The following is a 57,671-nucleotide window of genomic DNA, read 5'->3' as shown; positions in this document are numbered from 1 at the left end:
GGACATGCCATGGAAATTTCCTCTTCCCGAATTGAAGAGATCCTCTCCGGCAAAATCGAAGAACGTTTCCCGAAACGTTTTGGTATTGATTTCTATCATCACTTTAGAGAAGATATTGCATTGTTCGCTGAAATGGGCTTCAAAGTATTCCGTTTGTCCATTCACTGGGCACGTATTTTCCCGAACGGTTATGATCAAGAGCCAAATGAAGCAGGCTTGAAATTCTACGATGAAGTATTCGACGAATTATTGAAATATGGCATTGAGCCGCTTGTTACATTGTCTCACTATGAGACACCGCTTGGCTTGACGCAAAAATATAACGGCTGGGCTGGTCGTGAAGTAATCCAGCACTACGTTCGTTACGCAGAAACGGTGTTTAACCGTTATAAAAATAAAGTGAAATACTGGCTGACGTTTAATGAAATTAACGTTATGCTGTTCAGCCCGTACACTGGCGGCGGTATTCTGATCGATAAAGTGGACAACAAGTTGCAAACAACATATCAAGCGCTGCATCATCAATTTGTAGCAAGCGCATTGGTAACGAAGCTTGCACACGAGATTATCCCTGGTTCCCAAGTGGGTTGTATGCTTGCGCGTATGGAAACCTATGCAGCAACATGTAATCCGGTAGATGTTCGTCTGGCACAACACGAGAATCAGATTAACCTCTTCTTTACGGACATGCATGCTCGTGGTAAGTACCCGAACTACATGGCTCGTTATTTTGAAGAGAATAACATTGTCATTCAAAAAGAAGCAGGCGATGATGAAATCTTGCTGAACAATACAGTTGATTTCATCTCCTTCAGCTACTACATGTCCGTAACCAAATCTGCATCTGCAGACAAGGAAGAAACAGCAGGTAACCTGACTGGGGGCGTGAAAAACCCTTATCTGGAAGCGTCCGATTGGGGCTGGGAGATCGATCCGATCGGTCTGCGCGTAACCCTGAACAACTTCTGGGATCGTTATCAGAAACCATTGTTCATCGTAGAAAATGGTTTGGGTGCCTATGATAAAGTTGAAGAAGACGGTTCGATCCATGACTCCTATCGTGTGGATTACCTGAAAAAACACATCGAACAAATGAAAGAAGCCATCAAAGATGGCGTGGATCTGATTGGATTCACAGCATGGGGCCCGATTGACCTGGTGAGCATGTCCACTTCCGAAATGTCCAAACGTTATGGATTCATCTACGTGGATCTGGATGACGAAGGAAACGGAACACTCAAACGCTCCAAGAAAGATTCGTTCGACTGGTACAAAAATGTAATCTCCAGCAATGGTGAGCAGCTGTAATTTTCCCGTTACAAGGATTGTTACCGCATAAAAAGCGGGCAAAACCTAACACAAAAGTCGGCATGGAAAGAATCTGATTTCCTGATGGCCCTTTTCGTTGGAGATTGTCCGCTTTTCCATGTGGTGTACGACATTACATTGGAGGGGATATCCTTTGAGAAGATGGAATATGAACACTAGAAATATGGGATGGATGCTGGCACTGACTTTGAGCCTGAGTGTAATCTGGCCAGAAACCGTTGGTGCGGAAAGTATACAGGTTATTCGAATCCAGGCTAATACCTATGTTGGTAATCCGGGAGAGATGGTCGAGTCCTTTGACATTACGGTTGCTAATCCTGAAAAATATCAGAATCTAAACGCTTCTGACTTCGATATTACAGGCAATTATGATGGTTACCCTTTAAATGAAGCGGAAGAAATCGTACAAAACGATTATCAAGATGACGGGATAAAATTGACGATTCAGGATCATACCATCCATATGACCGTGAAGCCTTTCAAGTATCCGGGAGGCATGAAATCACAATTCGCAGTAACAAGTAAGACATATCCGGAGCTTTCTTTTAATGAGGAAAGTGTGAGTCAGGTGAAGACGCGAACAGTCGATGAATTCGAAAAAGGACAATTTACAGGTAGTAATGGTGCGAGCTTGTCCTATCAACTGAAACGAAGCCCTTCTGAAGAGCCAAAACCGCTCATGGTATGGCTCCATGGTGGTGGAGAAGTGGGCACGGATGGACGGAGTCATCTTACCGCGAATCGTGGCGCAGTAGTCTGGACGGAATCAGGGTATGATACTTCCGTACTGGCCGTACAGTATCCTGAGAATTACAGCTTCAAAATCTATGATAACCCGGAGCAATTGGCTCAGATGCAGGCATACTTTGTGGCGCAGTATGAGTTGATTCAGAAGCTGGTTGCTGAAGGTGAAGTTGATCCGAATCGGATCTATCTGTCTGGTGTTTCCAGTGGCGGTGGTGGTGCATTCCGTTTTCTGACACAATATCCCGATCTGTTTGCCGGAGCGATTATTGTGGCGGCCAAGGATACGGTTGCGGATTACACTGGATCTGTAGAAGCATTCAAAAAAGAACTGAAAGATATTGTGGATGTCCCAATATGGATTATGCATGCCAAAAATGACCCGACAACGGACAGCCGGACAAGCTCATTGGCTTATCAGGCTTTGACTGAGCTTGGTGCCCAGCATGTCAATATGACGCTGTATGACGATGCATACATGGATAACCAAAGGCTGTATGGCGCCATGAAGCATTGGTCATGGGTGCCGGCTTTTGATAACAAAGTAGTACTTGCTGACCTCTTCCAACGAAGCAAAACTGCTGCAGGGGAACAGGATGGAGGTAATACAGGGCATGGAACAAAACCGACGGAGCCTGTGACAAGAGCGCAGATCGCCCTGGTGCTTGCCGGTAAGTTAAATCTTTCTGAAGTATCTGAATTCACCTACCCTTACACAGATTCTGCTCCTGAATGGGCTCGTCAGGCCATCGTATCCGTGACTGATGCGGGGCTGATGAATGGTATCAGTAAAGAGGTGTTTGCTCCGGAGTCGGAAGTCACTCGTGTACAGATGGCAGTGATTGTAGATCACATTCTGTCGAGTCGCGATTGGAATCCTGCTGGCGAATCAACTGTATCATCGTTCAAAGATGTGAATGAGAAGCATTGGGCTTATAATGCCGTTCAGAATAGTGTCAAAGCGGGTATCATGTCCGGTATGTCCAAAGATCAATTTGGCTCATCGAAGTCGATCACAGCTAGTCAGCTGGAGCTGATTCTGCAACGATTGGAACAATTGCCAACGAACTAAGTTTTATAACCAACCGATACAATGATGAATAATGAGAGGAATGATTGACATGACAACACCATTTCCGAACGACTTCCTATGGGGCGGCGCTGTAGCAGCCAACCAACTTGAAGGAGCTTATAATACAGATGGTAAAGGTCTGTCTGTTCAAGATGTCATGCCACACGGGATAACAACGCCTAGGACAGAAGCGCCTACAGAAGATAACTTGAAACTGATCGGTATCGATTTCTATAACCGGTACAAAGAAGATGTTAAACTGTTTGCTGAAATGGGCTTCAAAGTGTTCCGTACATCCATCGCGTGGTCTCGTATCTTCCCTAAAGGTGATGAATTGGAGCCAAACGAGAAAGGTCTGCAATTCTATGATGACCTGTTCGATGAGTGCCATAAGTACGGTATTGAACCACTCGTAACGATCTCTCACTATGAGACACCGCTGCATTTGTCCAAAACATATGATGGCTGGGTTAATCGTAAAATGATCGAGTTCTATGAGCGCTATGTAACGGTGTTGTTCAACCGCTTCAAAGGCAAAGTAAAATACTGGCTTACCTTCAACGAAATTAACTCCATTCTGGAGGAGCCTTTCATGAGCGGCGGAATCTATACGCCAAAAGCAGAACTGTCCAAACAGGACCTGTACCAAGCCATTCACCATGAGTTGGTGGCAAGTGCGCTGGCTGTGAAACTGGGTCATGAAATTATGCCTGAAGCCAAAATCGGCTGTATGGTACTCAGCATGCCTACGTATCCGCTGACTCCGAATCCGGATGATGTGGTTGCAGCGATGCATGCTGAACAACGCAATGATATCTTTGCTGATATTCATGCACGTGGTTACTATCCGAAATACATTAATCGTTATTTCAAAGCAAATAATATCAATATCAAGTTTGAAGACGGCGATGCCGAAATTCTGAAGCATACCGTGGACTTTATCTCGTTCAGTTATTATGTAAGTATCTGTGAGACAGGTGATCCCGAGAAACGTATCGAAGGAAAAGGAAACCTGTTCGCAGGTGTACAAAACCCTTATCTCCAAGCGAGCGAGTGGGGCTGGCAGATCGATCCGCAAGGACTGCGCGTAACCTTGAACAAATACTGGGACCGTTATCAAAAACCATTGTTTATTGTCGAAAATGGTCTGGGTGCAGTAGATGAGCTGATCACGGACGAAAATGGCAATAAAACGGTGAATGATGACTACCGTATTCAATACTTGAATGACCACCTGGTACAAGTGGGCGAAGCGCTTGAGGATGGCGTGGAAGTAATGGGTTATACGTCCTGGGGCTGTATTGACCTAGTAAGTGCTTCAACAGCAGAGATGAAGAAACGTTATGGTTTCATCTATGTTGATCGCAACAATGACGGTTCAGGAACATTGGAGCGTTACAAGAAAAAATCATTCCACTGGTACAAAGAAGTTATTGGTACGAATGGCGCAAGTCTTAAACGTAACACTAAGTAAATACTAGTTCTTCAGGCATGGTTGTTATGCACCTTCTTATGTCATATTAACGCACATTAACCGCTTTCACAAAAACATTGTCATATAAATAATTATATGGTAAGATGGGCCTAAGGCTAATGAATACTGGATTGTTACTGTTCAATCAGGCAAAACCAGAGGCGGGGCATGTTTCGTGACCTGCTTCGGTTTTGCCTTTTACTACTTTGACGGTGCAAGGTGATGTGAAGAAATGAAAATTGAGAAGGTGCTGAACAACAACGTAGTTACCGTAATTGACCCGGGAGGAAACGAACTGGTTGTTATGGGACGTGGAATTGCCTTCAAAAAGCATACTGGTGAATCGATAGACGAGAGTCTCGTCGAAAAAATATTCTCGCTTGAAAGTAAGGAAGTATCACAGAAACTCAAAACGCTTCTGTCTGATATCCCGGTTGAATATGTCGAGTGCTCGGATGAGATTATCCGTTATGCCGAGACGGTATTAGGTGAGAAGCTGCATGAAAGCATCTACATTTCACTGACGGATCATATTCATTTTGCCATTGATCGACATCGTCAAGGATTGCAGATCCGTAACGCTCTATTCTGGGAGATCAAGCGCATGTACCGGAAGGAATATGCCATTGGACTCAAGGCGCTACAGATTATTGAGGAAACGTTAGGTGTCCTGCTTCCCGAAGACGAATGCGCATTCATAGCGATGCATCTGGTTAATGCCCAGATGAACGGTGAGATGAGGGAAACGATCAGCATTACGAATATCGTTAAGGACATTCTTAACATCGTAAGACGTAGCTTTGTGATTGAGCTTGATGAAGATTCATTGAGTTATTATCGATTTTTAACTCATCTGAAGTTCTTTGCTCAACGTGTGTTGCAAGGAACGGCGATTGAAGATAAAGAAGAAGATAATCCGCTTCATGACTTGGTGAGCAAGCAGTATCCGGAAGCACATGCATGTGCAGTAAGGATCAGTGACTATACGCGTAAGATCTATAATCGGGTGTTGTCCAAGGAAGAAATACTGTATCTGACCATTCATATTGAGCGAGTTGTCAGAAATGAACAAACAATTGAATAATATTGGGATTGTTACTGCTAAAAAGGCAAAACCTAAACGTTGAATAATGATAAGCTTTTCTGCTTTGTCATTATTCAGTGTTTAGGTTTTTTTTTAACCTTCATTACACATAAAAGGAGCAAAACACAATGGATAAACAACAATTGTCCAAGGATATTTTGAAGCTTGTTGGTGGCGAAGAGAATATCGATCAAGTCACACACTGTATGACAAGACTCAGATTCAACCTGAATGACAACCAAAAAGCGGACAAAGCGACGCTGAAAAATACACCAGGCGTTATGGGCGTGATGGAGAACGGTGGACAGTTCCAGGTTATCATCGGTAACGATGTACCTGTCGTGTATAACGCACTTGTTGGCAACATGTCCAAATCACCAACCGCAGATAATGCATCATCAAGTGCCTCAACTGGAGAAAAGAAAAAGAGAAATCCAATAAGTGCGCTGTTCGACTTCATCTCAGGTATGTTTACACCAATCCTGCCTGCAATTACGGGTGCAGGTATGATCAAAGGGATCGTGGCCATCTTTGTCGCACTTGGATGGTTGTCCGACACTAGTTCAACCTATATCATTTTGTCGGCGATTGGTGACGGTGCATTCTACTTCCTGCCGATCATTCTGGCAATCAGTGCTGCCCGTAAACTGGGTAGCAATATGTATATTGCCGCAGCGCTCGCAGCAGGGATTATGCATCCGACCATTACAGCATTGCTGGCCGATGGTCACAACTCATCATTTATGGGGATTACAGTCATAGCAGCAACGTATTCTTCTACAGTTATTCCGATTGTTCTAGCAGTTTGGATTGCTTCATATGTAGAGAAAGCCGTTGATCGTGTAACACATGCTTCATTGAAACTCTTGGTTGTTCCAACGGTTACCTTGTTGATTATGGTTCCACTGACGTTGATGACAGTAGGTCCATTGGGTACGGTTCTTGGTAATGGTTTGTCTGGTGGTATTTCATGGTTGTTCGATAACATGTCCATCTTCGCAAGTATCCTGATTGGTGGTACGATGTCACTGCTAATCATCACGGGTATGCACTATGCGTTGTTGCCAATCGTTGTTGGATCAATGACAACACTGGGTTACGACTTTATCATTCCACTGATGTTTGCAGCTAACTTGGCACAAGGTGGCGCAGCATTTGGTGTAGGTCTCAGATCGAGAAATAGCAAAACCAAATCCCTCGCGTATTCCACAGGTCTTACGGCTATCATGGGGATTACGGAACCAGCGATGTACGGTATCAACATGAAGTTCAAAAAACCGTTTATTGCAGCCCTTATCGGGGGAGCGGTTGCCGGTGGATTCATGGGTATCTTCAATGTTAAATCTTACGTTATCACAGGACTTGCAGGTCTGCCGAGTGTGGCAGCATTTATTAGTCCGGCAATTAGTACACTGCTCTACGCTCTGGCTGGTGGTTTGATTGCCATCGTCGCTGCGGCAGTTCTGACATACATTCTTGGATTCCAAGAAGAAAATGCATCGGAGCCAGTATCTGCGCCAGCATCGGAGCCGACAACACCAGCAGCAACAACTTCTGCTTCTGCTGTTGAAGAAGCAAAAGCACAAGATGAGCAAGTATTCAGCCCGATCACAGGTGAAATTAAACCGCTGAGCGAAGTGCCAGACCCTGCATTCTCTGAAGAGATTATGGGTAAAGGATTTGCAATTCAGCCATCTGAGGGACGAGTGGTATCTCCAATCAACGGTACAGTATTCTCGTTATCGAAGAGTGGACATGCCATTGGTCTGGTAAGTGATACCGGAGCTGAGATGTTGATTCATATCGGGATTGATACCGTGAAGCTGAAAGGTCAATTCTTCTCTCCTAAAGTTCAAGCAGGTGCGAAGGTAACCGTAGGTGATGTATTGATGGAGTTCGACCGGGAAGAGATCGAAAAAGCCGGTTACACAACGATTACACCTGTTATTATTACAAACATGCATCAGTATGAGTCCATTGAGTCCGCTGGTCGCACTACGATCAAAGAAAAAGATTTGTTGTTCACAGCGAAAGCTTAATCATAAGAATAAAACAGCAGCTTCACCGGAATGGATGTAATCCGGTAGAGCTGCTGTTTTTTTACTTATAGCCTTTTACACCACGGGAAGCATACCCTGTACCAATTGCACAAAGTGCTGGGCAGGCTTGGACAGATAACGGTTCTGCAGCCAAACCAGCGCCGAGCCTACCGTGGAATGCTGATCCTGAATGCGGTATACGTGGAAAGGGTGCTCTTGGTATAACTGTAGTACCGTTTGAGGCACGATGGAACAGGCGAAGCCGAGTCGGACCAGCTCCAGCAACATATTAATGTCTGAGCACTCACCCATGATGGAGGGTGTGACCTGATGATCCCGGAACTTGTCCAAAATTAGCTCGAACATACCGAGTCCTTCTGTGCTTGGCAGCAGTAGAGGGATACCTGTAAGCTGCTCAAAATAAGTCCCCATCTCCGCTCCTGGTCCCATCTCTGTCGGGCCATCTAGCGGTGTTGAAGAAATATAGAAGAGTGGCTCCTGAGGCAGGTGCAGCACCTCATAACGTTCGGTTTGGACAGGCATGCGTACACAGGCAAGTTCAACTTTGCCATCCTCCAGCAATAGGCATAATTGCGCCGATTCATTTTGTTGAATTTTATAAGTAACCTGTGGATGGGTGGTGCGGAACTGCTGTAGGGCTTGCGGGATCAGACGATCCGATATGGTATTGATGCCGATGGCGAGTTTGCCCCGTATGCCGTCACGGAAACTGTGCATCTCCATTACAGCTTCCTCCATATATTTGGTCAAGGTGACCGCATAATCATAGAAGCTGCGACCGGCCTGCGTTAGTTCCATCATACGTCCTTTGCGTTCAAACAACATCACGCCAAGCTCTTCTTCCATTAACTTAAGTTGCTGGCTTAAGGGGGGCTGAGCCATGTGAAGTCTTCGGGCTGCTGCTGTAATCTGTTTCTCCTCAGCAATGGCAATGAAATAGCGACACTGTTTGATATCCAATTGGTGGTCTCCTTCGTTTGCAAACTATATGTAATTCATATGGAAAGCCAACAAAACATGTATTTTTCATATACTATGTTCTTATGTTACCATACATTAGATTTGCATACCTGACGAACAGGGCTTGGTTTCTCTATGAATGTTACAGCATAAGAAAAACCTTGAATTGGAGGATGAAACAACGTGGCTAGAACAGCTAAAACAATACATGATGCCGCTCAAGAAGGGCATACCGATGAGGTCATTCGGTTTATCACACAGGGTAGCCGGTTGAATGAACAGGATGCATTGGGGCGAACACCCCTGATGGCTGCGGTACACGGTAAGAAGATGGACACGGCAAGCATGCTAGTGGAGGCCGGAGCGGACATTAATCTTCAGGATGCACGATTGGATAACATGCTGTTATATGCGAGTGCCGAGGGCATGTATGACATGGTTGAACTGGCTATTGAAGCAGGTGCGGATACAAGGTTAACGAATCGTTTCGGCGGTACAGCCCTTATTCCAGCAGCTGATCGGGGCCACGTGGACATTGTCAAGCTTCTGCTGACACGCAGCGATGTGGATGTGAACCATATCAACAATCTGGGGTGGACAGCCTTGCTGGAAGCAGTCATTTTGGGAGATGGCGGACGGCGTCATCAGCAGATTGTTGCCCTGCTTTTGCAATATGGTGCAGATCCAAAGATCGCGGATCGGGACGGGATTACACCGCTCGCACATGCGCGCCAGCATCAATATGCCGAGATGGAACGACTATTGGCTAAATTCTGAAGTGACATATACATTTAAAGATACAGAAGAGCGAAAGGGCATTCCTTACAAATGAACAGACATCAAGAACACTTTTTACAAAAGAATATGAAGGATGTATCTTCACTTATTTTGGCAGGCATACAATGGTTTTTCTTCCTGTTCACCAATACTGTTGTTGTGCCGCTATCCATTGGACATAATTTTCATCTGTCCCCGGATGCCATCGCTGCTTCGATGCAGCACGCATTCATACTTACTGGAGCAGTATGTATTTTTCAAGCTGTATTTGGTCATCGATATGCGGTTATGGATGGTCCGTCAGGATTATGGTGGGGATTAACGCTAAGTCTAACGGTATCTGCTTCATCGGCCGGTATGAGTCTGGAACGTATTGGCGGTGGATTGGCTGCTGGTTTTCTGTTAGCGGGACTCACGATGATGATTTTGGGTTGGCTGGGGGCAGCGCAAGTGCTGCAAAAGCTGTTCACACCTATGGTGAAGAGTGCCATGTTGTTTCTAATGACGATTCAATTAACGATGAATTTTTTCAAAGGTATGATTGGATATACGGAGTTTGGTCGCTTTGATCTGCCTGTTGCCGCATTGTCCGTTGTCATTGCATTTTTGGTGGCATGGATTCAATTAAAGGGTAAAGGGAAGCTGGGAAACTATGCGATCCTGATTGGAATTGTGGCAGGCTGGATCGCCTATAGTTTATTGTTTCCAGGGCAACATGGTGCACAGCCGAATCAGACTTCGGCAGGTCTCACTCTGTTTCCGTGGGGAGCACCTAGGTGGGAACCAGGCATTGTTATTACTGCATTTTTCGTGGGATTGGTGAATATGACGAATTCGATTACGACATTAAGCACGGTAGAGAAACTATATCAGACAGAGACAACAAGCCATCAGTACCGACGCTCTTACGCGTTAACGGGTCTATTCTCTATGTTGTCAGCCTGTGTAGGTGTGCTGCCATTTGGTTTATTTGCGTCATCGATCGGCTTCCTGGAGAGTACTCGCATTCTGCGTCGTGCTGCCTTTATTATTGGAGCGGGGTTGTTATGTATGATGGGTCTTACACCTTCTGTGACAGCATTTTTTGCACAAATACCACCAAGCGTTGGCAGTGCTGTTCTGTTTGTGGCTTATCTTCAGATGTTCGGCACGGCACTAAGAACGCTTGAAGGTACGACGTTTAATTCTAAAACGATCTATCGTGTAGCGCTGCCGGTCCTCACGGGAGTTGCTGTCATGAATATTCCTGCTGAGGCCTTTCAAACCTTGCCCATGTACCTTATTCCGATTATAAGCAATGGTCTAGTCATTGGGGTACTGGTCTCACTGGTTCTTGAAAAAACCGTGAACTGGTCCAAAATGGAACAACCAGCGACAGTTAGTAAAGCGGCATAAAGAGTTTCATCTTGCGACAGTCCAATTTGATTGGACTGTTTTTTTTGTTTTTTTGTTATCAGGGCTATATGGCTATTTCACAATAATTTTGCCTTGTCCTGCAAGCATTCGCATCTCTCGGGAGAGACGGTCCTGGTTCCCATCCTGCATTTCAAGTTGAACACCATAGTGCCATGAGGTGTTTTTTTCTTGACCCCAGCGGAGCGTACCTTCCATATATAAAGGGTCTTCAAAGAGCAGCATATTCATTCCGATCCGAATATCGTTGTTCTCTACAGGAAGAGACAGCGGAAATGCCAGCTGGCAACCGGATCGACTGATATCGCAGAGTTCGGCCTGAATGGGTTTGGCGGGTGCGTTAACCCCGTTGATGCTGAGAATATAGATTTCAAAAGTGATTGGTTCCTTCAATGTGTAGCGAAAGGGTTCTTTTCTATTGTTAATTGACATGGCTTGGCTTCCTCCATCAGGTTCAAAAAAAGTCAGTTATGCTTATATCGACCATTTGGAGCGAGAAATGAAGAGTTGCAAAAGCAGAGATGGTTCATGGGTTCCTTTTACACGTGTATCAGGCTTGATATAATGATGGAATATATTTCTGAGGTTAGACCTGGATCAGACAGAAGGGACAGGTGAATATGAGAGGAACATTTCAAATGGTTACAGATACGGCAACATTGTGCCTGTATGATCTGGCGGCCTTGAGGCACCGGGTCCAAGACACATCAGACTGGTGGTCCATACCGGAGGATGAGCTGGCTGAGGTGAATGCAGGTCATTGTCTGTTCTTGAATCTGGATGCGGATGGAGTATATGAGGTGGAATGGAGCCTGGGGGATGTAGAGGAGGATTCAGATCCAGATCACGCAGCGGAATGGGAAAAGGTGTATCATCTGCAAGTTCCGTCTGGGCACGTCTATCTGGGAGCGGCGGATGATGTCACTGGCGGAGAATTGGAGCCGGATGAGACGTGTGAAGGGGTTCTGTTTCAGATAAAGCCTGGAAATTATGCGTGTATCGTCTCCAGAGAAGCCAGTCAGATCACAATTGTCATGACACCAAGTATTCAGGGAAATAACACGCTGGATGATTTAATCCGAATTTAGCGTACAGATACAAACAGGAGGGATTCATATGCAGGATTGGAACGAGATAACGATGATGAATGCAGATGCCCTGCGTAAACGGATGAGAATACTTGCTGTTTTGGATATCATCTTTTCGGAGGAAGAGTGGCTACGCGTACATCATTATGAAGCTGAACTTCAGCCAGGTGTGGCATGGGGAAGCATCAATAACGGCGCAGGTGATCATCTGCATGTCTTGTTTACGAACTCAGGCACATTGATCAAGGGATTTGATCATGAGTCACCGTTAAGCCCGCATGCTCGTGAGGATGGTGAGATATATCCGGGCATGTACGATGAAGTGCCAGAGACGTTGATGGCTGTTCTGCGAGATCAGGAGGAGACATTGGATCTGGAGGATGTGACCTTTTGCATATGGCAGGAAGGGAACGACTTGTCATGGAAGGTTGGTGACTGGATTCAGATGGCGTTGGCCGAGGAAGAAGAAGCGGACGCCAGAGGTGGCGCAGAATTTTTGCTGGGATATTTGGAGAAGAACCCGGAAGATTATTTTGATTGGGCCAAAGGGTACTATGACTTGTCGGATCTGCCGCTGGAAGCCGTAGTTGAAGTATATGAAGAAAAACCGGTGACCGCAAGCCTGATTAAGCAGTTGTGTCCTGAACGAGATGTGGCAGCCGCACTGGATGAGTTGCAGCAACGCGGGTACGCCGTGGAACAAATGTACTAGCGTGGCGAAGGAGGAACAGTAGATGATGTACACTGTACAACTGGAGCGAATGCGTGAAAAGTTGATCACTCTTCGAAGCCTGGACCCGGATCTGGACCTGTTTGGCGCAGAGGACCATGAATATGAAATGGCACCTGTGTGGACGCAGGAGGATATCGCGCAGTTCGAACAGAAATGGCGGATGGAGTTGCCTGGGGAGTATAAGGCTTGGCTTCTCCATATGGGAGCTGGCGGTGCAGGGCCTTATTACGGACTGGAACTTCCCGATGACGGGGTATACGCAGTGCTGGGTTATGATGATGAGCTGAATGCGATCTCGGACCCTTTTCAATTCACGGAAGCATGGAACTGGAACTATGACTGGTTCGAAGACAGCAAGGAAGAAGAGGAATGGGAAGCGCTGGAACATGAATATTTTGATCCAAAATGGTCGGCAGGCATGCTGCGCATCAGTGATTTTGGTTGTGGCATCTCCATGAATCTGATCGTTAAGGGGGCCTCCTACGGAGAGATCTGGGTGGATGACCGGGCTAACCGCAATGGAATCTATCCTGATCAGTATTGGGGCAATACGAATCGATTACATTTTCTGGACTGGTATGAGTTGTGGTTGGATCGTTCGATCCAGCAAATGCATGAACAAAAGCAACAATCTGGAGCGAACGAAGTCTGAAGGAGGTTGTACATATGGGTTGGGAATATGGGATTAGAACAACGGAGCCTACGATTTTACCTGAAGTCGTGAAGCGTCTGGCAAGTTCATTAACGTTTACCCACATGTATAGTTTGGAACACCAAGCCAACAGCTTTGTATTGAAACGAGAGGATCCTTTCTGGCCTAGAGCTCTTGAAGTGTGGATAGAGCAGGCTTCCGGGTTGAAAGAGGTTGTGGATGGGGATTCGTATATCTACTGTTTGTTTCATATCTGGGGTGAAGAGGGTCGGAGCTGGATGCTTCAGATGGAGCAAGAAACCAGGCAGGTTGATGGCAGTTTAATCTGGTTTGAACTCTGATCGGTAGAAGATTTTCCAGAAACTAGAGGATCATATATGGTTAAAAAATTAAAGAGAACGATTCCTGCGCTCATGTATCAGTATCAAGCGGCAACCTGTAAGTTAGTTGATCTTGGATTGTTCATGCGTGTACGTAATTCAATATATCTGCAGGATGAACTGGACATCAAAATTAAATAAAACTAGGATGGATGGTTGAGATGAAGTCATGGCAATAGTCGTGGCTTGATCTCATTTTTTTGTTTTTTCACGATATCTGATCTGCTGTTGCATAAAAGTGAGATTTGTTGTCTTTTTGCATTTTTTGTATTGTCACAGTCAAAGTTACACGATATAATCGATTTGTATTTGAGGATAATATTATAAAGGATGGTGAAATTTTGAAGAAATTTTCAATGCTTTTACTCGCTGTTACTCTATTGTTGTTAACTGTCTCCACAGCCCCGTCTACATATGGTGCGGCCAGTTTTCCGAACACAGGTACAAATGGGTTGACTGGTTTTGCAGGCAGTGCCAAGAATGAAAATGGTGTATCCAAATCAGCTACGACAGGTGGCAAGAACGGTCAGGTGGTTTACGTTAGTAATCTCAATGACCTGAGAACACATATAGCGGGCTCTACAGCCAAGATTGTCGTCGTTGAACAGAATATTTCTTCCTCCACGTTGCAAAAGGTTGAATTTGGAGCGAACAAGACACTCGTAGGTTCCTTTGACAAACATACCTTAACGAATATTCATTTTAGATCCACAAGCAATTCAAGCAATGTGATTTTTCAGAATCTGACCTTTCAACATTCAGCAAATATCAATGCCAATGATGATATCCAGATGTATATCACTTCAGGCTCCAATTACTGGATCGATCATGTGACGTTTGCGGGTCACAGCTACAGCTCTGGAGGTAGTGATCTGGACAAACTTCTGTATATTGGTGATCGCGCTGATTATATTACAATTAGCAATTCCAAATTTGCGAACCATAAGTATGGTGTTATCCTTGGTCATCCGAATGATGGTAACAGCAGTTACAATGGAGTACCTCATGTGACGATGTCCAATAATTACTTCGAAAATTTATATGTACGTGGTCCTGGACTTTTAAGATATGGTTACTTCCATCTCAAAAACAACTATGCAAACAACTTTAATCAGGCCATCACCATTGGTGAAAAAGCACGGATTTATTCTGAAAACAACTACTTTGGTGCTGGTGCTGAAAAGGGTGGAATCCTGGATGACAAAGGAAAAGGTGAGTTTACGGATACGGGCAGTACACCAGCGCTTAATAGTCCGACTTCTCCTAAAACAAACTGGAGACCAAGCTCCAATTACAGTTATCAGGTAGAGAGTGCCAGCTACGCGCGTGAGTTCGTCACCAAGTATGCTGGCTCCTCCAATACGACACTTGTATTCGGAAAGTAAGAGTTGCTGCACATCCATTCACGACCAAAAAGGCCTGTCTTGTATGCCAAACGTATAAGACAGGCTTTTTGTTTGCAAAATGATATGCTTATGTATCATTTTGCATTTCATATTAATTTTCAATTAACAATACCGATATACATAAAGTAGCGCTGGTTTCATACTTATGAAGTTAAAATGTACTATGCTAAGGCGCTGCGTATTTGCGATTTGCACATAAGCAGGACCAAAGACTACTAGATGTAGTACAGAAAAGCCCTACAACTTACATTTAACCTACATAAAAGGACGGGGTATGCATGGATCGTATGGACGAAATTATTTGGAAAAGGAACAAATTAATCGGTATCATTATGTGGATTATTATTGCCATTGGTATGGGGCTGGCTTTTACGATGCCGAAGTTACTTGTGTCCAATGGAGTAGCTCTGATCTTTGTAGTTTGGATTACATACGCTAATGCGAAAAAGAAACATATTCATCTCATTCCATGGCTGATCACCGTATTACTGACCATATGTGGAGTCTATGTCGGTTGGGGAACGGTCAATTTTGCGTTAAGTTTGGTCATAACCGCAGTTCTGTTGTTATTTCCTAACAAGAAATTTTTTGTGGTTGGATTTTCGGTATTACTAGTCAACAGTGTTCTTCAGTTATTTGTTATGAATACCGTTGACTCTGTTGAGCTAATAGGTAATATCGTTAATGTGGGACTATTCGCTCTCACGGGAGCCATTCTGATGCTGGTCTCACAGCTGAATCAAAGGCTCTTCCATGAAAGTGAAGTGCGCCAGAATGAGGTAGAACATTCTAAGCAAAGAGTGGAAACCATGCTGGAGCGTGTGAAGGAATCGGTCGAAGGTTTATCTCGTTATACGGATCAATTGAAGCAAAAAGTGAATGCGACTGGCTCCATCACCAATGAGGTGACGCTTGGGTTCAGTGAGGTTGCAAAAGGTGTTGAGTTCCAGGCGACCAGTGTAGCCGAGATCTCGGAATCCTTGTCCGTGTCGGATCAGCATATCAAGGACGTTGCTTCGTATTCCCAACAGATGAAAGAATTGTCGGCAAGTATGGCAACGAGTACGCGAACTGGAAGCACACAGATGGACCAGCTAAACATTCAAATGCAAGAGCTATATGAGACAATCGATACAACTGCAAATGACATGCGAAAGTTCAACGAAGAAAGTGAATCCATGACGCTTATGCTGAACAGCATAGCGGATATTGCGAGTCAGACCAACCTGCTCGCACTCAATGCAGCCATTGAAGCAGCTCGTGCAGGCGAGCATGGACGAGGGTTTGCCGTTGTATCGGAGGAAGTTCGCAAGTTGGCAGAGAACTCTGGTCAGTCTGCAAGTGATATTGCAACCATCCTGTCTCGATTAAAAGGACAGACACAGGCACTGACGGATCGATTCGAACGCATTCGTCTTTCGTTACAACAAGGAAGAGATAGCGTGCATACGGCAGAGGAAGTATTCCGTACGATCAACAGTAACTCTCAGCATGTATTGAATCAAGCGACCGATATCGAGACTAGTTCGGCGACCATGAAGGAATCTTCCACCAGAGTTGTGAATGAGGTTTCCGAGATTTCGAGTGTAACGGAGCAATCCAGTGCAGCGACAGAAGAGATTCTTGCGAGCATGGAAGAACAACGCAACCTGACACAGAAGATGGTGGAGAGTTTTGGAGAACTGGAGCAACTGATTGTAGACCTGAATGAATTGGTCTCGGATCATCAGGCTTCTTCCGCCGAGAGTAAACTTTAATAATAAATAGTTGAGAGCCTGTCGGTGCGTATTTAGCGTACTAGACGGGCTTTTTTCGTTTGGAGTACAACTTGATGCCGATATTTTTTTCCTATACAGTGTGTTGTGTAGAGTATGAAGAGAGAAGAACTAAAAATGTAAATGGTAGTTAAAAAAAGATGTTACCTCATGGGGGAGTAAAAGGTTGAAGAATAATGGAATGAACGATAGATTGGACTGTGATGACCGTACATATGAGCTTAGGAATGATAATCGCATTGAACGCGTGCGTCTTTATGATCAGCATTCGATCAAAGGAATGGACTGGCCCGATACGGAGGACGGCAAATATGCAAGAGCCTATTTGGAACCCATCATGCTCGAAGGCACGCATAGCTTTATGTCGAACGTGGAGAGCACAGTGCTGATCGCCCGAATCGACGCTCTCGTTATTCCGCTGACGGTGAATAATGCAGAGTATGACAATGCTTACGTCTGTTCACCTTATACGCATTATGTAAGTTACGCCAAGCAGGAATTGAGCATGTTGCAGAAGCCTGTGTTGGAAAAAGGTCTTTCTGTGCTGCTCAGTCTGATAGGTTGGGGAATGAAGCAATCGCAGATCAACAAAGTTGTGCATATAAACAACTGGCTGTTGTCCACCAATCTGTATCCAGCCATGTCCGGTGAACAGGCAGAATGTTTGCTTGCAGCGGTACAAGAGCGATACCCTAAGCATGTCATTGTATTTCGCTCCTTGTGTCCGGGACTTCATCCCGATCTGACGGCGAGGCTAACGGAAGCGGGCTGCCGATTAATCCCGAGCCGACAAATCTACCTGTACCAAGCGCATAATCCGAATTTTGGTAACTCGAAATCGCGCTGGCTGTTGAAGCGGGATTACGAATTATTGGCCAAGCACGATTACGAACTCGTATCCGTAGCAGATATGACGGATGCGGATATTCCGCGAATCGTTGAGCTGTACAAGCTGTTATACCTCGAAAAATACTCCTATCACAATCCGCAATTTACCGAGCGGTTCATTGCTGCTGCGATGGCATCAGGAACATTCAGCATCTATGGACTGCGAAAGGAGGGCCGCCTGGACGCGGTGATGGGTTATTTCTGCCGAAATGGAATCATGACAACGCCGCTGTTTGGTTACGACACAGCGGTGCCCCAGTCCGTCGGACTATACCGCATGTTATCGGCCTGCCTGATCGGACAGGCTCGCGAGAACGGCTGTCTGTTACATGAGAGCGCCGGGGCAGCACAGTTTAAACGCAATCGCGGTGCTGTGGCGGATTTTGAATATTCCGCTGTGTATGAGCGCCATCTTCCGTGGAGCAGACGTTGGTGCTGGGTGCTGCTTGATCGGTTGCTGAATCGCATAGGTGTGCCGCTGATGCGCCGCATGAAGCTGTAAACAGACACAATAACGTTTTTACGCTACCCTATGCGGGGTTGTACGTGAGGTTTTACCCCACATATGCACACCCAACTGATCATCGTGATACGCACATTTGTGCGCGGTCATCTAATTAGACATGCTCTGCGAGTTGTACCTCGAAGCCGTCTGGATCTGTAATGTAAATAAACCGCAGATGCGGATTGGGCTGGATGGGGCCGCGTACAATCGGAATATTCAGCTCTGCCAATCGTTCCATGGCTTCATCCAGAGAGTTAACCCCATAGCCGATTGACACACCGGCTTCTGGTTTAAGAATGGATTCACTGCCCTCAATCAGTTCCAGCTTGGCTTCATTCTCCATGCCGAGCATGGCAATCTGCCGTCCACGGCTTTCGAATCTGCGCTGAATTGGAAGTCCAAGCATGTCGTGGTAGAATCCAAGTGAAGCTTCCAAATTACTAACCCTCAGCGTGATCCAGTTTAATTTGATTAACATGGATGAGTCTCTCCTTTTTTGTATCCTATTTCTCAACATTACGTCCATTATACGATAAGCGAGGACGGGCACCTACTCCTTATCTGCAAACAATAAAATGGCTGCCGAAACATTCGGCAGCCATTTGGGTGTAATCTCCTGTCGTTCTATAAGTTCTAACGAATTATTGAATCAGATCAACGGCCGTCTGTGGTACAAATGCCTCTACACCGTTGTATACAATGACACCTTCCAAGGTTGTCTTTTTACCGTTCACCAGTGCAATATTTTTGTAGATTTGCAGTTCCAGCTTGGTGTTTCCTTTTGTAACGAGGATCTTCGGATTTTTGGCGTCGGTCAGATCCAGCTTGTACGTCGCGCCTTTGGCTGTAAATGCCTGTTTGGCAGGTACAAACAATTGTTTGCTCACACTGTCGAGATCCAGATCCAGTACACGAGCCATATATTTGGCTACATCGGTGTTGTCGATCACCCCGAATGGACGGTCATTGTTCGGAGCATACGTGTACAACACAACATCTCCACCTGTATGACCACCTGTTGTCCAGCCGATCCCTGCGCGTTTGCTGATCATTGGTCCAATTGCGTAGTTAAGGCTGCCTGGTTCGGCCGCTTTAATGGTGGCAATCTCTTCGGAAGTCAGGTCGGTAATACCATAGTATTGTTTCATCACTGCTTTGATGTTTGTGCGCTTGGCATTCAGCTTCGCTTCAACGCCCTCGCCTGTCAGCTTGGCCTTTTTCAAAGGTCCGATAAATGTAGACAACGGCTCTTTATCGTACGTGCCGCTAGTTGCGTTGTTACCAATGGTGAGTCCACCATTACCATGGTCCGTAACAGCCACAACGGCAGTTTCTCCATCGGCTTTGGCAAAATCCATCGCTACTTTTACGGCATCATCAAATGCCAGCACGTCACTGATGATACCAATCGGATCATTGGCATGAGCTGCCCAGTCCACTTTGCTGCCTTCGACCATCAGGAAGAAGCCGTCCTTGTCTTTGGACAGAACTTCAATAGCTTTGGATGTCATCTCGGCAAGGCTTGGCTGCTTCGCAGGGTCACGGTCCATATTGTAAGCCATGCTCGTGGGAGCGAACATGCCCCAGAGTTTATTTGAGTCGGATGCTTTCATTGCAGTCGGTGTAGTTACATAATCGTAACCCAGTGCCTTAATGGAGGGAACCAGATTCTCTCCGTCTTTACGCCCCGCTGGCTCAAGGTACTTGCTACCCCCACCCAATACAACGTCCATGCCATTGTAGACTTGCTGTTTACTGAGCGCATCGTAATTCTTACGATCCGGGTAGTGAGCAGAGAAGTCTGCTGGCGTAGCGTGCATAATCTCCGATGTGGCTACAATACCGGTTGCTTTACCAGCCAGTTTGGAAGCTTCCAGTACGGATGCGACCGGTTTTCTTGCGTCTCCAGGGGCAATAGCCTTTTGCCCGGGCATTGTAGCCTTGTCCGGCAGTACACCGACAAATCCGGTATGAGATTTATAACCTGTTGCAAAAGCGGTTCCCGCTGGAGCCGAGTCCGCAATCGGGGCATCGGCGGAGTGTGTACGAACCATGCCGCTTGCCATGGAATCCAGCGTCAGGGACGAGCCCTTATACCAACGAGCCAGAGCAGTGGCGTCGTTAGCCATACCGTCAGGAATGAGAATAATCACGTTTTTAATGGGTGATGCAGATGTCGTTGAGGTGGTGTCTTCCACAGCCCACGCTGCACTGCTTCCTCCGAGTGTAGCCGCAACAATCGTTGTCACCGCAAGCATCATTTTGGCTGCACGGACATTAAACCGGTTTAACATGAATGCATCCTCCTAAAATATATGTATAGTTTGGTATCCCAAACCAAGTGTATACAACAATTGCTAAACTAACGTATGAAATGGGTTAACTATATGTAAAATTTACGATTAGTAAAGGGTGCTAGAATTCGGGTAAACTGGACAAAATGAGGAGTCGACGAATTAAGAGACAGTATTTTAGATCATCATGTTGTAAGCTGAGTTCAGAAAACATATAATGACGATAAAAAGATGTTGCGAACGCTTTCATTCTGTGCTAACATCACCATAACAACAGGATTGTAACCGTATTTCAGGGCAATACCTGTGTCAGTTCATTCGTTGGTTCTTTGTTCATCAAACGATTGATTGCGTTTACATTTTCATATGGAATGAGCCTCATTCCTCAGGGTTGTTACTGATTGCAGGCAAAACCTGAATTGAGGGCAGTAGACCACGCTAAAGCGATGTCTGTTTGCCTTCGGTTCAGGTTTTTTTATATAGAAAAATGCCTGATGGCATGACCGCAAGCGCCGTAGCAGATATTTCGAGCAGAAAGGAGCGCAACAGATTTAATCTTCCTAAATAGAGATATAGACTCATTCAGACATTGGAATACTGATTCAAAGATGCGCATTTCCAATGAAATTATCCTATCACACACTACGACAGCGAGGAGATTTATGACATGAAAAGGATTAAACGTTCGATTGCCATAGCAACAATTCTGGGGTTATGTGTATCCGCTCTACCAGCTTATGCAGCAGGCAATACATCCTCTTCTTCAGCAGCGATGGACAAGCTGATCCAATCGGAGCTTATTCGCGGCAGCGGTCAGGGCGTTAATGCGGCTTATCTGAACAAAAAGGCTACACGTATTCAGGCCGCAGTACTTTACTTGCGTTTGTCCGGATTGGAGGAAGAAGCACTCGCCTATCAGGGAACGGAAACGTATGACGATGCGGCTCAGGCAGGCAAAGTATTGCAACCGGTCGTTGGTTACTTGAAGCAGCATCCGTACGTGTCTGAGATCGTAACAGGAACGGAGCAGTTTGAACCTGATGCAGCACTTACAGCGGAAGGTTATGCCGAAATGCTGCTGAAGGTGCTTGGCTATGAAGCGGGTACGGATTATGAGCAAGGAGCGGCTGCCACCTATGCGGCTGGAAAAGGAATCAAGGCGCTTCAAGGGAAGGGAGCGAGTCAACTTACCAACCGCCTGATGGCAGAGGCAACCGCACAGGCTTTGCAGATACAGCTCAAGAATGGCAGTGGAACCTTGGAGCAGAACTGGTTGAAACATAAAGAAGCTGGGGCGTTCCAACCTCAAACGGTGCAACAGACCAAGTATGGCACAATTGAGGGTAAAACCTATGAGCAATATGGTACACTCGGCTGGCTCGGTGTTCCTTATGCGGCACCTCCGGTAGGTGAACTGCGCTGGAAAGCTCCGCAAGAACCGGAATCATGGACAGGAACGAGATCGGCTAAGGAATTTGCAGCGAACAGCTTGCAGATCTCCGGCAAGACTACAGCGGGAAGCGAAGATTCGTTGTATCTTAATATCTGGCGTCCCGACACAACTAGTTCAAAGCTTCCGGTGATGGTGTTCCTGCACGGCGGCGGGAATATGACCGGATCAGGCAAAGATTTTCAGGGTGAACAGCTTGCACGAAGCACCAACAGCATCATCATTTCCGTGAACTACCGACTGGGAGCACTTGGATTCTTTGAGAATGCAGCGCTGAAAACAGGCAATGCCCTGGATGACTCCGGTAACTATGGTCTGCTCGATGCATTCCGTGCACTGGAGTGGGTACAGGATAATATCGAAGGTTTTGGCGGAGATACAGGTAATGTTACATTAGCCGGACAATCTGCTGGTGCACGTGATGTGCTGGCAACCCTGATCTCTCCACTTGGCAAAGGGCTGTATCAAAAAGCAGTTGCTTTCAGCGGAGGATTGACGACAGCATCACCGGAAGAAGGTGAGCAAAAATCCGAGAATGTACTTGTGAAGCTGCTCGTGCAAGAGGGGAAAGCGGCTAATGCAGAAGAAGCAAAAGCTTGGATTGGCAAGCAATCTCAGGCACAGCTGGAGAGCTACCTGCGTGCACTGCCTGCGGACAAGTTGGTCACAGCGTTTGGTGCAACGGCAATCCGTATGGACCCGTTCCCGCATCTGTTCCGTGATGGCACCGTGATTCCAAAAGAAGGATTTGACGCCATCCATAATGGCAATTATAAAAAAGTTCCTGTATTGCTCGGCAGCCTGGAAACGGAGTTCTCCGGTTTTGCTTTCGGTGATCCAAACTTCTCTCCATCGATTACAGATGGAACCCTGTTTACTGATAAAACCAAGGCCGAGCAATATGCTGCTGCGTTGAAATACGGTAGCGAAGCTTATGCAGGCTTTAATGCAGAGCGTGTAGCGGAGCAATTGACGAGTGAAGCAGGTCAACCACCGGTATATGCATATCGTTTTGCATGGGGTACGCAACTTGGGGTCATCTCTGAGCGGTTGCTCACATTACTCGGCGCACCGCATGGTGCGGATATGGACTTCTATACAGGACACGCAGACGGCATTGCTGCCTATTTCCCTGAGGGGTACTTCAGCGAGACAAACAAACCAGGACGTGATGAGTTGTCCACCGCGATGGCAGCTTACCTGAAGCAGTTCTTGTACACAGGCCATCCAGGTACGGGCGGTTCCCCTGATCTGGCGGCGTGGACACCTTGGACGAAAGATGCTCAAGCCCCGATCATGCGTCTGGATGCTAGCAATACAACGGCAGAGATTGGCATGTCCACACAATATAATCAAGGCAAAGACGCCGTTATGGCGAAGATGAAAAAAGAATTGCCTGAAGAAACGTACAAACTGTTGACGGAAAAAGTGTTCGCAGGTCGTTTCTTCTGGGAATAAGGATTGCCGGATAGGAAGGTATATAGATAAATTGAAAGCCAAGGGAGCATGTTCTCTTGGCTTTTTATACTGTTCGTTATGCTTAATTATGGTATTGTTGTAAATATAAATTAATAACATCGAGAAGGGAGACGTGTACATTATGGATGGAGCTAGCTCTATAGGAATTGCAGGGATTATAACTCTATTGATTTTCTTTATTATGATGGGCCTCGTATTATATCTGGTTTTCTATCTTGTGATGAAGAGGTCTGGCGTCAAAGAGGAAGTATCCGCATTAAGGATGGAAGTACGAGTGTTACAAGAGGAAGTAGAGCGGAACAGGCGGGAATTGGAAAATATAAAGTCTCGTTAACCGTCTGTACATACTATATGTGGATACGCGGAATAGTGTGGGTACAACAGTATGGGAGGAAAGGGGCTCTTCGCCCCTTCCTACTCAATACAGCATTAAACCGCTCATTTCAGTTTTTGAATACCGAGGGTGCTCGAACTATTTCTTGGCAAAAAAACTAAGCGTTCCGGTGCTTTCATCTGCACTCACAAACAGGCTGCGTCCGTTAACACGATGGATTCCTTCCGGTGATTCTCCGGCTGTAGGAATTAGACCCAGGTAGTCCGGATTGACTGGATCAGCAAGATCAAAGAACAAAATGGCATCTGCCCTTTCGGAAGCCACGGCTGCATACGTAGTGCCGTTTACAGTAGCAACAGTTAGATTCTCCACTTCACTTCCCTTGTTGGGACTGCGATCATCCGGATACAAGCCGACCATGGCTGTTGCCTCGTCAATGAGGTTCTGGCTATCATACATCCGCTGGCCTTGCAGATCCCAGACAGCAATATTGCGTCCGCCCGCTTTTACACCATCCTCAAATTCATTCTTGCCCAAGTCCCCTTCATTAGCTGTCAGCAGGTATTTACCATCTGCCGAGAAAGCAATCCCATCCGGTTCATAACGAGCTGTCAATGTATCTTTAAACTGAACGATACCGTCATCTTTCAGATCTGCTTGATGTGAAGTGGTACCCAGCGCGAAGATGGAACTGATCTTTTTGGTCTCCAGATCTACGATGGCCACGACATTGTTCTCCTGTAACGTGATGGCTGCTGTTTTGCTATCCGGACTAATGGCAACATACTCCGGTTGTGGATCATGCGGATACATGGCGCCTTCTACATTGTCCAGAGATACCGACAAGTCGGTGATTTCACCCTCCAATACGTTCCCGCCAGCAAAAGATACAACCATAATGCTACCTGGACGTTTGGTGTTGGCATAGTCAATTTCATCGGCAGCTTTATTCAACTCTTCGTCCTCTATCGCGATAACCGCATGCAGACCGTCAGGTGACATTGCAATGGAGTCAGGCCCAATACCGAGTTCATATGTTTTGACGGTTTTGTAGGTTACCAGATCCACAATGGCAAGCAATCCTTTGTTTGCTTCACTGTCCGTATCCCCTGTACGAATAACTGCAAGACCGTATTTGCCGTCTTTGGACACGGTTACACTGGTGACTTCAGCTTTGGCAGAGAGCTCATGGAAGCTGACTGTTTTCAATACGCTGATGTTTTTCAAGTCAGCAATGTCCAGTATGGCAATGCTACCATTGTCCGCTTCGGTTACAAGCAGGCGTTGTCCATCTGGCGTAGAGGCTGATATTTCCGCCTTTCCACCAGGCATCTGGAAGGATGCGGTCCGTTCAAAACCGGTTTTATTTTGTTTCAGGATCAGTTGATCCGTGATTAATTTAAGTGTTTGTGGAGACACATACGTTGTACCTTTGGTAATGTAGCTCTTACTGTCCAAAGGCGTTTTAACGCCGTTGATGGTTGCTGCGGACGTTCCTATAGGAAGTTGGACTTTAGTATCTGCGATCTGGATATCCACATTGCGACTGCTTCCGTTCCATGTGACTGTACCTTGCATATTTTGGATGGCTGTACGCAATGCAACATGATCGTTGGCAGGTTTAGCTGCGTCAGCGGCATGAATCATGGATGTGTAGCTGGTTGCTCCTGCGCTAAGAATGGCGGTCATCGACAGAACCGCGAGCCATTGATTTCTCTTTTTCAATGTTCCAGATCCCCTTTATCGTTTCGTGTGTAATGAGTTGCACAATTGCTTTATTATAGGGATGGAATGTTAAACAAAAATAAGATAAGCCGGCAAGTTATGTAAAACATGTTGTCATTCCAACTAGCCGAAAAGAAGAAATTGCTGTAGAATTAATTGAGAATCATTATCAATTAATTCAGACTTTCTTTACTGACAAGTCTGATCAAGATATAGACGAGGTGAATACCCATGCGCACGGATGATGCATTAGGCGTAGTATATCAGCATTACCTGACCCAGGAACCTTACAGTCAGCAGGATGAACACACGTATCTGCTCTCTCCCAAGGCAGGTAGCGGTAAGGTCAAAAGAGTGACAACTTATAGTGGCATTGAGATTTTATATTCCCAGGTTGAATATCATCAGCCGTATCCAACGTATTTTGCATCCGAAACGCCCATTGTGGAGCTGCAATTTGCCTTGTTGGGTCAACGGCATGTTGATATTTCCGGCATGGATTATTCGTTAGCGATTGGGCAGGGGGCTCTCATTTTCATGCATGATTTCGAAGCATGGTTTCATCCTCCGGCCGGGGAGGCGTATACTTCTTTTTCGCTGGGAATTCCGGTTTCTCTGTTCAATTATGCTGCGGCACAACTGGGCGGTTTCAAGTCGATTGCGTTTAATCAGGTGTTAGGGCGAATGATCCAATTGTTTGATCTGGCGCCAATCCCCGCGGGATTCTCCAGAGAGGACATCCGGAAGTTACATACGGCACGGGAGATTATGGAGGCCTGTATGGTAGATCCTCCATCTTTACTAGCCTTGTCCAGACAAGTGGGTCTTAACGATTTTAAATTAAAAAAAGGATTCAAGGCGCTATTCGGAAGCACGGTTTTTGAATATTTGCGTCAGGTTCGTCTCGACAACGCCATGAAATTGCTGCGCAATCAGAATAATAACGTCACTGAGGCCGCGATTGCGGTCGGTTACAGCAATGTCAGTGCCTTTTCGCAGCAATTTTATCGCAAATTCGGCGTAAAGCCCTCTGAAATGAAAAAGATTTATTAATAATCCGGCTTGCCGTGAATTTTTCCGTATAGAGGCAGTGGGGATTCATTTCGCCTAGTATACTCCAGGTACAGTGGATACTGTACTGAAATATAGAGGAGTGTATGAGCATGAATCGAATCAGAGGAAGTATTTTTTTTAGCGTATTTGCAGCCATGTTGGGTCTGATGCTGATTGCACCCATCATGCCACCACTTATTCGCGAGTTGGGCATGAAAGAAAGTCATTCCGGCCTTATTATCTCACTTGGGTCCATTATGATGGCTGTTATGGCTCCGGTATGGGGCAGATTCAGTGATCTGAAGGGCAGAAAACCCATCATATTGATTGGATTCATAGGCATGTCTGTTAGCTGTGCATTATTTGCCCTGGCATTGTATGGGGGATTAAATGCATGGATCGGAGGGGGGGTGTTGTTAACTCTTCTGATTGTGACACGCAGTCTGATCGGTATGTTTATTCCGGCGGTGCTGTCTTCTGCCCAGGCCTATATGGGTGATGTGACAGAAGGGGAAGAGCGGGGAAGCGGAATGGCGATTATCAGTGCTGCGAATGGACTTGGCCTTGTATTTGGACCTGCGATTGCAGGGGCTTTTACCCTCATCGGTCTGCTCTGGCCGCTTTATTTTGGCATTTTTATAGCGATAGCTGCGTTTATTATTGCCTTGCTGTTAATCCCGGCAGCCAATCCGGTCATTCAGGCAAAACCGCCTAAAGTCAACCCATTGCAACGTGGTTTACGAATGTACCTTGCTGCAGGCTTGGTTACGATGATGGGCATCATGACATTGCAGGTTGTCGGAGGATTTTATTTTCAGGATCAACTGGCTCTATCCCCGGCGGCAACGGCCCGAATGGTTTCGTTTGGACTCATGTTCTCTGGAGCAGCGATGTTGATCATGCAGGTCATTCAGATGAAGTGGTTGAAATGGCAGCCACGTCCGATGATATTGCTCGGGTCCCTTTTTCTGATCGCAAGCATGATCCTGTTTCTGGTCTTCCGCGTGTTATCCATGTATTATTTCTCGTTTTTCCTGTTTGGCATGGGTTCGGGGCTGATGATGCCAGGGTTCATGGCAGGTGCTTCGCTGGCAGTTAGCAAAGAACAGCAGGGGGGTGCAGCGGGATTGGTAGCAGCGATTCAGGGGATATCCGCCGTCATTACGCCTTTGCTTACAACGACACTCTATCAGGTGGATAAACATGTTCCATTTATGCTCGTAGCTGTTCTGGTTGTCTTGCTGGCAATCATAATGCTGGGTATGCGGAAGAATCAATCCAATACTGTGGCGAACGCCATTCATTCGTTATAGTCAGACAAAGTCAGAAGATCAAATAAGGTCAAAAATGAAAGAAAAAAGGATCTATTTTAAAATAGTAAACCATGATGAAAAGAAATCGGTTTTTTTCGTCTTTTACGGACTTTGAGCCTTATTTGCACGGGTATTATAATAATCAATGTAAGCAACACCAATAAACCAACCACACAAAAGGAGCTGATTTTCATGTTTGATCTGATTCCGTTTCGTAAGCGAAATGAAGACCCGTTCGGACACATGTTGAAATCCTTCAATGACATGGTTGAGAATTCATTCTTCTCCCCTTTTGGAACTGGCTCCCAGCCATTTCGCACGGACATTCGTGAGGAGGATGACAAATATTTGGTAGAAGCCGAGCTTCCGGGCATCGCCAAAGAGGATATAGACATTCAGGTTCAAGGCAATGAATTGATTATTCGTGCCAAACGTCATGACATGGTCGAACAGAAAGATGACTCCAATCGGATCATTCGGCAGGAACGCCGATCAGGCGAATATCCGGCGATTCTATGTTGATCATGTTGATGAGGAGCACATTAAAGCCAGATTGGAAGACGGTGTGCTGAAGCTCGAGATTCCGAAACGTCCTGGGGATGATCAATCTCGCAGACGCATTCAGATTGACTAATACCTAGAAAAAGCATAGATTTCTAACACGGTAAAAAGCATGCAGGAGACATCCATAAGGATGTTTTCTGCATGCTTTATTTTGGATATGAATTGGACGAGATGAGACAAAATTGAATATCTATTTTGCTGAGTCGAGTTATTTTTCTGCTGTTGCCTGCATTAGTGCATAGATCTTACGTGTGGTATTCACGTTTCTTACGGTCATATAAGCATAGACTTTGGACCCTACGAGCTTGTTCATACCACTTTTGGACGCGTCTTCTCTGCTGACCGAATATAAAATGGCTCCGGGAACATAGATCAGTGTGCCGATTTCCGGTTTAATAGGCAGTTTGTCCAGCACGGAGGGCTCATTGATCTCATCCCAGAGGAACATCACATCACTTTTGGCCGTATCATCATTAGTCCATTCTTCCGGGAGTGCTTCAATAACACTCTGGATTTCGTCCATATTCCGTACCATCACCCTGATCTGTAAGCCGAAGTCGGCGGCGATGGCCTGTTCTAGCACAAGGGATATCTCCTTATTCGCATCGGCACGTTCCTGATGATCGGCAAAAATAATATTGCCAGAGTTGATGTAGGTAACGACATCCAGCATGCCTGCTTGTTCAAACGTTTCTTTCAACTGCTTCATATTAATTTTATTGTTTCCGCCTACATTAATGCCCCGCAACAAGGCTACATATATCATATGATGGCCCTCCAATTCCTTCAATTCACCGTTTTAACAAAAGGACAGATACTCTAAAAGATGAGCAGTATACTCTTCTCCCAACAGATCCTGCAATAAAGGTTCCACTTGCTCTAGATACTCGGGCTTTGTTTCATAGGTTTCTTCATCCTTCAATTCTCCGGAATAGCTCCGTGCGGCTTCTATCAGGATAGCTAGTGCACTGAAAAAGTCTGACAGCGAATCAGCAACACGGTTTGGTTCTCCACCTGTAAAAGCAACATATACTGGAGAGTTCGGTGCTTCCACATCTACAATAATCGGATCATCGTTAAAGTTTGCAATGATGACGTGATTTTTTGGCCAAGTGGAGGACTCTTCATAAGGTTCATTCATGCCAATCCAGCGGAACCCCAGTTGCTGACGAAGCAGATGTTCAGGTGCGACAAAGGAGATCAGTGCGGCATCACCGATTTCGACTGCGGCATTTTTCATTTTTAGTGTACCTTCAGCTTGGGCATCCACCATTTCATAGTGACTGTAGAGGTACTGAAGTTCCGGTGAAATAGGTATTCGTGCGTCTACTTCCGGCTTCTGATGATGTTCGCGGGGACGCAGATCATGATTTTTGAAAAGTCCATAAGCTTCATTATATAAATCCTGCTGTTCCACAAAACGGCTCAAGGCCGCATCCAGTTGTTGCATGATATCTGAGTCCTCCTATTTGTGCAGTCTGATCGTAATTGATCCGTTAACGCTGGATGCCTGACCAGAAGACATTCCAGGTGATTGCCAAAGCTTGTTCATAGGATTGTCTTGTCTCATACACGAGCTGTACATCTAATCCATCCATCACGGTGACAAAAGCTACGGTGGCTTCTTCCGGACTCAGGCGGATATCGGGATGTCTGGTAAATACGGCTGCCAGCTCTTCCTTCAGTGTCCCGAGGTACGTTCGATACTGCGCGAGCACAAAATCATGCACCTCCAGAGGTGTAATGAAAGAAAGGATATACATAAAAGCGACGTTCGGATGGGTTAGGAAACGATTTTTGTGTTCATGTAAAAAGGCATATAGCTGCTGATCCAGCGTTTGGGTAACAGACTCGCTGAAAAATTGGCGTACAAACTGTTGTTCCTCCTGAACGACTTCCTCATATAACTCCAGTAATAACGCTTTTTTGGATGAATAATGATAAGCCAGAGATTGCTTGCGAATGCCTGCCTCTTCGGCAATCTGCGCCATCTTGGTCCCCTCGTAACCCAAACGATTAAAATGTTGAATGGCAATTTCCTTGATTCGTTTTTTACTCAATGTCTACCTCCAGTTGGTGAGCTGTATACCGCTGCTTTTTTGGGGAGTATACCAAATATAACAAGATATATACCACAAAAATGCCTGTAGAGATAGCATACACCACCGTATAGGAAAATACAGATGCCACAACGCCCAGGATCAACGAACCACCACCAATTCCGAGGTCAAAGAAGTTAAAGAAGGAAGCCATCGCATTTTCGTGCTCATGTTCCTCTACGAGATTCACACACCAGGTCTGAATGGCCGGGAATATGGCACCAAAGCCAAAGCCGTATAACGCACCGGCGATCAGGAATTGCACATCATTCTGGGCGATAATCAGCATCAGCAATCCAGCGATTGCAAACACAGCAGAAGGCAACAACACGGAGCCTGGCCCCCATCGATCAAACATCTTCCCAGAGAATAGTCGGACGGCGAAGCTGGCGATGGCGACGATGAAGAAAAACCAGGCTATATTCTCGAACCCTCTTTCGGCGGCGAATAAAGCCACAAAGGACATGATTGAACCAGCTGCAATGCCAACGAGCATAATGAGAAGGGAAGGGAAGAGTACCTTCTTTTCAATAAGTTTCACCGAAGGGACATGGGTTTGCATGGACTCGCTACGAACTCCTGTCTTCGGTTTTCTGGATACAAACACTGTCATCAGGAGAGCTAACAGCAAAATGCACATACCTCCCATAAACAGGCTCTGGTAGTCGTACTTAAACAACAGGCTTGTTCCAATCAGGGGTCCGATGGATATGGCGACTGTCTCCCCTACTCCGAAATACCCCATGCCTTCTCCCCGGCGATCTCTGGGTATGTTTTCAGTCGCAATCGTCGCAAAATATGTTGTTGCCAGACCAAATCCCAATCCATGGATGACTCGGAATACGAGAATCATCCAAATACCTGACGATAGGTAGTATGCGCCTGTCATTAATGCACAGATAGTGATGCCGATAATCAAGAGATATTTTTTATCTATTCGAGCTGCCAAAACAGATGTGAAGGGGCGAATCAAGATGGCAGAGAACATAAATATGCCAGTAACAAGCCCGATCTGGGAGGCTTCTCCACCCAGACTTGAGACGAATAAGGGCAAGGTGGGAAGCAGCATTTCAAATGCCATAAACAATAATGCGTTGGCTAACATGATAAATAGGAATGATCTTCCCCAGAGCTGCTGAGGTGTAGGACTGAATGTAGAAGTACTCATGGTTTTCCTCCGTAATGTTGATCTCTGTCGCGCGACATGTTGAATTGATTTTACCTGACGATGGTCAGATTGTAAAGTGCGTATTATCTCAGATTTGGGCGTCGTACAGTCGATTAATCAAACGTTTCTTATAGAAAGCGAAAAGGAGCCTATGCATTGTGGGGGAAACGATCCCACATCGCACAAGCTCCTTTTATTTGTGTGAAAATAGGCGGGGCTAATTTCACTTGAGTAGCATCAGGTTAACTTTACCGCGGAGCAAGGTAGCCATACGCCTTAGCCGGAGAATTCGCCTGAGGACGAAAATCTTCGCTCGGTTCGTTTTCAGACACGCCCTAGATTATAGCAGATTTGAACGGGTTAATAAGCCATGATATGCTTTTTATAAAATCAGTGAGGAGACTGCTCATGAATACATTAACAATAGCTGAATTAGTAGATCGGGAGAATCACGCATGGGAAGAACTCAAGGAACTTCTGGATAGCGGGCAAAATACATATGTGTATGTTCCGGCAAAGCAGGAGGCTGGAGAGGATGTCCTCTATCGTCTGCAAATAAGCACCAAATCCTATTTGGGAGCTGTTGCTTATGAGACAGAAGGTATTGTACTTGACCATGGTTGGATCACGCTGCTTGGTGCGGGTGGTGACAGTACCTATGGAAGCCTCACCAGTTGGAATGGTGTGAGTGAGCAACCTTGGGTAGATGTTCTGGAAGGGTTGATCGTCGTCGCATATGATGCGGCAGGTGGTTTCTTCGGACTGGATACAGGCAAGTATGGCCGTACGGGACACATCTATTATTTTGCACCGGATACACTTGAATGGGAATCGACAGAACTGACATATTCAGAGTTCATTAACTGGCTGGCGGATGGTGATCTGGGGCAGTTCTATCAGACGTTTCGCTGGAAAGGCTGGCAGGAGGATATGGCACAGCTACAGACGGGACAAGTATTTGCGTATTATCCACCACTTTGGACGAAGGAAGGTGGCGGAGAGAGCAGCAGCAAATCCCCAATTAGCATCATGGAGGCCTGGAAGTCGGCACTGGACGGGAAATAGTAGCGCTGATGTAGGATGAAATAAGGAAAGCAACTGATGACCGATAAGTTCAAGTTTTGAGTGATTCATTTGAAACAAAACGATTTTTCTGTTCCAAACTAAAAAAGACTCGCGCTTGGCGCGGGCCTTTTTGTTCAGAACTTTAAACATCCTATATTAATTGTCCAATAGAAGAGGTTCAATGCCAGAGCGTGAAGCTCTGCTATGCCAGATGGTCAGAACCAGTGAAACAACGCAGACGATCAGCAGGCAAGCATACACCACATGATAAGCCTCCTCTACCGGTACTCCCGGAATGCTGTGGAGCAGCAACCCGCAGACGGCTACAGATACCGATCCACCGAAGAACTGAATCAATTGTAACATACCCATACCTGAACCAATTTGTGCTTTGGGCAGCACACGTGATGCTTCATTATTCAATGAAGCCATGGATGCAGAGAGTGCCGGTGAGAAAAAGAGATAACCACTGGTAATGACCAGGGCGGATTGGTCCAGTCCGAGCATGAATAAGGCAAGTACCGCTGCGAGCAGGAGGTGTCCGATGATCATGAATCGCATATTGCCATAACGGTCTATCCACCGTCCAACGAAACGGGTGCAAAATGCTGCAACAATAGCTCCAGGAGCAATCAGCAAACCAATGGCGAGCGAAGAGCGCCCATATAGATCAGCGAGCACAAGCGGCATCAAAAACAGATTGCCCAGATTCACCACCAGCACGCAGAATCCGATAAGGGTTAACCGGGTGTATCCTGGCGTTTGGAACACTTGTGGATTCACAAACGGGAGACTTGCTTTCCGAATATACAGGAGGTGTGCAACAAGTGAAATAACGCCAATGGCAAACCATAACCAGGACTGCATGGTGATTGCTACCAGAAGTGTAGTGGCGTTAATGACGGTTAGTATGGCACCAATAACATCAAATGGCTGATCCGTTTTGACGGATTCACGTGGGAGAAAATAGAGCAATACAGGCAGCGCGAGCAGGACAAGCACCGTTATGGCAAAAAGTCCATTCCAGTTCCAGTACTCGCTAATGAGTCCGCCGACAATGGGGCCAAGTCCAAAAGCCATGGCGCTGCCTGATGAGATGAGTGCGATGGCAGCTCCGCGCCGTTCCACCGGGATGTAACGACTTGCGATGACGAGGCCCAGACCGGCCATCACCCCGGCACCCGCAGATTGCAGAATGCGTGTGAGCAACAGGATCGCGAAGTTATGCGCGAACAACCCCAGCAATGAAGATAACCCCAGGATCAGGAGCCCGACCGTTAACAGTTTACGTACCGGAATACGGTCTGATAATCGACTATAAATCACCGTCGACAGGGCGTATCCGATGGAATAACTGGAAATGACCCAAGATCCCAGGTCCGAGGTAATCTGCAGATCATGAATAATGACGGGCAAAGAAACATTGAACATGGTGGTGTTCATCACAACGATGAACAAACAGCACGTCCAGAGTGGCATGACAATTTTATCTTTCACGTAAACCATTCCTGTCTTATCGATGAATGTGAATTGGGATCGTACTTTGATGAAAATGTGATGAAAAGCAATATATCATTTTACACTTCATTTTATGATATGGCAATAATGTCATAATAGTATGAATCACTTATTATTAATGTCCCACAGCGTATTTCCCACGTTGGATATGAAGCGAACAGCACAGTTTTTATGAAGAAAAGATGGGCTTTCGTGTGGTCGAATATCTGGATGCCGCGGAACCTCATGTCTGTCTGTATCGTGATCTCACCGAGATTATTTTAACCCAAAGCAATGGACAAAAGGTAATGCCCAACAGAGAATTATATGGTTATGGGTATGATGCATATTTTATTACCAAGAACCAGGAAGAGCTTCAACAGGAATTGATCAACGCAGATGTGAAAATCGTACGTGCCCTCAATCATACAGACTATAATAACAAGGAGTTTGTGATTGAGGATATCGATGGACGATGGATCGCTTTTGGCATCAAACAGGGATAATTAGATACATAAACAGGCGCTCCGATAACGGGCGCCTGTTTGTGCATACGATATCTGCAGAACTTATGCTACAGTGACTTGCTTGCCGCGATTGCGAATCCATTTGATGACATCCATCAGAATGACGGCAGCAAGAGCGAGTCCACCTGCAATGAAGAATTCATTCCAGCCAAATGTGTCAGGAATAGCGAAGACGCCGCGCACACCTGGAATCAGTGTGATTGCATAGAGACAGAGACATACCAGAATGGAGCCAAGCACGAATTTATTGGTCATGAAGCCCACCTGGAAGATGGTCTGTGTGTTGGAACGTGCTGCAAAAGTTTGCAGACTGCGTGCCAGAATCAAGGTAGTGAAGGCCATAGCTACGCTGATTTCCTCCGAGATGCCAAGCCCGATATATTGGGAGACGATAACAGCCGCACCAATCAGGACACCACGCGTAATCACAGCCTGCAGGGTTCCGCCTGCGAAGATGCCTTCGTTAATATCACGCGGTTTGCGTCGCATGACATCCGGCTCGGGTTTCTCTGTACCCAAGGCAATGGCAGGCAGGGAGTCGTTCACCAGATTGATGAACAGCAGCTGAAGGGCTGTAAATGGATTAACCCAGCCGACGATCAAGGCAAACAAAATGGCGATAATGGCGCCGAGATTACCGGCGAACAGGTATGCGATAGCTTTTTTGATGTTATCAAATACCATCCGCCCAACACTGACCGCATTCACGATGGAGACAAAGTTATCATCCGTCAGAATCATGGCAGCCGCATCCTTGGCAACATCTGTTCCGCTACCCATCGCTACGCCGATGTCGGCTTGTTTCAGCGCTGGTGCGTCATTAACTCCATCGCCGGTCATGGCTGCAACCTTGCCTTTGCGTTGCCATGCACGAACAATCCGAATTTTGTTCTCAGGAGATACTCTGGCATATACCGAGATATGTTCGAGTTTTTGATCCAGCTCTTCATCAGACATTTTGTCCAGTTCAGCTCCGGTAATGGCGAGGTCATCCGGTTCGGCAAGACCGATATCCACACCGATCGCCTGAGCCGTCGTTTTGTGATCTCCGGTGATCATGATGGTGCGAATGCCCGCTTTTTTGGACTCTTCAATAGAGCCGTATACCGCTTCACGCGGTGGGTCAATCATCGCTGTCAGGCCAACAAGCGTAAGATCATGCTCGTCATCAATCGTAACCTGGTTTTTATCATCGAATTTTTTGTACGCATAGGCCAGCACACGGAAGGCACGTTTGGAGAAGGCCTCATTTTTTTCTTCAAACTGTGTGCGAATCTCGGGTGTGAGGGGCTGAACCTCACCATTGATAAATACATGACTACAGCGACTGAACAGCACATCCGGTCCACCTTTGGTCAGCAAAGCCGTCTGTCCCTCGAAGGTATGCACTGTACTCATGAGCTTTCGATCCGAGTCAAAAGGAAGCTCAGCTTCACGCGGGAACTGGTCACGGATTTCATTGTAATCCTTGTTCACCCGGTTGCTGAAGGCAATCAGGGCCACTTCGGTTGGATCACCCAATTCCTTGCCTTCCTGGTTAATATTCGAATCATTGCAGAGCACTGCAATATGTAACAAACGTCGTTCCTCTTCCGACCACTTGTCGGGATCATCGGGGAATTCGTCCTTGGTGCCATGAGGAATGTAATAATCCACGACAGTCATCTTGTTCTGAGTTAGTGTTCCTGTTTTATCAGTACAGATGATACTGGCAGAACCGAGTGCCTCCACGGCAGGCAGTCTGCGAATGATTGCATGTTGTTTGGCCATCTTATTTGTTCCGAGTGACAATACGATCGTCACAATGGAGGATAGTGCCTCAGGAATGGCAGCAACCGCAACAGCTACAGCAAACATCAGTGCATTTACAATGGACGGCCCGATATTCTCTGTACCTTCGGTCAACCATACACGACCGGCTTCAATGCCAAAGATGAGAATCGACAATCCCAAGATGAAAAAGCCCAGTTTTTTGCTAAATGATTCCAACTTGCGTTGTAATGGCGTGTTCTTGGCTTCGGCATTTTCAATCAGTTCGGCAATTTTACCAATTTCGGTTTTGAGAGCTGTGCCTGTAATGACAAGCATGCCCCGTCCATATACGACGAGTGAGCCACTGAAGGCCATATTGCGACGATCTCCGATTGGAGCTTCATCCGGGATGGTGTCGGCGTGTTTCTCCGCTGCTTCGGATTCTCCAGTCAACATACCTTCGTTGATTTTCAAACTTCCTGATTCCAGAATACGTCCGTCCGCCGGGACATAATCACCTGCATCCAGCATAACAATATCACCGGGAACGAGTTCCCTCGCTGGAATGGTTCTTTTCTGACCGTCACGAATGACCTTGGCTTCGGGTGCAGACATTTGTTTCAGCGCATCAAGCGAACTCTCGGCTTTTTTGGTCTGAACTACGCTGATTACCGCATTGAGCAAAATAACCAGGAATATGATCAAGGATTCGATCAGGTGTCCAAGTACAACCTGAACCGCGGCTGCAATCAACAGCACGATGACCATCGGATCTTTAAAATTTTCGAGGAACAATTTCCAGACTGGTGTTGCATCTTTCCCTTTTAACTCGTTATATCCTTCCGTTTCAAGTCTCTTGGCAGCTTCGGAGGTCGTGAGTCCCTTAGAGGAACTCTGTACATCCTGAAGGGTTTCATCTGCACTGTGTCTGTAGTGTTGCAATTGACCAGCTCCTTGAATATTAGATTTCTCTCTGTGTATTACCCTTACGGGCAAATTCTAGAATCGTTTCATTTCATAATTTTTAGATTACAGGATTTATAAGTTTTCAGCTGTACACAGTATTTTTCATAATGAGCCGAGATATGCTTCATTTCCAATGTTATTATTTCCAATGATGCAGAGACATAACATACATCGCTGGAATGAAACTTATGGTGGTATGAACTATGGAGAATTTTAGATCAGATCAGACGATATCCCGGAGGAAGGTTAGTTCAGAGAACCATATACAGGTGTTGGATCAGAAACTGTAAGCACCATCACACATGGACATATCGAGGTCTGTTACGCTACTTCATAACGAACAGTGTTTAATCTAGTTTGGAGGGAACCCATATGTTTTGTTATCAGTGCGAACAGACGCCGAGTGGCGGGTGTACCGTGGTAGGAGTATGCGGCAAAAATGAAACGATCGCAAGTTTGCAGGATACGATGATCTTTGCGTTAAAAGGAATTGCTGCTTATGCAACACACGCACGCCAGTTGGGATATCATGATCCTGAGGTGGATCGGATTACACATGAGGCATTATATATGACATTAACGAACTCGAATTTTAATGTTCAAGAGCATCTGGAGATGGCGATGAAAGTCGGCAATGCAGCAATCCGCATTATGGACGTGCTGGATCGTGCGCATACAGATCGTTTTGGTATACCGCAACCGATTACGGTTAGTCAGAATCAGATCGAAGGACAGTGCATCGTGGTAACGGGACATAATCTGTATGCACTGGAGGAACTGCTGCGTCAAACTGAAGGGAAAGGAATCAACATCTATACCCACTCGGAAATGTTGCCTGCACACGGTTATCCGGCGTTGAAGAAATACACCCATCTCAAGGGCAATATCGGCAAAGCCTGGTACGATCAAAGAAGACTTTTCGAACAATTCCCGGGTGCGATTCTCGCAACGACCAACTGTGTCATGCCGATCAAAGGCACATATGCAGACCGCTTTTTCTCATACGAAGTGGCGGGTCTGGAGGGCGTTGCCAAGATTATGGATGATAACTTCTCACCCCTGATTGAACGCGCATTGTCCCTGCCTGCGGCAGATATACAGTCCGAGCAAGTCTTAACGACAGGATACCATCATGAGACGGTGATTGGCCTTGCTCCCGAGATTATTCAAGCGGTGAAAGACGGTCATATCCGTCGATTCTTCGTTATTGCAGGCTGTGATGCACCAGGCAAAGGCGGCAACTACTATCGTGAACTCGCGACATCATTACCCAATGATACTGTAATTCTGACCACGTCTTGTGGCAAGTTCCGCTTCAACGATGTGGATTATGGTACGGTTGGAGACACGGGTATACCGCGTTACATCGATCTGGGTCAATGCAATAATTCCGGTTCTACGGTGAAGATTGCCATGGCCTTGGCGGATGCTTTTGGCTGTACCGTGAACGAATTGCCTGTCAGCATCGTCTTGTCCTGGTTTGAGCAAAAAGCAGTAGCCATCCTGCTCGGCCTGTTCAGTCTCGGCATTCAGGACATTCGGATTGGACCAAAACCACCTGAATTCATATCCGAAGGTGTCTTGGATGTGCTCGTGGATATGTTCGGTCTGAAGTTGATTACAACGGCAGAAGAAGATATGAACGCAATGTTGGCATTGTCATAGGGGCATGAATGGAAGAGAAGATATGTGAGAAGCCTGCGCTTTTGCAGGCTTTTTTGCTACGTAACGATGTCATAGGCCAATATACCTTGTGTAAATAAACATGCAATGTAAGGGAAATTAGTTTATTTATCCTATTGAAGTTTTTTCGTGGAAATGCCTATATTGATAGAGGCATATTAGAGTAACACATCACAAAACACGGGTTTACCGTACCATAAGGAGATTGTACATCATGCATGACACACAGATTGAAGATTGCTTGAAACTCGCAGGTGGGAAGGAGAACATCAAGCTCGTAGAGCACGATAAAGGCATAACGACGCTGGTACTGATGGACAGTTCCCAATTGGACATATCGGTTCTGGCCTCCACAGACTATGTGGCAGATATTCGGGTAACGGGTAAGCATTGCCATCTGGCAATAAAGGATGAATCTTCCTTGATCTGCAACACGTTACTGAGTATGGGCGTGGGGGAAACGGAAGGGAGAGCACTGCAGGAAGTAGGACATGCAAAGAAGAACCAATTTTCAATCTTACACTTTGTTTCCGATGTGTTCAGGCCCTTGATGCCTGCGATTCTCGGAGCGGCTGTGATTAAGATCCTGCTCAGTATTATTACGTTAGTCAATACATACAGTTCTGCGGATTCTTCCACGCTGATGGATAGTGAGACCTTTACGATATTTAAATCCATAGGAGACAGTGCATTTTACCTTCTGCCGATTCTGGTAGCAGTTAGTACGGCGTATCGGTTAAAGAGTAATATATATGTTGCTGCAAGCATCGGCGGATTGATGTTTCACCCGCAGTTAAGCTACTTACTGGCAAGTGAAGGTCAAGTTCACTTTATGGGAGTACCCATGGTATCACAGCCGGCTTTTCTTTCGGCTTCTCTCTGGATGTTTTTGACGATCTTAGCAGCGTCCTATATGGAAAAAGCAGTTGGACGCATTAGTCCCGGAGTGCTTCAGGGAATTCTTGCTCCAGTGTTAACGTTGGGAGTTCTGGTGCCACTGATCCTGATGGTGCTTGGTCCACTGGGGACATGGATTCAAGATCAGATGCCGAGTGCTATGAACTCACTGCTTGATGATGCGCCCATTGTAGCCATTGTCCTGCTCGGTGCAACTTTTTCGCTGCTCTTGCTTGCTGGATTACATTACTGGCTCGTTCCCATCATAATTAATGAATTGATGATTAATGGATTTTCCATTATCTTCCCAGCGATGATTGTTGCCTATGTTGCACAAGCGGGTGCAGCATTTGCTTCCGGGCTTCGCAGCAAACAACCTGAGTTCAGAAGACTGGCTTTCTGGGCAACAGGAACAGCTCTTCTGGGGGTGCCAGAGCCTGCCATGTATGCCGTGAATATCAGAAAAAGAGCTTCTTTTTATGCAGCACTGCTTGGGGGTGCCGCTGGTGGACTGTATTATGGTCTTCTCTCTGTAAAATCATTCGTATTTAGTGAATCTGTCAGTTTGCTAGGAATTCCGTTTTTCATGGAAACCGATTCAATGAATGTGCTGCATACCTGTATAGGTATGGTTATTGCCTTCTGTGTGTCCGGATTACTTGTGAATTGGCAGGCAGGGAGAGGAAGTAAAAACAGGATAGGCTAAAAATCAAGAGCCCACACCCGAAGGTGCAGGCTCTTTTTATTAAGACTGACGAATTTATTAATCCAGCCGTGTCTGAAATTTATAGCCCATCCCCCGTACAGTTGTTATGTAACGATGGGAGCTGGAAGGATTCTCGATTTTGCGTCTGAGGTTATGAATATGGACCATAACGGTTCGAACGTCACTCCAGTTATCCAGCCCCCATATGTGTTCAAACAAGTATTCTGTGCTGTACACATGCCCCGGACGACTTGCCATGAGGAAAAGAAGCTGAAGTTCTTTGGCAGGCAGGCTGATGAGCTTGCTGTCAACCCTGACTTCAAAATGACCAAAGTGCAAATCTAGCCAGCCGTCACGATATACATTGTCTTTGGCAATTGCCGAGGTGTTGGTCTTCGTGATCGAACGCCTCAGTTGCGCTTTTACTCTGGCGACCATAATATCCGGATCGAATGGCTTGGTGATATAATCATCCCCGAGTTCCAGCCCCTGAATGATATCTTCCGTTTCCTGCCGGCTGCTAAGAAAGATGATGGGCAGTTCTGTGCTTCGTTTGACGCTCTGAACCCACGTTGTTCCGTTTCCATCCGGCAGCATGATATCGCATAGAATCAGATCAGGAACTCGTTCTTCAAGCAGAACAGTCGCATGCTGGAGTGTTTGGGCGGTATAAGACTCATAACCCTGGTTTTGCAAATAGATCATGACCAGCTCCGCGATATCTGTGTCATCTTCGACAATAAGTATACGCTGATTCTTCTTTATGTAAGCCATGTTCAAAGTCACCCTCCTTTCCATGCGGGCAGTTGAATAGAAAATTCACTGCCGGAGCCCGGCTCACTGGTTACACCAATATGTCCGTTATGATAGTACATAATCTCTTTGCAAATGGCGAGCCCCAATCCAGAACCTTTATGATCTCGATCCGGTTGTTGTTGTTGTTGTTGAGCCTGTCCAAATCGTTCAAAGATCTGTTCATGCCATTCGGGTGGAATGCCAATACCCGTATCCTTAACGTACATACATGCTGTGAACCCGGTTTCGGTTTGAGGTGTTTCTTCAAGAGATAGACGCAATTGTATTGTTCCTGAAGGAGGGGTAAACCTCAGCGCATTAGAGATGAGATTAGACAGGACTTGTTCAATCCGTATTGGATCCAACTGTGCCCTCCACAACTGCGATTCGGGTTCTTCAGGAAGTTCGAGGCGGTAATGAATCCCCTGTTCCTCCACTTCCCATTCGTATTTCTGAAACAGCTCCTGCACGTATGATAGCAGATGTACGTCCTGCATATGAAACTGGATCTGGTTGGTCTCCAACTTCGTTAGTTCAATCAGATCGTGAATCATGCGTTCCAAAAGCAGAGAGCGTGTATAGATTCGGTTAATATACTTTGGTGCCTCTGTAGTGATAATACCATCCCTCAGTGCTTTGGCGAACCCTTTGATGGATGTGATGGGTGTGCTTAATTCATGAGATATATTGGACAGCAGTCGAACGCGAAATAATTCGAATTCAGCCATTTTTTGATTGGCCTGCTGAAGCTCTCCATTACTTTGTCGCAATGAACGTGTTCGTTCCTCTACGGTTCGTTCCAACTGCTGGTTTGTTCGCTGAAGCTGGGAAGACAAATGTTCCGTTTGCTGTAATGCTCTTGAGAAGCGGGAAGTCAGATTATACGCTTGTGTTAATAAAAAGATGAGCAATCCAACAGAGAGCATATCCTCTGTGGGCAAGTGAACCGTATAAAATAACATATCATTTAAGGCAAAAGCCATGAAAAATAAAAAACCGATCATGCTTATTACGGAACCTTTTTTTCGTCTAAAGACTGACTTGACATACATACATAGCGTATAAACCAACGACGGAAACAGCACCCCCCAAGCAAAAGGTGTTAAATAGTATGTGTACACGCGGGCAGGTGTCAGGAGAAACAACAAAATGAAGCAAGGCAGGATGAATCCTGCTATTTTGGATATCCAAGGTATGGATTCCTTAGGGTGTTCTCTATTAATGAACAGAATTAATAGTAAAGCGGTCGTGGCAACAGATATGTATTCGGCTTTTACTGCCCATTCCCATGGCATGTCAGGAATCAGGTAGAGGGCAGTCGATTCGCCAAGAACCACCGTGCGTACGCCAACAGACAGGCAGAGCATACTGTATAACAGGGCCGATATCTCTTTTCTTCGGTTGAGATACACAAGACCATAATATAATGCCATAACTAGAAAAATTCCAACGATACATGACTGTGCTGATACACGTAATAGACGGATCCAGGAGATACTTTCTGCTGTTCCAAGCTCCATGCTCTGCCAGATACCCGCATTCCTTTGAGAGAAGTTGGAGACTTGAATGATGATTTCATTCCATTTTGATTCAGTTTCAAAATAGATAACGTTGGGAAAGCTCTTTGCTTTCTCATTGGTAAGGCTGGTCCCGACGATACCATGACCGCCCTTAAATTGACCGTTAATCCAGATCCGGTAGGCTGAGGCGATACTTTTGGGATAGATGGCAAGTGTGGATCCTTTTAACGTCTCATCAGGAAGTACAAGGCGGAGTCTATAGGTCGCATACCCGCTGTTGGGGAGGACTTTATCATTTGCCATGCGATACGTTGTCCAAGCTTCCGGGACTTGTTCGAAAGTCGGTACAGGCTCAGATTTGGAAGAAGAGTGAAAATCAATGGGTTCCAGCAGTTGCTGCCAGTAAAATTCCCAATCTCCATCCAGAGGCATGACAGAAGTGGTTGAACCAGACCAACGGGACAGATCAAGAACTCCATTCCTGGAAGTGTGGAGGGGAGTGGACTCAGCTGCAGCTGAGGTATTGGTTGAATTGGTCGCATGGATGACGAGGAGCACTATAGTGATTACAAGAACGAACAGGATGGTGAATAGCAATGGTTGCTTTCCAATGTGGCCACGAACGGAATTCATAAACTTCATCTAGGGTGACCTCCGGCTAGGGCTAGGATAGGATAACTATATTATAGAGTGATCCTTCATTTGCAGAAAGAAGAAATTTGACGAATTATCCCGGACTTAAACAAAACTTAAACTAACCTAAGTACAATAGACCACATCATCTTTAGGGAGAAAGTCCCGGCAACAGAAAGGAAGCATGTTCATGAGTCGTTACTTCTCCATCTGTTCGACCTATATGTACCAGCATCGTTATATGGATTTTTTGCTGGCTCATTACAAGGAACTGAATATGCCATATAACTTTCCGGTCACACTCAGCTATATATCCAGTCCACTGTTGATGGGAGGTGGAGCGATTTTGTGTTTTGATGATCAGGATGAAATTGCAGGAGCACTGGGTTATATCCATGGCACAGGGGAGCATGATTACGAGGATCGTCATGTCATTCAGCTCCAAATAGCCTTCATAAAGGAAGAGTATCGTGGAAGCAGACTTATGGTAGAAGCTTTGCAGTTCCTCCTCCAACATATTGACGAACAAGAAGAGATAGAATCGGTTCAGGAAATGCGCTTTTGGGCTGTTAAAGATCGGATTAACCAAAGACTGTTCTCCAAATTTGCAAAGCGAATCGGAAGCACAGAAAGTGAATATGGAGGATCTATAGACGCTTATGCAATATACCTTTCTGAACTTCGGGCATACCTTTCCTCTTTTCATCGAGTGTCAAGGGTGAAGGGAGCTCGTGATAAGGAGGTCACACCATGATGCTGCATGCCAAATCACACGAAGTATTGCAGGATGCAGACTATGCCCGGTTTGCTCGTTTTTATCTGGCAAACAGTGAGGAGTTTGATGAACAATACATGTTGCATGACGCATTGTCGCATCTCATCAGTACCTTGCTGCACTCTCGGCTGTTGTTGCTTGATGATGAGCAGGGGCAATTGGGTGGTTTCGGGCAGTATCGTTATACCGAAGATCGACAGACGGCTTTTATTGATTCGGTCATGCTGGCGAAGCCACATCGCAGCAGCAGAGTATTTTTCGCCGGCTTCCGTGACCTGGTGCTACAGATCTGTCAGGAAAATGACGAGATTCAAACGTTACAATTTCACGCCGTGGCTAATAACCGTTACATTAACAGGTTATACAGCAAGTTTTCCACACACACGGATACACAGGAGCGTAACGGAAGAACAGAACATGTGTATACGGCAGAGCTGGATTCATTGTTGGTTTATCTGAAAATTAAAACAGCCGTTTAACGCGTTGAGCTCATTAAAATTGATTTGAAAGGAGGTGAGTTAACATGGTACCTATGCTCCCTAGCATAAAAGAAGATACACGCGGTGGTAAAATTTTTCGCATCGAAAATGTTCTGAAATTGAATGAGCAATTGCGAGTGAACACAACCGCTGCTGCTGTGAAGTAGTCTCATCCTCCCCAAACGATGAAAGAAGCACACAGATCACACAATATGTGACCTGCTTGCTTCTTTTTGGGTTGGCGTGTCCATTATCGTCATCCGAATCAGACATATATGTGAATATCTGGTGAAATGCATATCGTTTAAGTCCAGAATCGTATGTAATGAATTATACTTAAGGAAAACGGACGAGGAGATGGCCTCCAGATGAAGAAACAAATGTGGATCATTGCAAGTGTTGCAATTGTAATTGTGATGGGAACCTACCTATTTACAAGTAACATGGGCAAGGAAGAGGCAGGTACAGCCAATGCGCCCAACATCAGAAAATTGGTGGAAGATATCAGCACAGGTAAAGAGACACCGGAATCTGCCTCCATTAATGCCAAACAGTTAATCGTCACAGATCAAGATAAGCATACGACTACATATGATTTGCCTGAGAATGAATTTTTCCTATCCATTGCACCCTATGTGGACCATACCCATCCCTGTGCAATTCATAGCTTGACCGGTTGTCAGGGGGAAATGAGCAATAAGGAATTCAGCGTTACCATTCACGATTCTCAAGGCAACACTTTTATGAAAGATGAAGTGATCAAGTCTGGTGAGAACGGATTTATGGACTTTTGGGTGCCAAGAGACAGAAGTTATCTGATTCGTATTGTTCGAGATGGGAAGGTTGCAGAAACGCAATTGTCTACATACGAAAATGATAATACATGCATCACTACGATGCAGTTGAGTTAATGTAAACAGACAAGCGATAGAAGGGAAGGATGGCGGTTTAGCTATCCCTTTCCTTTTTTTATTTCATAAAAGAGTTGAAATAAGCTACTTTGCATTGACAAAAATCAATTCCTACGGCATAATCCAATAGTGATAATGATAATTGTTATCATATAAATACATATAAACAGGGGAGAAAAGAGATATGAAAAAAGGGTTGAATGGACTGTTGATTATGCTGGCCTTTGTGCTGGTTTTGGCGGGTTGTGGTAAAACTACGACTACAACAGATACAAGTCAAGGTAGTGACTCGGGCAGTGCTCCGGCTGAAGAGACCGCAGGTCCTGTTACCGTGAAGCATAAACGTGGAGAGCTTAAGCTGGACAAGCCTGCCGAGCGTGTCGTTACACTTGAATGGACATATACGGAAGATGTGGTTGCCCTGGGTGTTCAACCAGTAGGTAACGCAGATAACGCTAACTATAAAGTGTGGGTAACATCCGAAGCAGCACTGGATGACAGTGTAACGGATATCGGAACACGTGGTGAGCCGAATCTGGAAGCTATTGCTGCATTGAAGCCGGATCTGATCATCGCTAACGCTGATAATAATAATGCGGTCTACGATCAGCTTAATGCTATTGCACCAACCATTGAATTCGATCCGTATGATGGCGATGGCTATAATTATGACAAAATGACAGAGATCTTTAATACCATTGCAACTGCTCTCGGTAAAGAAGACAAAGCGAAGCAAGTTCTTAGTGATCTCGATCAGCATTATGTAGAAGCCAAAGAAAAACTGGCTGCTGCGGGTAAAGAAAACTTCAACTTTGCACTGACACAAGCGTTCACATATCAAAATGCAGTTAGTCTGCGTATGTTTACCGATAACTCGGTTGTGATTGGTACATTAGATAAAATCGGACTGGTTAACGACTGGCAGCCGGACAAAGTTGAGAACTATGGCTTCTCTACAGTAGGTATTGAATCCTTAACCGATGTGCAGGACAGTAACTTCATTTATATCACACAACCAGACGATGACGTCTTTGGTACAGCAATGAAAGATAACTCGGTTTGGAACGGACTGAACTTTGTGAAGGAAAAACGCACATATCAACTCGATAGCACAACATGGACATTTGGTGGACCGATCTCCTCTAAAGTATTGGTTGATGGGGTAGTCGAGGCGATTACCAAATGAGTTCGGTTCAAGGTTCTAAGCCAAAGATGAATTGGCGCACAATAAGCATATATGGGGGCGGTTTAACCGCTCTCATCGTGCTTTTTTTTGTAAGTCTATGTTATGGAGAAGCATCCATTCCTTTGCATGTCGTTTGGGAAGCTCTTACAGGCAGCCAGGATTCATTAGAGCACAATATGGTCTGGGACTTGCGTATGCCGCGTACAGTGATCGGTATTCTGGCAGGCGGCGCACTGGCTGTTGCGGGCGCTTTGCTGCAAACGATTACTCGTAATCCATTGGCTGCTTCAGATACGCTGGGCATTAATGCAGGCGCGTACTTTGTGGTGGTGCTGGGAGCAATCGCTTTTCCAGGTCTGTTAAGCCAGTCGCCTTTTGTCTTCGCAGCTCTTGGTGGTTTGCTGGCAGCATTTGCGGCTTATTTCATGGGTGGCGGACGAACATCAAGCCCGGTTCGACTTGCGTTGTCCGGTATGATTGTATCGATGGTGCTTGGTTCATTTACAAGCGCATTACATATTTTTTTCTCCATGGAGACGCAAGGGTTATTCCTTTGGGGCTCCGGAACTCTTGTCCAGAATGACTGGAGTGGTGTGTTTTATGCTTTGCCTTGGGTGGTTGGTATTACCCTTCTCGCGTTAATCCTGTCCAGACAGTGGGATATGTTGGAGTTGGATGAATCAACGGCTTCTTCCCTGGGACAAAAGGTTGCATTGGCTCGTGCAGGAGGGTTAATTCTTGCTGTATTGCTGGCCGCCGTAATTGTCAGTGTAATCGGACCGATCGGCTTCGTGGGACTGGTTGCACCACATCTGGTTCGATTGAGTGGTATACGTTCTAATCGATTACTTTTACCCGGTGTGTTCATATGGGGCGCAGCGCTCCTGGTTGGAGCAGATGTCCTCGCCAAGATGGTACATAACTCCAGTATGGAGCTGCCCACGGGTGCCGTTATGGCGATCATTGGTGCACCGTGGCTCATCTGGCTTGTTCTTACACGCATGAAGGCTGCGAACGGATCAGGCATGTCTACTTCAATGAGCACAGGAGGAGCTGCGCGGCGCTTTGCATTTGGCCCGATGGCTGTATTATTCTCAGCCATAACGGTCGTGCTTATCTTGCTCAGTACGATGTTTGGCGGTATGCGAATTCCCCTGGCCGATTGGTTACCAAGTCTGTTCCAATCGGATGGGCTGTTCTCCGCGCTGATTCAGCTTCGGATTCCGCGTACACTTGTTGCCGCAGGTGCAGGGGCTGCACTGGCAATCAGTGGTGTGCTCATTCAGATGGCCGTACGTAACCCGCTGGCAGATGCTTCAATTGTCGGTGTGTCCTCAGGTGCAGGGCTTGGAGCGATGATGGTCATCATCTTATGGCCGGGTCTTCCGATATACTTGCTGCCAATTGCGGCAATTATCGGTGCAGCCATTGCCGCAGTGGTTGTGTTCTCCCTCGCCTGGAAGAAAGGACTGAACCCATCGGCGGTTGTATTGCTGGGGATCGCGATGTCTGCCATTGCTGGAGCAGGTATTCAGATTCTGATTGTCCGTGGTGCGGTATACGGTAGTAGCGGATATATCTGGCTGACAGGAAGCACCTATGCTCGTACCTGGGAACAGGTGAAGGTTATTGGATTATTTTTAGTTATTCTGGTACCTGTGGCCTGGTGGCTGGCGCGTAGATTCGAACTGTTGGTATTCGACGACAATAGTGCCTCAGGACTTGGACTGGGGGTACGCCGTACACGATTACTGGCCATGACAGTTGGTGTATTACTTGCAGCAGGTGCTGTTGCTTGTGTAGGAACTGTCGGTTTTATCGGTCTGATCGCACCACATATGGTTCGGTTACTGACAGGGAATAAGTTAAGACGTTCGATGTTTTTATCTGCATTAGCTGGTGCAGTCATGCTGGTGCTGGCCGATACGATCGGCAGAACCGTCATGGCACCAACAGAGATTCCATCAGGGATACTCATAGCAATGATTGGAACGCCGTATTTCTTGTATCTGATGTATCGTTCCAACTGGCGCAAGTCGATGAAGTAAATGGTTGGTATCTAAAGACACAGTGCAGGATTTGGAGTGAAAAAAGCCCGCTTATGCATCTTCATGCAGCGGGCTTTTCGGCTTTTATTTTACTGTAGTAACGGTGCCATGTCACTTTCTTCCCCCGTATCTGTATTGACGAACCGCTCTTAGATAATATATATAAACTTCGACTACTGTGGGCTGTCGATAAACTTCATATATTGCAGCAGTCGGTTCAATACTGCCGCACTCTGAGCTCGGGTTGCCATTTCTTTAGGAGAAAATTTGTTGGTTGGTGTACCTTGCATCAAGCCTGCTTCCAGTAAAATGGATACCGGTTCGGAAGCCCAGGCTGAAAGAGTGGTATGATCGGCCAACATATCCAGTACATCCTTGTTCGGCTGAGGCTTCAATCTTGCAAAATCCAATGCACGGACGAGGATTACGGCCATTTGTTCACGGGTAATGGATGCCTCTGGTCTAAACAAGCCATCATCGTAACCGTTGATTAAGCCTGCAGCCTGTGCAGTGCCTACGTCTCCAGCATACCATTGCGCTGATGGGATATCAGCAAATACTGATGTTGGAAGATGCTCAGGCAATCCAAGGGAACGGACAAGCAATGCCGCGAATTCGGCACGTGTAACCGGGTTCTCTGGCGAAAAGGTATCATTGTTTACACCCTCGACAATGAATTTGTTCGCAAGCATTTCGACGTCGGATCGTCCCCAGTGATCCTTCATGTCCGCAAACGTATGATTTGCCGATACGACTGCAAACATGCTGTTATGGGGGGTGGAGATGATGGCTTGCGCCTGCTTGTCATCCTTTGTGAACAGGGAAGGAACAAAATGCATCTGATCCTCTGCATCGATCCACACGGCTGTTGATTTTTCGGAATCAGCCTGCGAAGGGAGTGGAAGGATTCGTTTGCTATATCCCTGATTTAAAGGCTCTGTCTGTTTTCCATCGATATAAAGGGTGAAATCCATGGGTATGCCGATAAGTTCAAAGCCCCGCTTCGTTACTCCAGCAATCAGGGTGCTGACGATGTTGGGAGAGGCTTTACCGATGCCAAGGGTAACAACCATGTTGTCAGCCAATGGGGGTAACATGGTTAGCGGCAACTCATAGCTCGCGCCATTGACCTCGAAGGTTACACTCATTTCCGGCTGCTTTTGCATCAAACTCCGCAGTAACTCACCCCGCAGATCCAGGAAAACGACAGGGGATTCCGTACTGAAGCGGATCAGTATTCCCGCTTCTGCACCACTGAAGGCTTGCATGAGAGAAGCTGTATCAGGTTTGAGTCGGATTGCAGTCTGACCGTCAGGAGCTATCTCTGTTGAGGCTGTTGATTTGATGTTCAGACCGTTAATTTCAAGCTTGACTGTAGCTGGATCTTCGGCCGGCGGCCAAACATTTGGGAACCCTGAGAACGATTCCGATCCTGAAGCTGGTGAAGGTGCTGGAGTTGTACCCGGTGATGGTTGCGGCTCTGGCTGCGGGGTAGCAAAGGGCTTTAATGTAATCATGCCCATATCCACGGCCTGCTCTGCCAGTACTTCGACGCTTCGTTCAGTTGTATTATAGCCTTCGGCGCTTACAACAAGTGTTCGGGCTCCTACAGGGATCTGTTTCAGTGTAAAATGCCCCTGGCTGTCTGTAAATACGCCGATGCTCCCCACAGAAACGGAGACTCCCTCCAATGGAGTCATTTCTGTGTCATATACAGACCCGGTAACTGTTCCAGCTTGGGGAAATACAGTGATGGTTGCCGTTGCTGTATGGGAGCCATCTTCAGATGTAACCGTAATAATGGCTGTACCTGCAGTCACAGGCTGGACTTCCCCATGCATATTCACGGTGGCGACAGCCTCATTACTGGAGCTCCAGTGAATGGTCTTGTTTGTAGTGTCTTCTGGATCAATGATTGCTGTCAGTTTAGCCGAGGGCCCACCAGAGGTCAGGTCCAGTTGAGATGGCTCCAGATGAAGACCGTTAACCGGAACGAACTGACGAATGTGCTTTTGTTCCAGCGTGAAGTGCTGCCACGCCTGAATGAGATATTTCCCCGTATTTTCATCTTCTGCCACTTCAAAGAGGTCCACAGCCTGCCCTGGACTTGTACCAGGAATATCGGCACCTGAAATATAGGTTACCGCACCCTCAGGCAGTGCATCCCCAACCGATGGAGGAGTGCTGTCCGTGCGATCCAACATATAGGCAAAGGAATGACCCGTTTGCGTCGGCGCTGCTGTAATGCTTGTTGCTCCCACCTCTAGTCCGGGCTGTACCGATGCATCCGCAATGCCCGGAGCCTTCATAACAACGACAAGTTGCAGAACACGTTCAGTTGTGGCGGAGCCCCCATCCAGTAGCGTGAGGTTTACGGTGTACGTGCCGGATTGTGTAGGTGTACCGCCCAGCTCACCAGAAGGGCTCAAGCTTAATCCTTGAGGAAGTCCGGGGGCGGTCCAGGTGAGTCCTGCGCGCGCTCCATCATAACCTGCCAGGTCCATGGAATAGGACTCATTCTGAACCGCCTGAGGCAGCTCGGTTGTTAATATGGCAGGGCGCAGATAAGGATAGCCATTGTTGATCGCAGGATGAATGTTCCAGGTATCTGCAAAATCCCATCCAGTATAGGTAGCCTGCTGCTTCATTTCTGTTGTTGTTTTCCCATAGATCTCAATTGTGCTTTGATAAGGATCACTTGCTCCGACAGTCATACCCGATGTCATCGTATCGTAGTATGTATCCGTTATATTTGTTTTGTAGACATATCCACCGATCGCCCCCCAACTGGAGTAGCTTCTCGGATTCAGTGTGGAGATCGCGCCAGTTGAATATGTATTTTTGAGGATATTGTATTCATCTGAGCTGAACTGATAACCTACAATTCCTCCAGCATATATATGGGAGGTAGGATGATCCTTGACAGGCTCGTTAGCTAGATTACCGGTAAAGTAAGAATCGCTTATGCTACCCAATGCCTGGGAACCTATAAGTCCACCACCATGCAAATTGTCAGATTCGCCTACTGTAACGAAAGCAGCGGAGGAAGAGTGAGACAGACGTGCATTGTTCAGTAATCCTACGATGCCCCCTGTAGGAGTGACACTTTTGTAGATGTGCCCGCTTCGTACAGTTCCTTCCGTATAGACATGATCAATGCTTCCCCCGGAATGAAAGCCGACAAGTGCACCTGTATTGGAGCCACCTTTAATATCTGCCCTCAGGTTAATATACTGAATGCGGCCGTTGGCTTGACCAAAAAATCCATTGGACAATCGTGTGTCGTTGTTTATCTCCAATCCAGTGATCCAATGCCCCTGTCCATCAAACGTTCCACTGAACGGAACGTAGTCATTGCCTCCAAACGGAATCCAGTCTATTCCTGTCAAGTCGATATCCGCAGTCAGGCGGATGTTCTCTGTCAGATACAGCTCCTGATTTTGGTTAATATACACAAGCTGTTCTTTGGTAGACACCTGGACCCAGCCGTTCTCAACCGGAGGAATGGCATATGGCACGTCAGGTTCTCCTTCTGCATTTACAGAGCTGTAGACTCCCATTTGTCCCGCGATCATGATGAGTACAAGCAGGACTTTCATCATGGATAAACGTTTCTTCATTTACACTTCACTTCCCCTTTGGTTTGCAGTAATGAAATTATTGTTGAATGGATAAGCATGTGAGGAACCGAAACAGTCTATGCCTGTCAAGAAATAGTATAGTATATTATAAGAAATGCGGTGTCTCGTTTTTGTTTCAAATTTGAATGGAAAGTAGTGTGCAGCATGAATCTTAGATCAGTGGACCGAAATCCCCACAAGCCGTGTATTGTCGGTTTGACTCAGCAATTGGAGGTGTTATCCAATTGGCTCGCTTCGCCTGATGTCTCTTCACAAATCTTTTCCATTTCGGGAATTGGAGGCATTGGCAAGACGACACTGCTCACGGAGATGGCAGCAGAGTCCAGGCGATGTTCAACGGTTACCTTGTGGATGGATGGACAGTTCTGCCTGCAGACGCCGCGCGCTTTTCTGTCTCATCTGGAGATGAGTTTGGAAACGGAGTATGGTCGAACACGTGCCGCAGATACACCACTTCTTGCACATGTTGTTGAAGAGCTGACTCGTCAACGGACTGTCGTGATTATTGATAACTGTGAAACAATAGATCGGATCGATAGCTGGCTGTTATCGAGCTTTCTTCCGCTGCTTGCAGCAAGTGAATTCTTATTTATTGTGGCTTCCCGGACAGGTCTGCCCATTCAGTGGCATACGAATCTTTTATGGGGCAATCAGATTCACTCTTTTGCTCTGGAGCTTTTCACTCGCAAAGAGGTTCACGAATATGTGCAGTCAAGTGGTTTGCCACACCTCGTACAGCAGGATATCGTACACAAAACAGATGGTCACCCGCTGTTGCTGGCGCTGACGGTGGATATGCTGCGACGTCAGGGAAGAGAGCGAGAGGACTACGTACAACAGATACCCGGCATATTGAGTGCAGAGTTACTCAAGGAAGCAACCTCTCCCTATATGTATGAGGCTTTGCAGATACTGTCGCTGTTCCCGGCAGCGGATCAGACCATGCTGAACCAGTTGTTGACTCATCCCCTAAGTGCATTGGATTATACGGGACTGAGTACTTTATCCTGTGTGCACGCTGGAGCCGGAGGCCTTTCTCTGCATCAGTTGGTATCCCGGATGTTAAGGGAGGATTATGAGAGGCGCGACCCCGGCCATTATCAGATGATGCGTTCCCGGGTACTGGAGCTGCTTACGGAGCGGTATCCTTCAGTGAACAAACTGTTGCAAATGCAGATTGCGGCCCACATATTGGAGCTGTACCGTGAACAATTGCCCTCGACCCATGCATATACGGATTTCACAGGGATACGTCAACGGGAAGTGGAACAGCAGATGTCTTTTGAACCTGAAGATTTTCCTTACTTACAGCGTTTTCTTGCGGAATCGCTGGCACGTTCGGATTGGCAATCGGAGCTTATCGAGAACGGACAGTATTCTTCATTATTAGATGATATCGCTAATTATGCGCCGGAGGGGATACGCGTCATACGGAATGCGGACAGGGTACCTTTGGCGTTCTGTGCTGGACTTTGGTTACATGACCAAACGTTGTCCATATTGGAACGATATTCTCCTAATGATATGAACATGCTGGGCGATACGGTCAATTCGGCACGCAGGCTCCCCCCTGAAGCGGCTGATACCATATGTGTCCTGTTAGCTGCGGTAGACGTGGAACAGTCTTCTTATCGCCCTGAGGAACTGGGTGGCATGCTGTTTCAATCCTGGCTAATTGATGCAATGAGCGGTCTGCGTGCAATCATTCCCACTGCGGACAGACAACTAAACATGTTACTCCCTCATTTGGGATTTGAGGAGCGGACGATGCCATCTCAGCCATATGCCAGGGAGAATATGCATGTATGGGAACTGGATTTCAGGCAGGTGACCTTTGAGGTCTGGGTTCAGCGTATTCTAAGGCAGAACATTCAGACTGCAGGCTTCATCCCGCAGGAAGCACCCTATATCTTGTCCCGGGATGAGGTCAGACTAATGCTTCAACATTTATATGATGATACGGTACTTGAGGAGATGGTTCCTTTACAGGCAATGGGATGCGAAGGAGTGAGGGCACGGGAGTTGGTCGTGAGCATCCTTCATGCTGATTCACCGACCTATCCGCTTACTGATCTGGAGCAGCGTATACTTAGGGAAAGCTATCTGCATAGAAATTATCGCAAGTCCGAGTTGGCCGAAGCTTTACATATGAGCCGCGCCACGTTTTACCGCCATTCGCGGCAGGCCTTCATACATTTGGGTCATGCGTTCACAGCAGCGATGGATGGCTTTGAAATGAAAGACCGGTAGTTGAATGATAACGATCATAACAAACCCAAAATACGCGAGCCTGCTGCGGATTGAATCCGTCGCAGCTCGCGTTATTGGCTATTCCTACATGTTTCTGAGAATACCGCTGTCCTCAACAGAAGCCAATGCTCGGAGAAGGTTCTCATTATCCTGCACCAGTGCCAGTCTGATATACCCTTCCCCCGAAGGGCCAAAGGCACTTCCGGGTGTCACGATGACGCCTGCCCGGCTGACCAAGTCCATGGCGAAGTGTTCAGAACTCTCATAATGAGCGGGGATCCTCGTCCAGATAAACATGGTCGCTTGGGGCTTCGTTATTTCCCATCCGATTCTGCTGAAGCCTTCGCAAAGAATGTCCCGTCTTTCCTCATAGGTTGCCCGTACCTGTTCCACTTCGGCTTGATCACCTGTGATAGCGGCAATTGCTGCTTTTTGGATCGGAAGAAACATGCCGTAATCCATATTGGATTTTAGCTTTTTCAGCATGGAGACCATGGTTGTATTGCCCACACAGAAGCCGATTCGAGCTCCGGCCAGTCCGTACGTTTTCGACAGGGAATTGAATTCCACACCGACGTCCATGGCGCCAGGGAATGCGAGGAAGCTTCCGCAAGTTTTTTCGTCAAATACGAGTTCACTGTAAGCATTATCGTGGAGCACGATAATATCATACTTCTTGGCAAAGGCAATCAGGTCAAGATAGAACTGATCCGGTGCCATCGCGGTTGTCGGATTGTTGGGATAGGAGACCAGCATGAATTTTGCTCGCTGAGCGATATCTTCTGGTATATCCTGAAGCTGAATAACATACCCGTTTTCTTCTTTTTGCGGCATATAATACAGTTCTGCACCTGCCAGTAACGGTCCATCCGCGAAGACGGGATAGCAGGGGTCAGGGACCAGCACCAGTTCACCTTCATCAACAATGGAGAGGGATATATGTGCCAGCCCTTCCTGTGAACCAAGCAAGGAACAGATTTGTGTTGCCGGGTCTAACTCTACCTGGTAGCGCTGCTTGTACCAATCGCTTGTAGCTTGCAGCAACTCACTCTGATCATTCACAGCATATATATAATTAGCCGGATCAGCTGCGGCCTGGCATAGTGCAGTTATAATATGCTGCGCAGGTGGGATATTCGGCGTACCCACACTGAGATCAATAACAGGCTGCCCGTTCTCCAGTCTGCGGCGCTTGATCTCCAGCAACCGGGTGAAAATTCCTTCATTGAAATGATCCATTCGTTTTGCAAAGTTCATGATGATGATTCAGCCTCCAATCCTCTTCGTACGCATATTCATTAATAATAAATGGATAGCGACTAAAAGAGAAGAGCAGGTGAAAGCTTGCGGATCATGACTTTACTTTAAACTGGCTTAGTTCGTCTTGCAGTTTGCCAGATAGCTGGTTCAACTGTTTCGACAGATCCGCTACCTGTTCGATACTATCCAACTGCTCCTGCGTGCTGGCGCTTACTTCTTCCGTCGATGCCGAGTTCTCTTCTGTGGTGGAAGAGATAATCTCCAGTGCTTGGAATATTTCATCTTTGTGCTTGTGTATATTGGAGGTATTGCTGGTAATCTGCATCATACGTTGCTGAAGATCTTTCAGGTCTTTGTTAATATTGAAGAATACATGTTTGGTATCTTCTACGGATTTGGCATTCTCCTCCGCAATCTTCATACCGCGCATGGTATGTTCTACCGACAGGGTTGTTTTCTCTTCAATCACATTCACTTTTTTGTTGATTTCCTCTGTTGCCTGAGCCGTCTGTTCTGCAAGTTTGCGGACTTCTTCGGCAACGACGGCAAATCCTCTTCCATGTTCACCAGCACGTGCAGCCTCAATGGAGGCATTCAGGGCGAGCAGGTTCGTCTGAGAGGCAATCTGTTTGACCGTATCCACAAAACTGGATATTTCATTCCGACTCAGGTCAATCTCCTGGATAATAGAGGACACTGCTTGGCTGGATTGATGGTTTTCCTCAGACCATTTCGATAATTGTTCCACGACTGCAAGTCCTTGGCTGCTCTGATCGGCAGATGTCTGCACGACCGTTCCCATAGCCTGCGCATCGGTAGCAATTTCATCGATCTGGTTGGATAACGAGCCTGTTTTGCGTAAAATATTTTCCGTTTCGATGGACTGATAATTCGTTGCATTGGCAATCTCGTTGATGGCTGTCGATGTGTCATTCATGGTTACGGCCGTTCGTGAGGAGATGGCTTGCAGATCATTCGACGACTGGTTCAGGATTTGCGCTGAGCTGCCGACCATTTGCAGCATGCCCTGAATTTTCTGCACCATGGAATTCAAGCCTGTGGCGATCTGTCCAATTTCATTATTAGATTTGATATCCAGTTGGACCGTCAGGTCACCTTGTTCAATCTGTTTAATCTTGGCCAGCAGCTGTGGGATGGAGCGTAACAGACGGCGAAGGGTAATGTAACAGATAATCACAAGCAGAAGGGTGGCTGCAGCAAAACCGCCAAGCGTAATCCACGTGAATGTTTTTAATTCCGC

General features: G+C 46.4%; 44 protein-coding genes and 2 pseudogenes (2 of these 46 only partly in view). 30 read left to right on the top strand and 16 right to left on the bottom strand.

What is annotated here, in order from left to right; all coding sequences use genetic code 11:
* The 5 genes from ABTV53_RS20700 to ABTV53_RS20680 form a co-directional block, all read left to right on the top strand.
* A protein-coding gene (locus ABTV53_RS20700) for a glycoside hydrolase family 1 protein (protein WP_433745939.1) crosses the window boundary here: on the top strand, positions 1 to 1,308 show its 3' portion. Its footprint begins 150 nt before the window's first position; the window shows 1,308 of its 1,458 coding nt (coding positions 151-1,458); the start codon falls outside the window, past its left edge; its stop codon occupies positions 1,306 to 1,308.
* Between the two features lie 154 nt (positions 1,309 to 1,462).
* A complete protein-coding gene (locus ABTV53_RS20695; RefSeq protein WP_433745936.1) occupies positions 1,463 to 3,145 on the top strand; it encodes an S-layer homology domain-containing protein in 1,683 nt (560 codons plus the stop codon).
* A 49-nt stretch (positions 3,146 to 3,194) separates the two neighbouring features.
* Positions 3,195 to 4,619: a glycoside hydrolase family 1 protein gene (locus ABTV53_RS20690; protein WP_433745934.1), complete on the top strand. Its 1,425-nt coding sequence runs from the start codon at positions 3,195 to 3,197 to the stop codon at positions 4,617 to 4,619.
* A gap of 232 nt (positions 4,620 to 4,851) precedes the next feature.
* Entirely contained in the window at positions 4,852 to 5,703 is an 852-nt protein-coding gene (licT, locus tag ABTV53_RS20685; RefSeq protein ID WP_036668684.1) for a BglG family transcription antiterminator LicT, read from the top strand.
* A gap of 128 nt (positions 5,704 to 5,831) precedes the next feature.
* Positions 5,832 to 7,742 (top strand): beta-glucoside-specific PTS transporter subunit IIABC, encoded by a 1,911-nt coding sequence (locus ABTV53_RS20680; protein WP_433745931.1) that lies wholly within the window; start codon positions 5,832 to 5,834, stop codon positions 7,740 to 7,742.
* A 75-nt stretch (positions 7,743 to 7,817) separates the two neighbouring features.
* On the opposite strand, the gene ABTV53_RS20675 is transcribed toward ABTV53_RS20680, so the two are convergent.
* Positions 7,818 to 8,723 (bottom strand): LysR family transcriptional regulator, encoded by a 906-nt coding sequence (locus tag ABTV53_RS20675; protein WP_433745928.1) that lies wholly within the window; start codon positions 8,721 to 8,723, stop codon positions 7,818 to 7,820.
* Positions 8,724 to 8,906: 183 nt separating this feature from the next.
* Here ABTV53_RS20675 and ABTV53_RS20670 point away from each other — a divergent pair, with 183 nt between their 5' ends.
* Together ABTV53_RS20670 and ABTV53_RS20665 are read left to right on the top strand one after the other, a co-directional pair.
* The gene (locus tag ABTV53_RS20670; RefSeq protein ID WP_433745925.1) at positions 8,907 to 9,500 is read left to right on the top strand and encodes an ankyrin repeat domain-containing protein; all 594 of its coding nucleotides are present in this window, start codon (positions 8,907 to 8,909) and stop codon (positions 9,498 to 9,500) included.
* Positions 9,501 to 9,551: 51 nt separating this feature from the next.
* A complete protein-coding gene (locus tag ABTV53_RS20665) occupies positions 9,552 to 10,895 on the top strand; it encodes a uracil/xanthine transporter (protein WP_433745922.1) in 1,344 nt (447 codons plus the stop codon).
* A 72-nt stretch (positions 10,896 to 10,967) separates the two neighbouring features.
* Here the strand turns inward: ABTV53_RS20665 and ABTV53_RS20660 are convergent, their stop codons facing one another.
* The gene (locus ABTV53_RS20660) at positions 10,968 to 11,345 is read right to left on the bottom strand and encodes a PilZ domain-containing protein (protein WP_433745919.1); all 378 of its coding nucleotides are present in this window, start codon (positions 11,343 to 11,345) and stop codon (positions 10,968 to 10,970) included.
* A 188-nt stretch (positions 11,346 to 11,533) separates the two neighbouring features.
* Between ABTV53_RS20660 and ABTV53_RS20655 the strand changes: the two genes are divergently transcribed.
* From ABTV53_RS20655 to ABTV53_RS20620, 8 genes are all read left to right on the top strand, one after another.
* The gene (locus tag ABTV53_RS20655) at positions 11,534 to 12,001 is read left to right on the top strand and encodes a DUF6386 family protein (protein WP_433745917.1); all 468 of its coding nucleotides are present in this window, start codon (positions 11,534 to 11,536) and stop codon (positions 11,999 to 12,001) included.
* A gap of 28 nt (positions 12,002 to 12,029) precedes the next feature.
* Complete coding sequence (locus tag ABTV53_RS20650; RefSeq protein WP_433745914.1) at positions 12,030 to 12,713, top strand: hypothetical protein; 684 nt, start codon at positions 12,030 to 12,032, stop codon at positions 12,711 to 12,713.
* Between the two features lie 22 nt (positions 12,714 to 12,735).
* Positions 12,736 to 13,386, top strand: a complete 651-nt coding sequence (locus ABTV53_RS20645; RefSeq protein WP_433745911.1) for an SMI1/KNR4 family protein — start codon at positions 12,736 to 12,738, stop codon at positions 13,384 to 13,386.
* 14 nt (positions 13,387 to 13,400) lie between these two features.
* Positions 13,401 to 13,727: a hypothetical protein gene (locus ABTV53_RS20640; protein ID WP_433745909.1), complete on the top strand. Its 327-nt coding sequence runs from the start codon at positions 13,401 to 13,403 to the stop codon at positions 13,725 to 13,727.
* Positions 13,728 to 13,763: 36 nt separating this feature from the next.
* Entirely contained in the window at positions 13,764 to 13,907 is a 144-nt protein-coding gene (locus ABTV53_RS20635; RefSeq protein ID WP_433745908.1) for a hypothetical protein, read from the top strand.
* 200 nt (positions 13,908 to 14,107) lie between these two features.
* Positions 14,108 to 15,151, top strand: coding sequence for a pectate lyase family protein (locus ABTV53_RS20630; RefSeq protein ID WP_433745905.1), 1,044 nt, complete (start codon positions 14,108 to 14,110; stop codon positions 15,149 to 15,151).
* Positions 15,152 to 15,450: 299 nt separating this feature from the next.
* Entirely contained in the window at positions 15,451 to 16,929 is a 1,479-nt protein-coding gene (locus tag ABTV53_RS20625; RefSeq protein WP_433745902.1) for a methyl-accepting chemotaxis protein, read from the top strand.
* 199 nt (positions 16,930 to 17,128) lie between these two features.
* On the top strand, positions 17,129 to 18,337 hold the full coding sequence (locus ABTV53_RS20620; RefSeq protein WP_433745900.1) for a GNAT family N-acetyltransferase: 1,209 nt from the start codon (positions 17,129 to 17,131) through the stop codon (positions 18,335 to 18,337).
* A gap of 115 nt (positions 18,338 to 18,452) precedes the next feature.
* On the opposite strand, the gene ABTV53_RS20615 is transcribed toward ABTV53_RS20620, so the two are convergent.
* Both ABTV53_RS20615 and ABTV53_RS20610 read right to left on the bottom strand, forming a co-directional pair.
* Entirely contained in the window at positions 18,453 to 18,818 is a 366-nt protein-coding gene (locus ABTV53_RS20615; RefSeq protein WP_433745897.1) for a VOC family protein, read from the bottom strand.
* 163 nt (positions 18,819 to 18,981) lie between these two features.
* Positions 18,982 to 20,634, bottom strand: a complete 1,653-nt coding sequence (locus ABTV53_RS20610; protein WP_433745895.1) for an alkaline phosphatase — start codon at positions 20,632 to 20,634, stop codon at positions 18,982 to 18,984.
* Between the two features lie 667 nt (positions 20,635 to 21,301).
* On the opposite strand from ABTV53_RS20610, the gene ABTV53_RS20605 reads away from it, so the two are divergent.
* The gene (locus tag ABTV53_RS20605; RefSeq protein ID WP_433745892.1) at positions 21,302 to 23,542 is read left to right on the top strand and encodes a carboxylesterase/lipase family protein; all 2,241 of its coding nucleotides are present in this window, start codon (positions 21,302 to 21,304) and stop codon (positions 23,540 to 23,542) included.
* Positions 23,543 to 24,035: 493 nt separating this feature from the next.
* Here the strand turns inward: ABTV53_RS20605 and ABTV53_RS20600 are convergent, their stop codons facing one another.
* On the bottom strand, positions 24,036 to 25,622 hold the full coding sequence (locus tag ABTV53_RS20600) for a choice-of-anchor I domain-containing protein (RefSeq protein WP_433745890.1): 1,587 nt from the start codon (positions 25,620 to 25,622) through the stop codon (positions 24,036 to 24,038).
* Between the two features lie 231 nt (positions 25,623 to 25,853).
* On the opposite strand from ABTV53_RS20600, the gene ABTV53_RS20595 reads away from it, so the two are divergent.
* The 3 genes and pseudogenes from ABTV53_RS20595 (at position 25,854) to ABTV53_RS20585 (ending at position 28,622) form a co-directional block, all read left to right on the top strand.
* Entirely contained in the window at positions 25,854 to 26,675 is an 822-nt protein-coding gene (locus ABTV53_RS20595; RefSeq protein WP_433745887.1) for a helix-turn-helix domain-containing protein, read from the top strand.
* 110 nt (positions 26,676 to 26,785) lie between these two features.
* Positions 26,786 to 27,988, top strand: a complete 1,203-nt coding sequence (locus ABTV53_RS20590) for an MFS transporter (RefSeq protein WP_433745884.1) — start codon at positions 26,786 to 26,788, stop codon at positions 27,986 to 27,988.
* 192 nt (positions 27,989 to 28,180) lie between these two features.
* A pseudogene (locus tag ABTV53_RS20585) lies at positions 28,181 to 28,622 on the top strand (Hsp20/alpha crystallin family protein).
* Between the two features lie 138 nt (positions 28,623 to 28,760).
* On the opposite strand, the gene ABTV53_RS20580 reads toward ABTV53_RS20585, so the two are convergent.
* From ABTV53_RS20580 to ABTV53_RS20565, 4 genes are read right to left on the bottom strand one after another with little or no spacing between them, the layout of a single operon-like run.
* The gene (locus tag ABTV53_RS20580) at positions 28,761 to 29,318 is read right to left on the bottom strand and encodes a DUF1697 domain-containing protein (RefSeq protein WP_433745882.1); all 558 of its coding nucleotides are present in this window, start codon (positions 29,316 to 29,318) and stop codon (positions 28,761 to 28,763) included.
* Between the two features lie 33 nt (positions 29,319 to 29,351).
* Positions 29,352 to 30,002, bottom strand: coding sequence for a hypothetical protein (locus tag ABTV53_RS20575; protein WP_433745880.1), 651 nt, complete (start codon positions 30,000 to 30,002; stop codon positions 29,352 to 29,354).
* 46 nt (positions 30,003 to 30,048) lie between these two features.
* Positions 30,049 to 30,612: a TetR/AcrR family transcriptional regulator gene (locus tag ABTV53_RS20570; protein WP_339166708.1), complete on the bottom strand. Its 564-nt coding sequence runs from the start codon at positions 30,610 to 30,612 to the stop codon at positions 30,049 to 30,051.
* Positions 30,605 to 31,819 (bottom strand): MFS transporter, encoded by a 1,215-nt coding sequence (locus ABTV53_RS20565; protein ID WP_433745876.1) that lies wholly within the window; start codon positions 31,817 to 31,819, stop codon positions 30,605 to 30,607. The genes ABTV53_RS20570 and ABTV53_RS20565 overlap by 8 nt, the downstream gene beginning before the upstream one ends.
* A gap of 408 nt (positions 31,820 to 32,227) precedes the next feature.
* Between ABTV53_RS20565 and ABTV53_RS20560 the strand changes: the two genes are divergently transcribed.
* The gene (locus ABTV53_RS20560; RefSeq protein ID WP_433745873.1) at positions 32,228 to 32,884 is read left to right on the top strand and encodes a DUF2625 family protein; all 657 of its coding nucleotides are present in this window, start codon (positions 32,228 to 32,230) and stop codon (positions 32,882 to 32,884) included.
* 156 nt (positions 32,885 to 33,040) lie between these two features.
* Here the strand turns inward: ABTV53_RS20560 and ABTV53_RS20555 are convergent, their stop codons facing one another.
* Positions 33,041 to 34,390, bottom strand: coding sequence for an MFS transporter (locus ABTV53_RS20555; protein ID WP_433745870.1), 1,350 nt, complete (start codon positions 34,388 to 34,390; stop codon positions 33,041 to 33,043).
* Between the two features lie 112 nt (positions 34,391 to 34,502).
* On the opposite strand from ABTV53_RS20555, the pseudogene ABTV53_RS20550 reads away from it, so the two are divergent.
* A pseudogene (locus tag ABTV53_RS20550) lies at positions 34,503 to 34,887 on the top strand (VOC family protein).
* 63 nt (positions 34,888 to 34,950) lie between these two features.
* Here the strand turns inward: ABTV53_RS20550 and ABTV53_RS20545 are convergent.
* Complete coding sequence (locus ABTV53_RS20545) at positions 34,951 to 37,602, bottom strand: cation-translocating P-type ATPase (RefSeq protein WP_433745867.1); 2,652 nt, start codon at positions 37,600 to 37,602, stop codon at positions 34,951 to 34,953.
* A 396-nt stretch (positions 37,603 to 37,998) separates the two neighbouring features.
* Here ABTV53_RS20545 and hcp point away from each other — a divergent pair, with 396 nt between their 5' ends.
* Together hcp and ABTV53_RS20535 are read left to right on the top strand one after the other, a co-directional pair.
* Positions 37,999 to 39,291: a hydroxylamine reductase gene (gene hcp, locus ABTV53_RS20540; protein ID WP_433745864.1), complete on the top strand. Its 1,293-nt coding sequence runs from the start codon at positions 37,999 to 38,001 to the stop codon at positions 39,289 to 39,291.
* A 232-nt stretch (positions 39,292 to 39,523) separates the two neighbouring features.
* On the top strand, positions 39,524 to 40,912 hold the full coding sequence (locus ABTV53_RS20535) for a PTS transporter subunit EIIC (protein ID WP_433745861.1): 1,389 nt from the start codon (positions 39,524 to 39,526) through the stop codon (positions 40,910 to 40,912).
* A 57-nt stretch (positions 40,913 to 40,969) separates the two neighbouring features.
* On the opposite strand, the gene ABTV53_RS20530 is transcribed toward ABTV53_RS20535, so the two are convergent.
* Positions 40,970 to 41,686, bottom strand: coding sequence for a response regulator transcription factor (locus tag ABTV53_RS20530; RefSeq protein ID WP_433745858.1), 717 nt, complete (start codon positions 41,684 to 41,686; stop codon positions 40,970 to 40,972).
* 8 nt (positions 41,687 to 41,694) lie between these two features.
* A complete protein-coding gene (locus ABTV53_RS20525) occupies positions 41,695 to 43,869 on the bottom strand; it encodes a sensor histidine kinase (protein WP_433745855.1) in 2,175 nt (724 codons plus the stop codon).
* Positions 43,870 to 44,050: 181 nt separating this feature from the next.
* On the opposite strand from ABTV53_RS20525, the gene ABTV53_RS20520 reads away from it, so the two are divergent.
* The 6 genes from ABTV53_RS20520 to ABTV53_RS20495 all read left to right on the top strand — a co-directional run bounded on the left by ABTV53_RS20520 (position 44,051) and on the right by ABTV53_RS20495 (position 49,259).
* Positions 44,051 to 44,614, top strand: coding sequence for a hypothetical protein (locus ABTV53_RS20520; protein ID WP_433745852.1), 564 nt, complete (start codon positions 44,051 to 44,053; stop codon positions 44,612 to 44,614).
* The gene (locus ABTV53_RS20515; protein ID WP_433745849.1) at positions 44,611 to 45,114 is read left to right on the top strand and encodes a hypothetical protein; all 504 of its coding nucleotides are present in this window, start codon (positions 44,611 to 44,613) and stop codon (positions 45,112 to 45,114) included. The genes ABTV53_RS20520 and ABTV53_RS20515 overlap by 4 nt, the downstream gene beginning before the upstream one ends.
* Before the next feature lie 44 nt (positions 45,115 to 45,158).
* Complete coding sequence (locus ABTV53_RS20510) at positions 45,159 to 45,281, top strand: hypothetical protein (protein ID WP_433745847.1); 123 nt, start codon at positions 45,159 to 45,161, stop codon at positions 45,279 to 45,281.
* A gap of 201 nt (positions 45,282 to 45,482) precedes the next feature.
* Positions 45,483 to 46,025, top strand: a complete 543-nt coding sequence (locus ABTV53_RS20505; protein WP_433745844.1) for a CueP family metal-binding protein — start codon at positions 45,483 to 45,485, stop codon at positions 46,023 to 46,025.
* Between the two features lie 184 nt (positions 46,026 to 46,209).
* Positions 46,210 to 47,211: an ABC transporter substrate-binding protein gene (locus ABTV53_RS20500; protein WP_433745842.1), complete on the top strand. Its 1,002-nt coding sequence runs from the start codon at positions 46,210 to 46,212 to the stop codon at positions 47,209 to 47,211.
* Positions 47,208 to 49,259, top strand: coding sequence for an iron ABC transporter permease (locus tag ABTV53_RS20495; protein ID WP_433745839.1), 2,052 nt, complete (start codon positions 47,208 to 47,210; stop codon positions 49,257 to 49,259). Before ABTV53_RS20500 ends, ABTV53_RS20495 begins: the two co-directional genes overlap by 4 nt.
* Positions 49,260 to 49,432: 173 nt before the next feature.
* Here ABTV53_RS20495 and ABTV53_RS20490 read toward each other — a convergent pair whose 3' ends face one another.
* Positions 49,433 to 52,879 (bottom strand): S-layer homology domain-containing protein, encoded by a 3,447-nt coding sequence (locus tag ABTV53_RS20490; protein ID WP_433745836.1) that lies wholly within the window; start codon positions 52,877 to 52,879, stop codon positions 49,433 to 49,435.
* A 165-nt stretch (positions 52,880 to 53,044) separates the two neighbouring features.
* On the opposite strand from ABTV53_RS20490, the gene ABTV53_RS20485 reads away from it, so the two are divergent.
* Entirely contained in the window at positions 53,045 to 55,150 is a 2,106-nt protein-coding gene (locus tag ABTV53_RS20485; protein WP_433745833.1) for a bacterio-opsin activator, read from the top strand.
* A gap of 84 nt (positions 55,151 to 55,234) precedes the next feature.
* Here the strand turns inward: ABTV53_RS20485 and ABTV53_RS20480 are convergent, their stop codons facing one another.
* The gene (locus ABTV53_RS20480) at positions 55,235 to 56,407 is read right to left on the bottom strand and encodes an aminotransferase class I/II-fold pyridoxal phosphate-dependent enzyme (protein WP_433745831.1); all 1,173 of its coding nucleotides are present in this window, start codon (positions 56,405 to 56,407) and stop codon (positions 55,235 to 55,237) included.
* Between the two features lie 94 nt (positions 56,408 to 56,501).
* Positions 56,502 to 57,671 carry the 3' portion of a methyl-accepting chemotaxis protein gene (locus tag ABTV53_RS20475; protein ID WP_433745828.1) on the bottom strand. 915 nt of this gene lie beyond the right edge of the window, so 1,170 of the gene's 2,085 nt are visible here — the last part of the coding sequence; its start codon lies beyond the right edge, outside the window — the gene reads right to left on this strand; the stop codon is at positions 56,502 to 56,504.

It is taken from the genome of Paenibacillus amylolyticus, from assembly GCF_050990605.1.
Lineage (GTDB): Bacteria > Bacillota > Bacilli > Paenibacillales > Paenibacillaceae > Paenibacillus > Paenibacillus amylolyticus_H.
The sequence above is the reverse complement of the archived record's forward strand: the minus strand, read 5'-3'. Positions and strand labels throughout refer to the sequence as shown.

Bases quoted from the DNA above. Each gene is read 5' to 3' on its own strand.
- ABTV53_RS20560 (WP_433745873.1), top strand. From the start codon at position 32,228: ATGAATACATTAACAATAGCTGAATTAGTAGATCGGGAGAATCACGCA.
- ABTV53_RS20655 (WP_433745917.1), top strand. From the start codon at position 11,534: ATGAGAGGAACATTTCAAATGGTTACAGATACGGCAACATTGTGCCTG.
- ABTV53_RS20615 (WP_433745897.1), bottom strand. From the start codon at position 18,818: ATGTTAATCAAATTAAACTGGATCACGCTGAGGGTTAGTAATTTGGAA.
- ABTV53_RS20510 (WP_433745847.1), top strand. From the start codon at position 45,159: ATGGTACCTATGCTCCCTAGCATAAAAGAAGATACACGCGGTGGTAAA.
- ABTV53_RS20525 (WP_433745855.1), bottom strand. From the start codon at position 43,869: ATGAAGTTTATGAATTCCGTTCGTGGCCACATTGGAAAGCAACCATTG.
- ABTV53_RS20480 (WP_433745831.1), bottom strand. From the start codon at position 56,407: ATGAACTTTGCAAAACGAATGGATCATTTCAATGAAGGAATTTTCACC.
- ABTV53_RS20515 (WP_433745849.1), top strand. From the start codon at position 44,611: ATGATGCTGCATGCCAAATCACACGAAGTATTGCAGGATGCAGACTAT.
- ABTV53_RS20490 (WP_433745836.1), bottom strand. From the start codon at position 52,879: ATGAAGAAACGTTTATCCATGATGAAAGTCCTGCTTGTACTCATCATG.
- licT (WP_036668684.1), top strand. From the start codon at position 4,852: ATGAAAATTGAGAAGGTGCTGAACAACAACGTAGTTACCGTAATTGAC.
- ABTV53_RS20530 (WP_433745858.1), bottom strand. From the start codon at position 41,686: ATGGCTTACATAAAGAAGAATCAGCGTATACTTATTGTCGAAGATGAC.
- ABTV53_RS20590 (WP_433745884.1), top strand. From the start codon at position 26,786: ATGAATCGAATCAGAGGAAGTATTTTTTTTAGCGTATTTGCAGCCATG.
- ABTV53_RS20650 (WP_433745914.1), top strand. From the start codon at position 12,030: ATGCAGGATTGGAACGAGATAACGATGATGAATGCAGATGCCCTGCGT.
- ABTV53_RS20595 (WP_433745887.1), top strand. From the start codon at position 25,854: ATGCGCACGGATGATGCATTAGGCGTAGTATATCAGCATTACCTGACC.
- ABTV53_RS20500 (WP_433745842.1), top strand. From the start codon at position 46,210: ATGAAAAAAGGGTTGAATGGACTGTTGATTATGCTGGCCTTTGTGCTG.
- ABTV53_RS20555 (WP_433745870.1), bottom strand. From the start codon at position 34,390: ATGGTTTACGTGAAAGATAAAATTGTCATGCCACTCTGGACGTGCTGT.
- ABTV53_RS20665 (WP_433745922.1), top strand. From the start codon at position 9,552: ATGAACAGACATCAAGAACACTTTTTACAAAAGAATATGAAGGATGTA.
- ABTV53_RS20485 (WP_433745833.1), top strand. From the start codon at position 53,045: ATGAATCTTAGATCAGTGGACCGAAATCCCCACAAGCCGTGTATTGTC.
- ABTV53_RS20640 (WP_433745909.1), top strand. From the start codon at position 13,401: ATGGGTTGGGAATATGGGATTAGAACAACGGAGCCTACGATTTTACCT.
- ABTV53_RS20580 (WP_433745882.1), bottom strand. From the start codon at position 29,318: ATGATATATGTAGCCTTGTTGCGGGGCATTAATGTAGGCGGAAACAAT.
- ABTV53_RS20690 (WP_433745934.1), top strand. From the start codon at position 3,195: ATGACAACACCATTTCCGAACGACTTCCTATGGGGCGGCGCTGTAGCA.
- ABTV53_RS20620 (WP_433745900.1), top strand. From the start codon at position 17,129: ATGAACGATAGATTGGACTGTGATGACCGTACATATGAGCTTAGGAAT.
- ABTV53_RS20520 (WP_433745852.1), top strand. From the start codon at position 44,051: ATGAGTCGTTACTTCTCCATCTGTTCGACCTATATGTACCAGCATCGT.
- ABTV53_RS20625 (WP_433745902.1), top strand. From the start codon at position 15,451: ATGGATCGTATGGACGAAATTATTTGGAAAAGGAACAAATTAATCGGT.
- ABTV53_RS20660 (WP_433745919.1), bottom strand. From the start codon at position 11,345: ATGTCAATTAACAATAGAAAAGAACCCTTTCGCTACACATTGAAGGAA.
- ABTV53_RS20505 (WP_433745844.1), top strand. From the start codon at position 45,483: ATGAAGAAACAAATGTGGATCATTGCAAGTGTTGCAATTGTAATTGTG.
- ABTV53_RS20680 (WP_433745931.1), top strand. From the start codon at position 5,832: ATGGATAAACAACAATTGTCCAAGGATATTTTGAAGCTTGTTGGTGGC.
- ABTV53_RS20605 (WP_433745892.1), top strand. From the start codon at position 21,302: ATGAAAAGGATTAAACGTTCGATTGCCATAGCAACAATTCTGGGGTTA.
- ABTV53_RS20565 (WP_433745876.1), bottom strand. From the start codon at position 31,819: ATGAGTACTTCTACATTCAGTCCTACACCTCAGCAGCTCTGGGGAAGA.
- ABTV53_RS20635 (WP_433745908.1), top strand. From the start codon at position 13,764: ATGGTTAAAAAATTAAAGAGAACGATTCCTGCGCTCATGTATCAGTAT.
- ABTV53_RS20575 (WP_433745880.1), bottom strand. From the start codon at position 30,002: ATGCAACAACTGGATGCGGCCTTGAGCCGTTTTGTGGAACAGCAGGAT.
- ABTV53_RS20535 (WP_433745861.1), top strand. From the start codon at position 39,524: ATGCATGACACACAGATTGAAGATTGCTTGAAACTCGCAGGTGGGAAG.
- ABTV53_RS20495 (WP_433745839.1), top strand. From the start codon at position 47,208: ATGAGTTCGGTTCAAGGTTCTAAGCCAAAGATGAATTGGCGCACAATA.
- hcp (WP_433745864.1), top strand. From the start codon at position 37,999: ATGTTTTGTTATCAGTGCGAACAGACGCCGAGTGGCGGGTGTACCGTG.
- ABTV53_RS20610 (WP_433745895.1), bottom strand. From the start codon at position 20,634: ATGTTAAACCGGTTTAATGTCCGTGCAGCCAAAATGATGCTTGCGGTG.
- ABTV53_RS20645 (WP_433745911.1), top strand. From the start codon at position 12,736: ATGATGTACACTGTACAACTGGAGCGAATGCGTGAAAAGTTGATCACT.